Source organism: Aeromonas sp. SE22 (assembly GCF_038739755.1).
Lineage (GTDB): Bacteria > Pseudomonadota > Gammaproteobacteria > Enterobacterales > Aeromonadaceae > Aeromonas > Aeromonas jandaei.
Genome location: NZ_JBCGFD010000001.1, coordinates 287,605 through 342,388 on the forward strand (window position 1 = coordinate 287,605; position 54,784 = coordinate 342,388).

Sequence of the window (54,784 nt, forward strand, 5' to 3'; positions counted from 1 at the left end):
TTATCTCGATTTTGCTGCGCTCAAGCGCGATCCCAAGATCATCGTCGGCTACTCCGATGTGACGGCGCTGCTGCTCGGCATCCATGCCCAGACTGGTTTGGTCACCTTTTATGGCCCGGCGCTGGTGGCCTCGTTCGGCGAGTTGCCACCGCTGGTGGACGAGACGCTGGCCAGTTTTTTACAGATTGTGCTGGCCGATGAGGCTAGCGTCCCCTGCATGCTGCCCACCCCGGCAAAGTGGAGCGATGAGCGGCTCGATTGGGAAAATCAGACCCGGGCCAAGCAGTTCCAGCCCAACCGGCTGATCTCGGTGGGGACAGGTCGGGTAGCGGGGCGGCTGATGGGCGGCAACCTCAATACCATGGCGGGGATCTGGGGTTCCCCCTATATGCCGGTCATCGAGCGTGGCGATATCCTGCTGCTGGAGGACAGCCTGAAATCTGCCGAGACGCTGGAGCGCTCCTTCGCCCATCTCAAGCTGTGCGGGGTGTTTGATAGGATCGGCGCCCTTATCCTCGGCAAGCACGAGCTGTTCAACGATCAGGGCAGTGGCAAGCGCCCCCTCGATATCCTGCTGGAGGTGGTGGGGGAGCCACACTTCCCCATTCTGGCGGAGTTTGACTGCGCCCATACCCACCCCATGCTGACGTTGCCGCTGGGTATCGAGGCTGAACTGGATCTCGACCGCCAGCAGCTCACCTTGCTGGACCCTTGGTGGCAGAGCGCCTGACGGTGTGCAGGAAGCAGACAAGGCCGCTGATGCGGCCTTGTTTGCTGTTGGGGGATGGGATTGTCAGGGCAGGGCATCGGCCCGGAAGCTGGCACGGATCTGCGGCACCAGTGGCGAGACGTCGAAACCCTTCTCCTCGCCCAGCACAGGATGGAGCAGGGGGCCGTCGCTGATGGGGGTGAGATTGCCGGTCAGCAGCTGGCGAGTGGCTTGCCCCATCTGATAGAGCTGGCGCACCGGCGCAAACTGGGTCGCCAGATTGAGGGGATCATCGGCGCGGGTGAAGGCCATCATGGGGATCCGGTAGGTGGCATCGCGCGCCGGTTTGTCGCCGTGAATGCCCTTGCCGGCGGACATCAAAAACGGCTGGTGATCGCCAAAGGCGATAACCAGATAGCGTTTGCCCGACTGATCGAGACTCTTGAGCAGCCGCTCCAGCGAGGCCATGGCATCCACTACCCCGGTGTAGTAGGTGTTGAGCAGCTGCCTGTCACTCTCGCTCTCGTTCGGACAGGCGCCGCTGCGCTCCTGTGCCTGATAGCGGGGGCCATCGAAGGGGCCGTGGCCCTGCATGGTGACCGCATAGGCAAAGAGCGGTTTGTCATCCTGTTCGCTGCGTTTGAGCAGGTGATCGACGAGGGCATCGTCCGAGATATAGAGCCCCTTGTGCTCGAGGGTGGAAAAACGGCTGTCGAACCAGCGCTCCTGATAGCCGAGCGCCGGGATCGCCTTGGCACGACCCCAGAATTTCTCCACATAGGGGTGGACGAACAGGGTCTGGTAGCCACTCTGGTTGGCGCTCTGGGCCAGTCCCGGCACCTGATCAGAAAGGTAGTAGTAGGGCACCACCCCCTGCTTGAGCAGCCCCACCGGCAGGCCGGTGTTCATCTCGAACTCCGCCAGCACCGTCATGCCGCCGGTGGTAGGGGAGTGGATGGTCTTGTGCCACTGCTGGATGGTGGCGGGCAGGTTCAGGGTGGGCGCGGGGGCGCAGAGCCGCCCCTGCCAGTCGAGCATCAGCGACTCATATTGCAGCACGATCACCAGATCCCAGCGCGGCACCGCCCCCTCTGGCGGTTGGCTCAGCTGGGGGGTGAATTCGTTGATCTGCAAGGGATAGCGAAACACGCTGCCCTGCTCCAGCATCTCGTCCACCAGATTGAACAGATAGAGGCCGGGGCCGGAGCGGATGATGTCCCTGTGGTAGTTGACCGCCCGATCCACGTAGCGCACGTTGGCCCCCAGCAGCTTGTTGCTGGTCTGGGTGGCAAAGACGCAAAGGGCAAAGAAGGCCACGGTGGCGGCGGCGGTGCGCAGGATCCAGCGGGAGAGGGCAAAGCGCCAGCAGAGGAAGAGCGCCATAGCGCCGCCAAGTAGCGGCACGACGGGGTGCTGATCCTGCAGGATCCGCAGCAGCGCCATCAGGTTGCCGAGATCATCGCCGCCGAGCGGCACGCCATAAATAGCGATCTTCATGAAGTTGGCCAGCAGCCCTATGCCGGAGAGGGCGGTAAAGACCAGTCCCATGTAGAGGTTGAACCCTGCCAGCGCACAGAGGCTCCACCCCAGCACCATGCTGCCCCAGGCGAGATAGTAGTGCTCCGGGCGAAAGCCTGACCAGAGCAGAAATTCCCCCAGTTTGAACACCACGAAGCCGTGCAGCAGCACGAAGGTGAGGTTGCCGAGCAGCAGGCTGCCGATGATGCGCCAGCGCAGACTGCGGCGCAGCCTTGGCAGCACCGCCTTCAGCACGGCGGCGCTCAGCGCCAGCACCAGCGTCAGGCTCACCATCAGGTAGGTGAGGTTGAAGCCCTGTTCCGGCAGGGTCTGCAGGATCTGGCTGAAGTCGCCGCTCTCGGGGCGATCCGCCAGCAGCAGGCCGATCCGCAGCTGGTAACGGCTGGCCAGCGCATCGTCGGGGGCGCGCAGCGTGCTGTTGAGATCCAGGGTGCAGCGGTGTTGGCGGCATACCTGACGCTTCTCCACCGGTTGGCTCAGCTCGTCGATCCGCTCCCCCTTGTCATTGAGCAGCTCGACTCGCACCTTGTCCCCCGGCTGGAGCGGCCCTCGCAGTAGCCACTGGCTGCGCACCACCAGGTAGAGGCCGCGGCTGTCGCTCTTGTAGAGCAGGGCGTGGCGGGTGAGGGTGGCCAGCGGGTTGTCGGCGGGCCCCAGCACCAGCGGTTGGGCTCGGCCCAGCCAGCTGCCGGGATTGATGAGGGGCAGCAGCAGGGTGACGATGAGCAGGCCACCGAGCAGGGTCAGCAGCAAGCGGGAGAGACTCAGGGCACGGCGACGGCCTGAGAAGGGGCGATTCATATCAGCTCATCCTTTGAGCAAGTGAGAGAGATGCAGATCATCTGCATACTATTTGACCCGATGGTGCGGGGCCGGTTCATGGATGTCAATTTAATGACCGCCTGATGAATTTTTGGTTGCACTCTGGCCCTGCATATTGTGATCCCGATCGAGAGGTTGTCCGGAATATGTGATGAAAGCGTCATCATGAACGTTTGCTGCTGGTCTGCGAGAGAGGTGCTGTTTAGTCTCTCAGTAGCGACAGGAGGTACATGTATGAATCCCAAGGTGATGGCACGGCAAGCCAGATTGCTGCGTATGCTCGAGAGCAAGGAGGAGATCCGGGTCGGGCGCGAACGTGACTGTCCGCTTCCCGTGGCGCAGCTGGTCAAACTCAAGGATTCCCATCCGTCGGTGATCAAGGTCTATCGTCACGGTCTTACCGCCGAGGTGTTTCATCTCAAGATCGATGGCCATCACTGGTGCCTGAAGCGGCGCCGCAACGATTCGCTGGTCGCCAACCTCGATGGCAAGACCGCTTTCCTCACCGAACTGGAGCGGCGGCGCGAAATCGAAGCGCTGCGCGAGTTGCATCCCACCGTACTCTCCCACGTGGTCTGTACCAGCTTTGGTTCGGCCCGTGCCGGCATTCTGGTCTCGCCCTGGCTGCGGGGCGTGCCGGTGCATCAGCTCAACGAGCGCAATCTGGCGCAGATGCTGGAAGTACAGGGGGAGCTGGCCCGCTGGGGCTGGTTCGACTGGGACCCTAGCCCGGGCAACCTGCTCGATGACGGCGAACATATCAGCGTGTTCGACTTTGGTTACATGTGGCCCTTTGATCCCCGCTTCGAATACAACTCCAACGGGCTGGTCGACCCGCAATTTCATGTGCCGGAGCGGCTGGAGACCCGCACCCTCTCCGGGCTCTGGCTCGATGAGGCCGATCCCTTGCCGCAGTTCCGCTACTGGCGCGAGCTCTGTCTGAAATGGGTGAAACGGGAGATCCACCACCTGATACGGGAAGGCGCCAGCGCACCCGTGCTGGCCCGGTTGCAGAGCCTGCAAGAGGAGTGGAGTGCCGCGCTGGCAAGCGACGAGGCGCTCGCCGCCAACTGGTGGCGAGATATGTATCGCAGCCACCGACTCGATGTGGCCGACGATCTCAGTGGCCGCAGCTGCAGCCCGCTCACCCTGCGTCGTCTCGACTGGCTGGAGCAGGCGGTGACCGACCACTACGAGCAGCTGGTCGACAATCTCTCCAGCGAAGAGCTGGGGCTGGGTCAGAGCGAACTGCTGGCCAGATTGCAGCGCCAGCGCCGCGAAGTGATGGCGTGCCAGTTGCCGGTGACCACCTGTGCCTGAGCCAACGCCTCAGCGAAACAGAAATGAAAAGGGCACCTTGCGGGTGCCCTTTTGCATGGTCGGATTTGCCAGCCGTGAGGGTTAGTCCAGCAGCTCCTGATGGAGGCGGTTGACGATCTGGCCCGCTTCGCCCTCTTTGACCAGAAAGCAGAGGTTGTGGGCGCTGGCGCCGTAGCAGATCATCCGGATGTTGTGATCGCGCAGGGCATCGAATACTCGGCTACCCACCCCGTTGACCTCGCTCATCCGGTTGCCGATTAAGGCCACCAGAGCCAGCTCGTTCTCCACCTCGACTTTGCAGAGCTGGCTGAGCTCGGCCAGCACCTTGTCGCTGAGCACAGGTTCGCCATTGCTCTGGCTGCCGGTGTGATCCAGGGTGAGCGACACGCTCACCTCCGAAGTGGTGATGAGATCGACGGAGATGCGGTGACGGGCCAGAATGCCGAACACCTCGGCCAGAAAGCCGTAGGCGTGGAACATGTTGAGGCTGTGCAGGGTGACCAGCACCTGCTGGCGGCGCAGGGCCACGGCGCGAAACAGCGGGCTGGTGTCCGTGGTGGAGCGGATCCAGGTTCCCCCCGCCTGCGGCTCCCTGCTTGAGCCGACAAAGACCGGAATGTTCTGGCGCACCGCCGGTTGCAGGGTTGCCGGGTGGAGCACCTTGGCGCCGAAGGTGGCCATCTCTGCCGCCTCGACAAAGCTGATTTCGGGAATGGGGCGGGCCCGGGTGACGAGGCGCGGATCTGTGGTGTAGATGCCGGGGACATCGGTCCAGATCTCGATACTGGTGGCATCGAGCGCTTCGGCGAGCAGGGCCGCGCTGTAGTCGGAGCCGCCACGGCCAAGCGTGGTGGTGCGACCATCGCCATCGGCACCAATAAAGCCCTGGGTGATGACGAGGGTGTCGCCAAGCACCGGGCCCAGCGCCTGCTGGCAGAGATCGCGAGTCGCGCTCAGGTCGACGGTGGCCTTGCCAAAGCGGCTGTCGGTGCGCATCAGCTGGCGCACATCCTGCCAGTGGGCATTGACGCCGCGCTGGCGCAGCAACTCGGTAAAGAGGCGGGTCGACATCAGTTCGCCGCAGGCGATGAGGCGATCAGCCAGTTCGGCATCGGTCTGCTGGCTGGCCTGCTGCGCCATGGTGCGGATCTCGCCGAGCTGATCGTGGATCAGGGCCGTCACCTCGGCGGGGTGACCAAGGTCGGCCAGAATGGCCTGCTGAATGTCGGCCAGCCTGGCCAGCTGGGCTTCGCGGCCCGCGTCGTCCAGCTCGCCCTGAGCCAGTGCCACCAGCAGATTGGTGACGCCGGCGCTGGCGCTCAGCACCACGATGCGGGTGGCGGGATTGGCCAGCACGATATCGGCACAGTTGTTCATGGCCGCGGCGTTGGCGACACTGGTTCCGCCAAACTTGGCAACATTGATCGGGCTCATTGCTTACTCCTGTCTTAATTTAAAAATCCGGATCCATCGGGCAAAAAAGAGAGGAGGAGGCTGAAAATGGCAGGAATGTGCGAAGCGATCCCGGCCAGAAGCACTCCACCCGCAGAGCCCATCCCGTACCCGCCCCTGACAGGGCGCGGTGGGGGATGACCACTACCGATGACAACCCGGGGGATTCAGCCCCCGCAGCCGACACTGAGGTTTCCAGTCTCCTCAGATGTCTCGGCGCTGCTCCCCCTGACCCAAGTTCACCGGACTCTGGCGTCCTCCCTCGGGCTGCCTGGGCAGCGCTCCTCTTCTGGCTCCACCATGACGGTGGAGTGCATTTAGAAATACCTTGCGTTGGATTGGACTGTCAATCGAGTTTGTAAAAAAGTTCAAAATGTCAGCTAACTCAACGCAGAATCAATGGGTTACACAATGTTTTTTGACAAAACCTTGGAACGACGCTGCCAGTTGTAGAGGCGCTGGCGCTCAACCGGCAGATCTTCCACCTCCAGCGGTTCGAACCCCCGCTCCCGGAACCAGTGGATGGAGCGGGTGGTGAGCACGAACAGGCGGCGGATGCCGAGCCGCTTGGCCCGCTCGGCCACCTTGGCCACCAGCTGATCCCCCCGATTGGAGTTGCGATAGTCGGGATGGATGGCGACGCAGGCCATCTCCGCCATCGCCTCTTCCATAAAGCAGTAGAGGGCCGCGCAGCCGATGATTAGGCCATCGCGCTCGATGATGGTGAACTTGTCGATCTCCATCTCCAGCTGCTCGCGGGAGCGGCGCACCAGAATGCCTTCCTCCTCCAGCGGGCGAATGAGATCGAGAATGCCGCCGATGTCCTCGATGGTGGCGGCACGGGCCTGCTCGGCGCTCTCCCGCACAATCTGGGTACCGAGGCCGTCGCGGCTGAACAGCTCCTGCAGCATGGCGCCGTCATCCTGATAACTCACCAGATGGGAGCGGGGCACGCCGCCACGGCAGGAGGCAATCGCTGCGCGCAGATAGCGGGCGGTGCCGGACATCTCTTCTCCCGCCTGCTCCAGCTCCACCAGCAGCTCTTCGGCCTGCTCGGGGAAGAGCTCGGAGATGGCTTCGCCGTGTCTGTCCATTACCCCCTGGGTGCTGCTGAAACAGATAAGCTTGTCCGCCTTGAGATCGACCGCCACCCGGCGAGCCACCTCTTCCGAGCTCAGGTTAAAGCTCTCGCCGGTGACCGAGCAGCCGATGGGGGAGATGAGCACCAGACTCTTCTGATCGAGCTGGCGGGTGATCCCCTCCACATCGATGCGGCGCACCCGGCCGCTGTGGCAAAAGTCGATGCCATCATCCACCCCCAGCGGCTGGGCGGTGACGAAGTTGCCGCTCACCACGCTGATCCGCGCACCCTGCATCGGAGTGTTGGCGAGCCCCATGGAGAGCTGGGCAGTGATGTCGTATTGCAGGCCGCCACACACCTGTTTGATGATGGCGAAGCTCTCGTCATCGGTGACCCGGATCCGCTTGTGGTACTGGGCCTCGATGCCAGCGCGGGCCAACGCTTCATCGTTTTGCGGACGTGAACCAAACACCAGCACCAGCCGTATGCCCAGGGTCTGCAGCAGGGCGATATCGCTGACGATATTGGCAAAGTTGGGGTGACAGACGGCTTCCCCCCCCATCATCAGCACAAAGGTGGCGCCCCGATGGACATTGACATAGGGAGTAGATTGCCGGAAGGCATTGACCAGACTGGGCTCACGTTCACGCACTTGATATTTCTTCCATAAAAAAACAGCGATTGGCTCAATATATGAAAATAAATTCACAAATCAAGACTAAATATTGATTTGGTTGGGTTTGTTGGCCAACCGGATGCCTTGCCGCGGCATAACTGGCCGAAGTGGCAGGAGAGGCGCAGGGGAGTGAAGAGAAGGAAGGGGGTGGGAGGCGCCGGTTGATCCGATGCCACAAACTGTTATCTTCGATGCTCCTTTTCGTCATCGTGCATTGGCACCGGTTTTTACAAGGAGTGGCTTGATGGAACAGATTATTTCGCCGGCAGAGGCGTTGCCGGGGCGCAGCGAGGCCATGGTGATTGGCCAGCAGCATGCAGTAAATGGCCATCCGACTCAGGGGCCCTGGCCCGAGAACATGGCGATCGCCTGGTTTGGCATGGGCTGCTTCTGGGGCGTGGAGCGCCTGTTCTGGCAGCAGCCGGGCGTCTACTCCACCGCCGCCGGTTATCAGGGCGGCGTGACCCCCAATCCCACCTACAAGGAGGTGTGCAGCGGGCTGACCGGCCATGCCGAGACGGTGCAGGTGGTGTTTGATCCGGCGGTCATCAGCTATGGCGATCTGCTCAAATTGTTCTGGGAGCAGCACGATCCGGCGCAGGGGATGCGGCAGGGTGGTGACATCGGTACCCAGTACCGCTCGGTGATCTTCTATGGCGACGAGAGCCAGCAGGTCATCGCCCAGCAGAGTCTGGCTGCCTATCAGCAGGCCATGGCGGCGAGCGGTGACAGCCGGGCCATCACCACCCGCATCCTGCCGCTGGCGCCTTTCTACTACGCCGAGGATTATCACCAGCAATATCTGGAGAAAAACCCAGATGGTTACTGCGGATTGGGTGGCATTGGAGTCTGTTTGCCGCCCAGCCTGAACCGCTGAACAGGTTTGTAGTCGATTCCGTAAAAAAAGTGAAAATAAATGGTCGGAGGAGGGAACTTATTGCGACCAGTCGGGACTAACTAGGTAGCGTCCAGGGATCGGATGCGAAGTCCAGACACATTTCTTGCCTTGATAACCGCCTGATGAATGAACGCACTGGCGGATTGAAAATGATAGCAAGCAGGGCTGCCCATCAAGGCGGCCCTTTTCATATCTGCTTGTTTTAGCTCGGGAGGAGCGATCGGTCAGGCGATCGCGCTGTCGAAGAGGTTCTTGATAAGATCGATGAACTCGATGAGGAAGGCTTTCTGCTCCGGGGTCGGCTCGCGCAGCCAGACGGCTGAGAGCACCTCTTCCAGATCGGCGACCACGGCGTCCGCCTCCTGCATGATGGTAAAGCGTACCTTGGGGGCCAGCTGGGGGTTCTGCTCGCAGATGGCCATCAGGTTGCTGGCCACCCGGCTACTGACGAGATCCTCGATGGTCTGCTCGCCACCCGCGTTCTGTTGCTGGGCCTCAAACAGTCCCAAACTCTCCACCAGATACTCGATCAGCGAGATATAGCCTTCACTCTCTACCACCATGGTTGCTGCCTCAATACAGTAACAATACGAAAATTAAGCGTATTTTAGTGGCTTGATCTAGCTTGGCAAGCAGCAGTGCAGGCGGTGGCGGGTAAAACTGACTCCGCCGCGCTCCACGCTTTCCACGCCGGTCAAGGTAAAGCCATGCCGTAAAAATAGCTCATAACTGAAGGCGCTGGCCTCGGTTGTGATGGCGCTGATGCCAAGGGCGCGGGCTCCGGCCAGCGCCGCGGTAAGCAGCAGATTGCCCAGCCCCTGCCGCTGGTGGGCCGCACCGACGTAGAGCAGGCTGAGGTGGCCATCGGCGCTCAGGGTGACAAAACCGGCAGGCGCGTCACCCAGCATGGCAACCCAGCCATGATGCTCGCGCAGCTGGCTGACAAAGCCGGGATGTTGTGAGCCGAGGGCCCACTGCTCCACCTGCTCCGGGCTGTAGTGCTGGGGGCCGGTGTGGCGGATTGCCTGCTCGAACAGGGTGACCAGGGCTGGAATGTGCTGCTCGCCAAGGGGGGCGATAAAGAGGAGAGACGTCATGCCGAAGCCCCCTGAGCTGCTGCATTGTGGGCGGGCGCCATGGGCCGCCTGGATTTCGGCAAACCGGCGACAACCCGCTCATAGGAGTGGTGCACCCAGCCTTGCCAGAGATCATCGGGCAAGGTGCTGTTCAGGGTCACTGTGTTCCAGTGTTGCTTGTTCATATGCCAGCCCGGCTTCACCTCGGGGTGGAGTTCGCGCAGCAACAGCGCCAGCTCGGGTTCGCACTTGAGGTTGATGGTGAGCGGGTCAGCTTGCCAATCCACCAGCGCAAACATCTTGCCGGCGATGCGGTAGACCAGGATCTCCGGGCCAAACGGGGTATCTTCCTGACTGCCCGGCAACGAGAGCAGAAAGTGGCGTAAAGGGGTTAACTCCATGGTCTGGTCTCGCTGTGGGTGATCCGATCAGTGCGGTTGCATATCAATCAGGGGAAGGCATCTGTTACTATGCGCTGCCGAGTATACCCCCCATCACCGAGGGAGCCTATTGATGTTGTATCACAAGACTTTCGAACTGGGTCCCGAGCGGGATTGGGTGGTGTTTGTCCACGGCGCCGGTGGCAGCTCCTCCATCTGGTTCAAGCAGCTGCGCGCCTATCGCGAGCACTTCAACGTGTTGCTGCTGGATTTGCGCGGCCATGGCCAGTCCAACAAGCTGCAGCAGGTGATCCAGGGCCACTACAGCTTTCGGGCCGTGACCGAGGATATCGTTCGGTTGCTCGATCATCTCGATATCCGCCGCGCCCACTTTGTCGGCATATCCCTTGGCACCATCCTTATTCGCCATCTGGCCGAACTCTGCCCGGAGCGGGTCAAGAGCATGGTACTGGGCGGCGCCATCCTGCGGCTCGATATCCGCTCGCGGGTGCTGGTGCAGCTGGGCCGACTCGGTCAGCACTTCCTGCCCTATATGTGGCTCTACCGGCTGTTTGCCTTCATCATCATGCCGCGCCAGCACCATCAGGAGTCGCGCAACCTCTTTGTGCGTGAGGCCCGCAAGCTCTGCCAGAAAGAGTTCAAGCGCTGGTTCCGCCTCGCCACCGAGGTTAACCCGCTGATGCGTTATTTTCGCGAACGCTCCCTGCCCATTCCCACCCTCTATGTGATGGGGGAGGAGGATCATATGTTTCTGGCACCGGTGCGCGAACAGGTGGCCCGCGATGCCAGCTCCTCGCTGGCGGTCATTGAGCAGTGCGGCCATGTCTGTAATGTGGAGCAGCCGGAGCAGTTCAATCGCCGTACCCTGGCGTTTATAAAGTCCCTCACCTGCAATCGTCTTTAGGCCGGATCACGGGCTGGCGTGCCAGCCTGTGCAAAATGCTTGTTCCTCCCTGCTTTTATCTTTCCTGATTTGCTCACAATGCGTTGATACTGCACGCGTTCAGCCAACTATCTCTCATGTTGTTGCCCTGTTTGCCGCTATCCATATGGAGATAGCTTATGGCTGCATTGGCAACGGGATTTCGACCAAAGATTAACCCCACCTTTTATGGTGCATTGCTACCTTCTTGAGAGATATAGTGCTTATCAATAACCAAGGATGGGAATCTGTATCATGGCCCAAAACATCACCCCCACCCAACGCGAGATCACCTTCCATCGGGATGAGTTGATAGTCTCCAAGACCGATCTGGCTGGCCGGATCACCTACTCCAACAAAGTGTTCATGCGACTCTGTGATTATTCGGAGGAGGAGCTGCTGGGAACACCCCACAGCATCGTGCGTCATCCCGATATGCCCCGCGGGGTTTTTTGGGGGTTGTGGCATACCCTCAAGGAGAATCGCGAGTTCTTCGGCTTTGTCAAAAACATGACCGCCAACGGTGATTTCTACTGGGTGTTGGCAAATGTGCGTCCCGATTTTCGTGACGGCAAGGCGATCGGCTACTTCTCGGTTCGCCGTTGTCCATCCCGCCATGCCATTGCGACCATTGCCCCCGTATATCAGAAAATGTGTGAGCTGGAGCGGGGAATGTCCGGAGATGCTCCCAAGCAATCCTGGACCTGGCTGGAGCAACACCTGACATCGCAGGGGACTGATTACGAACGTTTTGTTCTCAATCTGGTGCAGCAGGATTAAGGAGTCGCCCTATGTTGACTGTGCTAACCAAGACCAGCAGTGCCAGTAAAAAACACCTCTTCATCAGTCAGAAATTTTTGCTGATCTGTACCGTGTTCGGCCTCTCTGTACTGATGTTGGCCATCTTTTCTCTTAGTTCGGTCGGGCCGACCTGGTTCAATCTGGGGATCCCCGGGTTGGCGTTGCTCTTTATTGTGCTTGCACTGCGTGAACAACGCAGGCTGGTGGCGATCATGGATCAGATCAACGAAGTGCTGGTGAAGGCCAGTGCCGGTGAGACCCATGTCCGGGTGACCAGAACCAAGGGGCTTGGCGAGCTGGGCAAGATTGCCTGGAACCTCAACAGTTTTCTCGACATCGTCGAAGCAAACATCAAGGACATGGTCTCCTGCTTTGAACATGCCGGTCAGGGACGCTACTACCGCCATGCGTTCAAACAGGGTCTGCCCGGCGAGTTTTCCAAGACAGCCGATAACATCAATCTCTCCCTGCACGCCATTCAGGAGGCGACCGAGCTCTCCCGGCAGGGTAATCTGCTCAACAAACTCCACCAGACCAACAACCAGAACCTGCGCAGCAGTCTGGCTGGGAATCAGGAAGATCTGCTGACCCTCAGCAACAAGATCGAGGACGTACTTGGCAATGCCCAGAGCGGGCTGGATGCATCGCTGCACAGCATGACGGTGGTCGAAGATCTCAGCCAGGAGCTGCTAGGTATCAACCGCGAGATGCAGGATACCGGACGGGCAGCGACCACGCTGGCCGGGGAGAGTGCCCGCATCACCGCTACAGTCAATCTCATCACGGAGATCACCGCTCAGACCAACCTGCTGGCGTTGAACGCTGCCATCGAGGCGGCCAGAGCGGGTGAAGTCGGGCGCGGGTTTGCGGTGGTCGCCGACGAAGTACGGGCTCTTGCCGAACGCACCCGTCAGTCAACCAACGAAATCCGCGATGTGGTCAAGGGGCTGACGACCAGCATCGAACAGATAGTGGGGAGCGTGCTCTCGCTTGGGGAGCGTAGCCAGCGCATCAGTGACAATGTGGACGGTTTTCGTCAAAGCTTCGAGGCAGTGGCCGAGGGAGCAAAATCCAACATCGGTCATCTCCACTTCGCCAGAGGGCTGGCGTTTGCCTCGCTGGTCAAGCTGGATCACATCATCTTTATGCAGCGTGGTTACCACGGGCTGGAGGTTCGGGATAGCGAGAGCGTGGCCAGCCATACCGATTGCCGTTTGGGCCGTTGGTACTATCAGGGTGAAGGCGGCGAGTCGTTTGGCAAGTTGCCGAGTTTCAAACACATCGAGGTGCCCCACAAACAGGTGCACGAGGCTGTCAGCAGAGCATTGACTGCCGCACGGGGTGACTGGCTCCATGATGACAGGTTGCTGCACACCATTCTGGCCGAGATGGAGAGCGCCGAGCAGGCGAGCAAGCAGGTGATGCAGTTGCTCAACCGGATGGTCGAGGAGCAGCTTCAGGCTTGAGCTATGTCGTCCCATTGGCTGCAACTGGCTGTGGGCAAATGGTCTGCAAAGGGGAAGCACAGTTTGGTAACCGGTTGATGCTCCATGGCTTTCAGCAGAGCGGCGAGAGCGCCAGTTAGTGATCGGTGCAGCAAAAGAGATAAGGATCCTCGCTGGATCCCGCTTGCCCGAGGTGGTTAGAATAGGGGCTTCCATGGGTCACAGGATGAGCAAGGATGTTACACAAGCAAGTCAGTTTTATCATCGATAGCAAGGGGAACAAGCAGGCGGCCGTCGTCCCCATCGAGATCTACAACGAGCTGATGACCCTGCAAAAGGCGCTCTCCGACAATCGTCCCGGGGAGCGTGAGCTCTACCACTTCAACGGCAAAGGGGCCGAAGCTCACGGTTATCCGGTGGGCAAGCGGCAAAATCCGGGCTTTATGGTGCTGGCCGGTTCCACCGCCAATGGCGAGGATGCCGCCTCTCTGCGCGAGGCGGTGATTGAACTGCGGCTGGAGCTGCTGGAAAAAGGCATTCTGGTGCCCCGCAGCGAAGGGGGCTTTCTCTTTACCGCCGATCAGCTGTTCAACAGCCCGAGTCTGGCCGCGAGCCTGGTAGCAGGCAACAACCGAAGCGGTCTGGATGCCTGGCAAAACAGCGCGGGGTATACCCTGAAACAGTCCGGTTTTGGCAAGAAGTGACGCATATCGGAGGGGATTGAGGCGCACCTGTTGTGACATCTCCCCCCAAAAAAGAGCGCCCCCTGTCGCAAGAGAGGGGGCGCTCTTTTTATATCCAGCAGAGGGGTCAGTGTGCCTTGTGGCCGGTGAGCAGCCAGTAGCTGAGGGCTGAACCGACCCCGCAGCAGGCGATGGCAATGGCCATCGGCAGCGGCGAGTGGGGCGGGTTGAGGTTGACCAGAATGCCGACCAGCGCGCCGATGCCAAAGCGCAGGGTGCCCGCCAGTGCCGAGGCGGTGCCCGCCGCTTGCGGGAAGTGGCCCATCAGGCCGGTCATGGCGTTGGCGCCCACCAGACTGATATGACCGACAAACAGTACCACCGGAATGACGATGCCCCACAGGCCGCCGGTCTGGCTCCAGGCGTTGTAGACCAGCAGGGCGCCCGCGCAGGGCAGTACCAGCAGGCCGTATTGCAGCATCCGCTCGGCGCCCACCCCTTTTACCAGTCGGCTGTTGGCGAAGGTCACCACCATCATTAGCAGGATATTGAGGCCAAACAGCCAGCCGTAATGCTCGGTCGGCACCTTGAAATACTCGATATAGACGTAAGGGGAGCCGCTTAAGAAGGCGAACATGCCGGAGCTTGAGAGGGAGCCGCACAGCACATAGCCCATGGCACCGCGATGGGAGAGCACCCCCCAGTAGTTCTTGAGGATCTGGCCGATCTTGAGCGGCTGACGGTGCTCGGCTTTCAGGGTCTCCTCGATTTTCCACTGCATCACCAGACAGATCAGCAGGCTGATCCCCACCAGCAGCCAGAAGATGACCCGCCAGCTGGCATGGGCACTGATGTAACCCCCCACCACGGGTGCCACCAGCGGCGCCAGCGTCATCACCAGAATGACAAATGACATGGCTCGGGAAAAGGCATCCTTCTCAAACAGATCGCGCAGCAGGGCATTGACCACTACCGAACCCGCGGCGCCGCCCGCCGCCTGCAGCATCCGATAGGCCAGCAATTCGGGCAGGGAGTCCGCCATGGCACAACCGACCGAGGCGATGGCAAACATCACCAGCCCCGCCAGGATCACCGGCTTGCGGCCATAGCTGTCAGCGAGCGGACCGTAGAAGAGCTGGCCGATGGCAAAGCCGCCCAGAAAGGCGCTGATGGTGAGCTGGGCACCGTCGATGCTGGTGGCCAGATCCCGGGCAATGGCGGGAATAGCCGGCAGATACATATCTACCGCGAGCGGGGTCAGGCCCGCCAGCGCACCCAGCAGGATAAAGAGAAAACGGGGGGAGAGGGCGGAGGCCCGGGTCGGAGCGGTTTGGGGCATAGGGTATCCAGTTGTGGGATGGATGAAAAAAAGGGCGAAAAGGCAGTCTATCAGTTTTGTGTCAGCGGGGGATCCGGTATGGCGAGCCAGAGGCCCGGTTCGGCGTGAAATCGGGGGGCAAACCAGATCTGTCTGCTGCCAGCCTGCATTTCAGCAGGCTCAATGGCCCGGCGGCTCAAACGGCAGGCTCCTTGAGAGATCGCCAGCGCCGCATCCCCCTTGTACCAGCCGTCCGTTACCGGCAGTACCGTGGTCTCCCGCAGCAATCTTACCCCCCACTGGGTCACCAGCGCCGGGCACGCTGTTTCTGCCAGTTTTGCCGCCTGCACCATAGCGGGCGGACGGGGTAGGGTGAAGGTCGCCGCTAGGAGCAGCAATCCGGCCACCGCGACCGGCCACTCGCCACGGCGCGGCAGCCAGCTTGCCAGCAGCACGATACCGAGCAGGGTGACGGGGGCCAGATGGCGGGGATTGTCGGGATTCTGGCCAAACAGGGTCCAGAGCAGCAGGGCGAGCCAGTAGAGCGTCCAGAGTGGAGAGAGGGCGGCAGGGTGTTTTTTTGATCTTTGCCAAAGCGGCAGTACCAGCAGCGTCCCAACAGCCAAGGGCCAGAGCGGAGTGAGCTGATCGTTGAAGGTTCGCGCCCAGCTCAGCAGCCGATCGCCATGGGCTGCTGCCGTGTTGCCCCACAGGGTAAAGTGGCCGTCGGTAAATCGGCGCCCCTCGCTGAAGTAGGCCCAGCCATCGGCCTGCCAGACAAACAGCAGGCTGATAAGCCCCACCAGAACAATGGGGAGCAGAAAGTTAAGTCGCTGACCCTTTTGCGCCATCCCCAGCCAAAGGGGCAGCAGGGTCAGCATGAAGTAGGAGGGGCGCAGCGCCAGCATCAGGCCGAGCAGCAGGCCTGCCAGTGCGAATCTGCGCTGCTGCAAGGCCAGCAGCGTTCCGAGCCAGGCGGCCAGAGCCGGCCCGTCTGAGAGGCCGGAAAGAGCGAGCGTCGGGGTGAGCGGCAGGGCCAGCACCAGCAGCCAGACGGGGGCGAGCAGGCTTGGCCGTTGCCACAGCTTCACCGCCAACAAGGCGGCAAGCGGCGCCAGCAAACTGCTCCCGAGCAGGCTTGCCCACTGCACCGCGCGGGCCGGATCGTCCACCGCCAGATTGATCAGCCGCGCCAGCCAGATAAAGGCGGGGTAGCCCGGAAAGTGGGGGGAGAACTCCAGCACGCTAAAGCGCGTCACCCCGTAGGCGAAATTGAGGGCATCGTCGGAATCGAGGGCCACCGGGAAGGCCAGCAGCCAGCCAAGCCAGGCCAGTTGCAGCAGGAGCAGTAAGTAGGCTCGATTAGCGAAGCGTAATCGGCCGTGGTGACGCCCCCCTTCTCCCCTTGCGGGAGAAGGGTTGGGAATGAGGGGGGCCGTCGTCATCGATGAGAGGCCATCAAAGCGGCGCCAGCACGGCCATCAGCGCTTTTTCTGCATCGCTAAAGGCGGCGGCGTCGGCGGGCTTGGCGCCCACCCCGAATACCCCCGGGTTACCGATGGCATCGAGCACCCTGGCCAGCGCCTGCTCGGCCGCCTTGCGATCCCCTTCACTGAGGGAGGGGAGGATCAAGTCGAGGAAGCGCTTGCTCTTGACCACCAGCACCTTGGCGGTCTGGTAGTCGCCAAGATTCTGGCTGGCCCCTTCGAGGCGGCGCTCGATCTCCGCCTTGTAGGCGCGATTGAGCAGGGCGGCGGTGGCGGCAGTGTCTTTCCCCTTGATGGCTGCTGCCAGTGGCGCTTGCAATTCCACCTTGTGGTGCTGTTCCAGATAGGTCAGCTCCTCGGCAATTTCGCTCAAGGTGGCGCTGGCATCCTTGCCGTCAGTGGCGGCGCCCAGCAGCGCTTCGCGTGCATCGATCAGCGGCTCCTTGCCGGCGGCGGCGTAGGAGTAAGCCTGCGCCTGCCCGCAGAGGGTCAGCAGCAGGGTGAGGGCGAGTAAACCCGGGCGGATGATCATCCTGTTCTCCTTACTTAATGCCAAGAGGTTGGCACTCAGGCCACGCTCTGGGTTTCAATCACGGTATTTTCGTTGCGATGGTTAAAGATGGCGTGACGTCTGTCCACCCCGTCGATCACCATGTCGGCAGCCATCATCCCCATCTCCATGGCGGTGTCGGTGAAGATGTAGCGGAATGTCCCCTGACGGCCGGTCATGATGAGGTTGGTGATGGGCATCAGCGCCTTGATGGCTTCGTTGCGGCGGGCCTGATAGCCGAGATCCATCAGTGGGTAGGCGTACTCGCTGCGGGCTTCGAAGGTCTCATCGCCAAGCTTCTGGGTATCGACGCCGAGGCTCGCCAGATCAGCGGTAACCCGACCGCGCAGATCAGAGAGCGGCGCCTGCCAGATGGCATCCCCCGGATTGCAGGGGATCTCAAGCATCACCGAAGTCTGGCCTTGGGGCGCCATAAAGGGGCTGCGGCGGCGCGGCTCCTGCAGGCGGGTGGCCAGAATATGGGGGTCGGAGAGGTACTGCCAGGTGTTGTCCGACAGGTTCTCCTGCTTGAGCGGCATATTGACGAAGCGAAGCGACCGGTAGTGCAGATCGCACGGCAAGCCCAGATGCTGGCAGGTGAGCGGGAGCGGCAGGGTGGAGATCACCTGATCAAAGCGCTCGCTCTGCTCAACGTCATCTTGTTTCCAATAAACCCGTTCGATGCGGCCATCGACCTGCTCAAGGCGGGTGATGGTAGCGCCGGTTTTGAGCTCAACCCCTTCGGCCACCAGCCGCTCGCCCAGGGTGGTGAAGATCTGGCCGAAGCCATATTTGGGGTAGCGGTATTTGCGGGCATAGGTGCGCACCGAGATACTGCCGTTGCGTCTTGGCAGCAGGCGGCGCGCCACGTCTTTGAGATCGATCAGGCTGATGCGCTGGCCGGCCCAGTCGGCGGAGAGCTGGTCCGGATTGATGCCCCACAGCTTGCCGGTGTAACCCTCGAAGAACTGGCGGTAGAGGGTGCGGCCGAAGTGACTCTGGATCCACTCGGCAAAGCTCGCCTTGGCAAAATCATCCGGCTTCTTGCTAAAGGGCAACAGCAGCAAGTCTTTTACCGCCCCGGCCATCAGGGCGAGCGGCGCCGTCTTGAGCAGGTTGGGCAGGTTCAGGGGGTAGTCATAGGTGCGCCCGCCAAAGCGGATAACGCTCTTGCGCTCGGCGTGGAGCAGGTCGTCACCCATCAGCTCGTCGATAAAGGCGAGCAGCTCGGGGTTCTTGGTGATAAAGCGGTGCCCGCCGTAGTCAAAGCGATACTCCCCATCGCGCCCCTTGAAGGTCTGGGTGGCGCACATGCCGCCGACCACCGGCTCCTGTTCGAACAGGGTGACTGCAAAACCGGCGCGGCGCAGGCGCCAGGCGGCCATCAAACCGGCGGGGCCGGCACCCAGCACGGCAATATGTTTCTTGTTGTTATCGCTCATGACGTTTTCCGAAACTGCTTGATAGATAAGGGAACCGCACCAGTGCGCGGCTCCCGAATGGTGTTGTTACCCCGTGGCCATGTTGCCACAGAGAGTGCGGGCTCAGCCCTTGCTGGACTTGGCGCTTACCTGCGGGCGGTAGCTGCGCTGCCAGAGGGTAACGAAGATCGCCAGATAGAGGGCCCAGGTCAGCAGCTGCAAGCCAGCGGGTGAGGCATTGTAGCCAAACAGGGCGCGCAGGAAGGTACCAAATACCCCCTGATCGTCGAGAATGTGGCTGATGTCGAACACCGGCGTGGTCCAGAAGGTGATGATATCTGCCGCTTGCAACATGTTGACGGCGGACGAGAGCAAGCCTGCGGCGATGATGATGATCAGCAGCCCAGTCCAGCGGAAGAAGGGGGCCAGAGCCACCTTGCGGGTGGAGCGCAGCAGCCCCCATACCAGCGCGATGGAGACCAGCAGCCCCGCCAGCGCGCCCATCAGGCCGGATTGCAGATCGACCCCTTGCCCGGAGTAGAGCAGGGCGGAGAAGAAGAGCACGGTTTCAAACCCTTCGCGCATCACCGCCAGGAAGGCGAGCAGCACCAGACCAAACAGGTTGCCGCCATCGATGGCCGCATCGATGCGCGCTGTCATGGCTCCCACCTGGGATTTGGCCTGTTTTTGCATCCAGATCGCCATATAGGTGAGCACCAGAGTGGCAAAAATGAGGATCCCCGCCATCAAGAGGTGGTTGTAACGCTCGCTCTCGAACTGGCTCACCACCACTTGGAACAGGAAGGCGACGATCAGGGAAGCGACAAGGCCAAGCCCGACACCCAGATAGATGAACTTGTTGTAGCGGCTCGCCCCCAGCTTGGCGAGGTAGGAGAGGCAGATGCCGACCAGCAGGAAGGCTTCCAGCCCCTCGCGCAGGGTAATCAGAAAACTTGCAAACATCAGGATTGAGGCTCCGTAGCAGGCGTGACGGGAACAGGCTGCAATGTAAGTTGCAACCGATTTAGCTGCACTATGGGTGGCTCCGGCAAGCTTGGCTCGGCGGCGCGCACCGCATCATTGACCCACTTGGGGTAGGTGCGGAAATTGAGTTTGATATCGGCCTTGAAGGGCCCCTTGGCATCAGTGGGCAGCGACCAGGCTTCATCGCGCCAGCCATCGGCCGGAATGCGGGTATCTTTCAGCAGTTTGGCGTAGCGCCAGAACTTGAGCCCCACCGGCTTGCCCTCGGCATCGCCGAACACTTTTCTGAACAGTCGCGCATCCTCAGGGACTGCGCCATCCACCGGCTGGCCGCTTTTGAGCACCACCTTGCCGCTGGCGTCGGTGACGGTCAGCTCCAGCCAGAGTTCACGAAAATCGGCCACCCCGGTGGGCAGGGCATGGCCCGCACCGGTATTGGCGACCCGAACCACCAGCTGCTGACTATCGGCAGCCTGTTCGATACGGGCCGAAAGGGTAGCGCTGGAGCGCAGCAGGGCCAGACTCTCTTGTTCAAGGTCGGGATTGCGCAGCCCCACCAGCTGGTGCTGGGCGCCGGTAAAGTTGTGGCGATAGAGCCGCGCTTTCATGGTGCCGTTTTCGGTGGATTGGCCCGCGACCGGCGCACCGCCATTGCCCGGCTCCGGGTTCATATGGCAGTCGATACAGGTGCGCCGCTTGGCGGGATCCTCCGCGTTTGCGAAGCTGGATTTTTCCCACTCGTCCCAGGTGTTGACGATATTGGCGCCGGTGCCCGGGGCAAACTCGTTGTGGCACGACTTGCACAGGGCCGCGTCGCGGTAGAAATCCTTCTGGTAGGAGGCCTTGTGCATGGCGGGGCGGGCGTTTATCTGCCGCTCCGCCAGCCAGTGCTGGAGGCTGCCGCCCGGGGCATCCTCGAACACATAGCTCTCGCGGTCTTTCAAATTCACGGTAAAGGCGCTGTTGCCGCCCGCGTCTTCTACCTTGGTGATGCGATGACAGAGCACGCAGCCGGTCCCTTCCTCCACCACAGGTTCGCCCGCCTTGTGGGCGGCAATGAGTGAGGCGCCGCCCTGCTCGAACATGTGGGAGCCCTTGGGCAGATCCAGCTGGCCTGTCATCACCTGCTGGGGCATGTGGCAGCCCTGACACCATTGGCCGAACGCTTCCCCTTCGGTTTTGCGGGCCAGCGCCTGCACCACCTTGTAGTAGGGGTGGGAGTTGCCCATCAGCCGGTGGTTGCTCTCGCTCCAATCTTTGAAGGCCTGTTGGTGGCAGTTCTGGCAGGAGGCGGAGTTGAGCCACGCCTTCGGGTGAGTGGTAGGCGCCTTGGCGGGATCCGTGCGCGGGGCATCGAGTCGCAGCCAGTTGGCCAGATAGGGGAGGTTGCCATCGGCGGTGACGAAGGCGTGTAAGTCCTCCATCATCGCTTTCACTTCCGGTTGAGGCCTCGCGGGGTCAACCGCCTCGGCGCCATCTCGGGTGTCGTGCCCCATGCCACCCTGGGTCTGCTGGGTCATGCGCAGGTATTCGCCGACAAAATCCCCCGCCACCATGTTGGTGAGGTTGGCGTGGCCGTTGATGGCGTTGTCGCCGCTCTGCTGGCGATGGGCCGCCATCAGATAGCGGTTGGTGAAATTGAATCCGTCCAGATGGCAGGAGTTGCAGCTCATCCAGTTGTCCCCCGCCATGGGGAAGCGTGGGTTGGACGCTGTGTTACCGAGGTTAAACAGCCGCTCGCCGCGCTGAAGCAACTCGGGGCGGGGATCTGTCTCTACCAGCTTGGCGAAGTGGGGCGCATCAACGGTGACCCGGGCAAACGGGCCGCTGCCGCCGCTATTGAGGCGGGTGAGATCCTGCCCCATGGCGTTGTGCACCAGAATATGGTCGCCGTCGATCAGCAGATCCCTCGGATTCTGACCCGGCAGGTGACGCAAGAGCTGGGTCGCCTTGGCCCCCCCCTGAAACTTCTTGCGGCGGTGGCGGTTGTTGTTGGATTTGCCGCTGCGCGACAGATCGAACACCAGCAGATCTTCCGAGCCCGCCAGGGTCAGATAGACCCGCTTGCCGTCGGTGGCGAAGCGGGCGGCGAACGGGTTGGAGACGATCTGGCTGCGGTTGCCGACGCTTGGCAGATTGATCTGCAAAAAGAGCTGCTTTCTTTCATCGACCCGCTCTTTTTCCTCATCCAGATCGATGATGGAGACGGCAGGAAAGACGGTGCTCTGAAACTGAAAGGGGTGATCGAAGCTCCACAGCACATGTGGCAACCAAGCCTCGCTGCCATCGGGGGAGAGGGCTATGCCATCGAGCAGGCGCGGCAGACCCTGAGAGTCGCTCGGCGTGTCGCTATGGGTCTCGGCCAGAGTAATGAGCTTGGGCTTGGGGAGCTGAGCTCCCTTGGCGCCATGGCCAAGCTTGGCGAGATCATAGATGGCGAGCTGGCCGGTCATGGCGTGGGTGAGTAGCAGGCGGTCGTCGTCGGTCAGGGCTAGTCCACGCGGAGTCTCGGCGGTTTCTGCATCCAGCTGGAGGTTGCCCGTAGTGTCGTAGGCCTGCAGGCGAGCAGATTCGAATAGCGTGACCCAGAACCACTGCCGCTTGGCATCGAAAATGACCCCGTAGGGCCTATGGCCGGTGGGGATCGCCTTTTCCAGATCGAGATCATCATCCAGCAGCAGCAGGCGATCGCCGCTGTAGTCGGTGACCAGCAGGGTGCCGTCATCGGCGCGGGCAAGCTGGCGCAGATCGCCCCCCAGCTGCACCTCTTTTAGCCGCTTGCCGCTATCGCGCTCAAGCAGGGTGACCGAGCCAGCGCTCAGATTGGCGGTGACGAGGCGCGGGCTTTGCCCCTCCTCATAGGCGATCATCCCGGCGCCCATCTGCTGGGCCAACGCAAAGGGGCTGGCCAGCAGCAAGATGAGGGCCAGCAGGGGTGACAAAAGTGCACAAAGAGATGACTTCAACATGGGATCAGGCGCGCCATTTCAAGATGGTCCAGCGCCAGGCGTGGCGCAGCACCAGAGGAGTTAACGCCAACGCGCTCAGCCAGTGGGCCCAGCTGGCGAGGTTGCCCATGGCATCGCCCGGAGTGCCGTGCAGCACCAGCAGCAGGCCGCTGGCCAGACAGACCAACAGCAGGGCTTCGATAATCCGCCCCGTGGTGCGCAAAAAGGGTTTGTTGCTGCGGTTCAACAAGCTGCGATGGGAGAGCCAGAAGGCGCCAAACAGCAGCGGAAACAGGGTGAGCGAGAGCATCACATGCAAAAACAGATTCCAGCGCGCCAGCGACCAGAGCGGGGTCAGCGGTTCCCACAGCAGCAGGCCGGAGAAGAACATCAGGTAGAGGGAGCCCTCGGCAGCCTGATGGTGATAGGCCAGCCACTGCCAGAATTGTCGGGGGGCGAGGGAAAGGGTTGTCATAACTGCTCCAACACCCGGGCAATCGGCCCGGGGGGAGCAAGTCTATAACGCAGTAAGAGTAATGAAAAGAGTTATCAATTGTATTGCTGATGAATATAAGCTGAATCTCGCCAGTGAAGATCCACCGCTATTTGTGTTCGGCCATGCGCTCGGTGATCGCATAAATCAGCGCCGCCATCGAGAAGGCGAGAAACACTACCACAGACCACTTCATCTCCACTTCGTTGGTGATGCCATCTTCGAGGAAGGCTTTGAGCACCTCCACCCCGGCAATGGTGACCAGCGAGTTGATGACGATGAGCTTGAGGGAGGCAAAGTTGATCTTGCTGAGCCAGTTGTTGCCAAGCGCCTCGCGCTGCTCCTGGGTCTGGATGAACTGCACGTAGCCGCACACCGCCACCAGGATCAGCATCTGGGCCACCAGCACAAAGTCCACCAGCGTCAGCACGCCGGTGATGAGATCCATGTAGGGGATCTCGATGATATTGACGCAGAGCGCATAGAGCTGCATGAAGAACTTGACCATCAGCAGGGCGACGCAGAGCAGGATGCAGACGTAGAAGGGGTACATCATCATCTTGCTGCCATTGAGCATGAGATTGAACTGGCGCATAAAAACTCCAAGATAAGGAAACAGGGTGATTATGACGTGAACTGCATCCGAAGACAGCGCTCTGTGTTGATGACGGCTGCTTTTATCTGCTTGGCTCGAGAATGACGCGCTGAGGGCAGAGCAGCTTGTCGTGCTCTCCTCTCTAAAAAAGAGGCAGAAAGGATTTCCGAGAGCCGTGCATATAGTTCGGAAATAAAGCAGCTTTGCTGACAATGCCCAAGCCTGCAAGAAAGATACGAAAAAGCCCAGCCATAAGGCTGGGCTTTAGAATGTGGCTCCCTCGACAGGACTTGAACCTGTGACATACGGATTAACAGTCCGCCGTTCTACCGACTGAACTACGAGGGAATTGGCTCCTCCTACTGGACTTGAACCAGTGACATACGGATTAACAGTCCGCCGTTCTACCGACTGAACTAAGGAGGAATTGCCTGTCTCGTTGAGACGGGGCGAATATTAATGACCAGAAAGACGGGTGTCAACCCGCGAGCTCCCCGAAAATCGGATTTTCGGACTGTTTGCCCAAAAGTTGCGCTTTGCGGTTTATTTTCAGCACAATCAGTCCCTTGCCCATAACCGTTGATGCCATTCATCGACATGCTGCCTTGGGCTATGTGGCAATCGTGTGGCGAACATGTCGGCAACGTGCAAGGGGGCGAAAAGCCATTGTGGTGGCAAACGTGGCGCCAAAAAGGGTGGTCGAATCGATAAAGTTCGGGGATTTGGCTGGAAATGAGTCAAATGATGCCGGATTGTGGTATTCATTGATCCTGCCCATCGAAATAGTGGCGCTGCTGGAGTAAGGTTACGCAGGATACCATCGCCGCGTCGACAGCTCTGCCGGCCCTTGATGATGATCGGGCGCCGGATCCCTCCGGCCTTTATCTCCCTCTTCTTGGTATTACGTATACATGCACAAGCAAGCCTCTTTAAATAGCGTGAAGCTCGCCATAGCCTTGCGCCAATCCTGTATTGATGAGCCCTATAGCATGGCCCGTTTTGGCCGTGACCTGATCGCCGGTGTGACGGTGGGCATCATCGCCATTCCACTGGCCATGGCGCTCGCCATTGCCAGTGGTGTTCCTCCGCAGCATGGCCTCTATACCGCCATCATCGCCGGTATCGTTATTGCAGTGACCGGCGGTTCCCGCTACTCCATCTCGGGCCCGACCGCAGCCTTCGTGGTGATCCTCTACCCGGTTGCCCAGCAGTTCGGGGTAGGTGGCCTGTTGATGGCGACGCTCATCTCCGGCCTCTTTCTGGTGGCGATGGGTCTGGCCCGCCTCGGTCGCCTTATTGAATACATCCCCCCCTCAGTAACGCTGGGTTTTACCGGTGGTATCGCTATTGTGATCGCCACCTTGCAGATCAAGGATTTCTTCGGTCTGAGCGTCCCTCATATGCCGGAAACCTATCTGGGCAAGGTCGAAGCACTGGCCAGCGCCATGCCCAGCTGGCAGTGGGGCGATACCCTGGTGGGGGTTGCAACGCTGGCCGTGCTGCTGCTGTGGCCGCGGCTCCGGCTGCCGGTTCCGGGCCATCTGCCAGCCGTGCTGGTGGGGGTTGGTCTGGGCTTTGGCCTGCATCAGTTCGGGGTTGATGTGGCCACCATCGGCAGCAAGTTCAGCTACACACTGGCCGATGGCACGCAAGGGATGGGGATCCCGCCCATCGCGCCGACCCTGGTGATGCCATGGGCGCTGCCCGGGCCGGATGGTGCCCCGGTGACCTGGGATCTGGCTGCCATCGAACGTCTGCTGCCCGCCGCTTTCTCCATGGCGATGCTGGGAGCCATCGAGTCGCTGCTCTGCGCCGTGGTGCTGGACGGCATGACCGGCCGCAAGCACAGCTCCAATGCCGAACTGCTGGGGCAGGGGCTTGGCAACATTTTTGCTCCCTTCTTTGGCGGCATCACCGCGACTGCAGCCATCGCCCGCTCGGCGGCCAACGTGCGTGCCGGCGCGACCTCACCCCTCTCTGGCGTGATCCATGCGCTGGTGGTACTCGCCGCCATTCTGGTGCTGGCACCCTGGCTCTCCTGGCTGCCACTGTCGGCCATGGCTGCGCTGCTGCTCATCGTCGCCTGGAACATGAGTGAGGCGCACAAGGTGGTTGAACTGATCCGTCGTGCTCCCAAAGCCGACGTGCTGGTGCTGCTGGTCTGTCTGTCGCTGACCGTCATCTTCGACATGGTCATTGCCATCACCTTCGGGGTGATCCTTGCCTCCCTGCTCTTTATGCGCGAGATCGCCAAGATGACCAAGCTGCACAATCTGGCCGAGCACAAACGCTATGCCCACGAAGTGCCGGCCGATGCGCTGGTTTACAAGATCAATGGGCCGCTCTTCTTTGCTGCTGCGGAGCGGGTGTTTGCCGAACTGGCAGCCGAGGTGAAAGGGCACCGCATGCTGGTGTTGCAGATGGAGGCTGTCTCGATTCTGGATGCCGGTGGTCTCTCCGCTTTCTTGCAGTTTGGCAAGCAGATGGCCGCGGCCGGTATCGAACTGCGCGTCGCCGAGCTGCAGTTCCAGCCGCTCAAGACGCTGGCGCGCGCCAAAGTTCGCCCGCAACCCGGCAAGCTGGAGTTTTATGGCTCGCTGGAAGAGGCGCTCAAAGGAGAACATTTGCACGAAGCGGCGGTAAATTAAATAAAAGGGATACGAAATGGCATGTTTTTGGTCAGTTGGTTCGGATATTGAGCAAACGAACGCAAAAAGTAAAAAATTGCATTGACCACATGCCCTCGTATCCCGTACATTACGCCCCGTTCCAGCGCAACGGCGCAGCGAACACCGTGTTGGCTGAACACGTTAAACAACAGACCAAAATTTGGTGAGGTGTCCGAGTGGCTGAAGGAGCACGCCTGGAAAGTGTGTATACGGCAACGTATCGAGGGTTCGAATCCCTCCCTCACCGCCAAATGATAAGCCCAAGCAATTGAATTGCTTGGGCTTTTTCTTTATGTGCAATTTTCGATGTGCCATCCACTATGCCATCTGATGTTGGCTGGTACGGAACTAACTTGTACCCTGTTGGACAGTCTAGCCTAGTCGATGCTTACCAAATGTGTGGAGATGGTAAGTTTTGTAGAGATTGTATACGAAGAAAAATTTTCTTTACTTACAAATCCATTTATAATGCTAGGCCATTAAGTGAACGCTTCGCGATGAAACATCTATCTGATTTTATAATGCATTTCGCTTTTTGATGGGTCGTAGAAGCATATTCCTGGACTGGCTAGAGAAAGAAATTAAAGTGCAGAAAAACGATGATAAGGATGGTTGGCCGGATTTTTACCCTTCCGACCTAGCACTTCCTCCAATGGATGCCTTTGATGCAAATGCAGAGGAAATAGTGTATAGGCTAGTCAAGTCGATTCCTCCGACTGAAAAATGCTTTTTTTGTACTCATCAGGAGCAACCAAATAGGCATAAACAATGTCATACTTTGGAGGAAAAACAGGCTGTTTATGGCACCAGTGTGTGGAATAGCAAAGATTTGTTGGTTGAGGTTATGGCCTCATTGCCCGAGGCTTTAAAGCAGCGAAAGCTCGCATGTGGCACGATAAGTGCTGGTATGGGGAAAATCCGCAAAACGCTAGTTGCGGGGCATTTCACGCTGTGGCTCAAAAAGAACAGTCGTGTTCACCTGAATTTTAGTGAGGTGAAATAAATGGATATATTTGCCAGTGTCCCAGCATTAGGTCAGCTTAGAATAGTTAACGTCTATCTTGAATTTGAGGGACCTAAGATCTTCTACGCCGAGAATGAAAGTGGTTCAACCTTCTTCGTTTACTGGGTAGGGGATGATGCTGATTATGAAAATTGGTACATTATCCCATGCTCTAAAGCTCGGCTCATTGCTTATGAAAAAGCAAAAGTCGGTCTGCGTGATATGCTCGAACGTCAAGAGCAAGACTACTTTTGCGCACTGGCACTTCCCTTTTCAACAGAGCTTTCGTTAAGTTTTGAGTTTAAGCATAAAAACAAAATAGCGGAAATAACTCTACCAGCACCAGGGATTTTTGTTAAAAGAGTTGTAGCATACTCATCTACTCTATTGAATGATAATCTTGTGCCTACACATGAAGTTATTGTCTCAAAATATAATAAAAAGGCAAAACAGAACGTTTCACTTGAACACGTGAGCCAAGTGTGTGATCGCTTCAGTGAGTTGGTATTCGGCTTCAATCGTTCAATAGGTGTGAAAGGAAATATGCAGGCGCTGAATGCGCGTTATGGTTCTTTCGCTATTTCGTTACATGCAGAGGAGCTCTCAAAGTTTGAAGAGTTCTTAGGTCAAGTATCATCACTTATGATCCACAAGAAGGACATCACCCATCTGTTGGAATCAAATGATATCGACATCAAGGTTTTTCTTAATTTCTTGAAAGCACTTGAGCTATCAAGCGTTGACTTTGAACTTCGCTCATCAGCATCACCAGATCAGATCATTAAGCTTTATAAAGTTGATGCTGAATTATATTTATCGAAGCTTAAATCACGAGCTATGACCTATATCTCATCCATCAAGGTCCCACAGGGAAATAGTATTGAAACAGTATTTCAGTATGTTGAACTCAAATGGAACAATGAGCCAATCACAGCGGAAAATTTGAATGTAGATAAACGCTTAGTTGATTATTATCGCCATGCCGCACTTATTCTAGGATTCCTAGAATACAATGGAGAATTAACCCCACAAGGGGAACGACTGGCACTCTCTGATGAGAGTACACGATATCGAATTACAGCGAATGCCTTTGAGGGGAGTGAGTGTGCTTGGGCGTGGATGAATTATTGTGACATTACAAGTCTGGCTGACATTGATGCCAGTACTGCGATGGAGTTCTTAAGCCAATGCTGTCCATCTCTTTCTGGTGACACGATTTCACGGCGAGCCAATACCCTAAAGTCTTGGTGTACGCAATTAAAACCCCATTACACCAATATGGGTTCATGCATATAGTAAACTAGGGTAGTGGGTAAAGAGACCATCGTTCTCTTTACCCATTATCTACATGCTTTGATAATCGTTGTAGTTTTAGTATGAATACATCCCAGTTATAAGAACAAATTGCCCCGAGAGAAAGGTATCCAATCCTAACGCTGGATAATTCAGAATTTACACTAGTTCCACCGTTCAGAACCATTAATCCGCTATAGAGCAGGCAGAAGATAAGTAAACCGATTACAATTGAAAGTACGGGTGCCATGAGATACCCCCACACATGATCTATATCTAAAGTTTTAGTTACTGCCGAATACTTATGCAGCGAAGTTATGCTGAGGGTTGAACCACCAAGCAAAGCACCGGCAATCGTAAATGTAGCCAATCTTATTTCATCACTGATCACTAGACCGCCTGCAGGCTGAAGTAATAAGGTTAGAAAGGTATAATCTCCACCCCAAGTAAGGAGAAGGTATTTAACTGTGATTAAGGTGCAGGTTATTATCCAGAAGAAAAGAAAGAAGGAGAGGATAAATCGCCATTTATCTATACAATTTTCATTCTGTACTTTATCCATACTGGAATCCTTTAGGTTAACTTCAATTTAACTCGCGATAGCGAAATGAGAGCCTTTACAATAGCGAAATGAGAGCCTTTACAAAGTAGGAGTGACTTTTAGGTTGTTTTTGGCCAATCATTGGTACATTTTCTTGGGAGTATTCCTGTAATAGATCTCTGATTGCTGCAGGTTGTGTGGCACTTTGGTGCCGAGTTCCCTAACTTGATTCTTGTTTACTCAATTCCAAAATGGCATGTTGGTACCTTGCTCTCAGATGAAACATGGCTCGTATGATACCGGAAAAATTGGAGTTAGTCAGGTTCAGGAAACGGTGATTCCATCTAGGATGGGATCATAAAAAACAAAGGGAAGGCCATGAATTGGCCTTCCCCACGACCGACCCACTTATCACGGACGAGTAGGTTGAAAAATGTTACCACAAGCGGATTGGTGGTCACGCCTTGCGGTCAGGATTGGCGTCCATGTTCGTCGTTGGGTAAATGGCTAAGTAGACATAGCCGTAGCTGCCAAGGGTATCGGCTTCGCAGGTAAAGCCTCCGTGCTGGATAGTGATGCAGTGCTGACGTTGGGCATCCAGTTCGCCGGTCAGCAGCTTGGCTTCCAGAGCTTTGATGATCTCCGGGAAAGCCAGGTCGAGCTTGGCTATCTGCATCTGACTCCATTCACCTATCAGACTGGATCGATCGGGTAGAAAATCCAGTCGGTAGCGACTCTGTATCAGACGAGCGCCAAAGCGTGGGGAGATATCACGTGGCAGACCCCAGCAAATGCTTGGAAGCGGTGTGAGAGTCTGGAGCTCTGGAGAGTGCGTGGGATGGGTTGTGCTCATGATTAGCGGTACCTCAGTTGAATGTCGATGCGGGTGCCTGGCACGTTGTGGCGCTGGCGTAGTCTGGTCAGGTGCTCTGGGAGCTCTGTCAGGCTTGCCAGTCGCCCTCGGTAGAGCCGTGAGAGATTGACGTAGTCGGGGTGGCTCACGGTGATGGGCACCTGATGCCCTGGCTGCCAACGGCCAAACAGACGGGTTTTGGCCTCCTTGATGGTGGTGATGCCGGGAGCGGGTAACGTCTGGCGGTTGCGTAGATGCAGTTTGTTCAGCTCGGGGGCATAGCGATGCACCTCGAGCCCGGTGATAAGACGGGTCATGTTCGGTGACTCCAGTAATGAAAAGGGCCAGCCCTCTCAGGCTGGCCCTTTATGCTGTCTGTAGATGAGCGAGATGCTGTGGCGTCAACGGGCGCTGTCAGCCGTCTCATTGATCACTGGCTTGCAATTGAGCCGGTCCAGCAGGTGTCGCGAGCCGTATTGAGCCACTAGCCGGTCTATAACCATCTGGGCACAGGCTGTTCTGCTGGGCTTATTCTCAGGTATTGCGTAACGAGCGGACAGCCAGCCGCCGAGCAGGGCTATGCGGTAGCCACTCGTGATGTGGGTGAGCGAAGTGCCGATGCCCCTCCCGTGAATAAGGAAAGGCACTGCTTGGCCACCGATGTCGATATCCATGCGCTGGCCCTTAAGCTCAAAGGTGGTGAGCTCACCGGTTTGCGGGTGCTTGCCGGGCACCTTGATGGTGATGTTCTTAGCCATTTCACACCTCCGGTTTGGCTTCAAAATGGTGGGTCACAACGCCCGTCTCCGGGTCGATGCAGATAAACGCCGGAGCTTGCGGGTGGTACTGATAGAGCCGCGCCAATTCAGCGCGAAACGCCTCAACGTTCGGTGCAATCACATGGTTGGTATCCCCCTCGGCGTAGGTAAAGGTCTCAAGCTTCTCTGTGTGGATCCAGATGCCGAAATACCACGCGTCTTCCTCGGTATCGTATTGCTGCCAACCTTGAGCCAGCAGCGCCCGGTCGTAGTAGTAACGGTCAGCCTGATGGCAGCCCCGGTCTATACGGCAACCAGTCACGGTGAGCTCAAGCGGGATACGCCCTACCTTCAGAGCCTTCTTGACCCGGCGCAATGTGTGCCGTGCCTTGGCCTTCTCTTTGCGCGGGTCGTAGGGGTTCAGCTTGCTGCCCACGTAGTTGAGGATCCCCTCGGCATTGGCGGCTGCATTGTGCGTCAGCTTGTGCAGCAGGGCGGTGACGTCACGGCGGGCCAGTGTGCCCACGTGATAGAACTTGTTCATGATATTTATCCTTGAAACAAACACCCCGCTAGTTAGCGGGGTGGTAGATGTCGAGGTAGAGGTAGCCGTAGCTGCGCCTCGGACTGGCTTCACACACCCAGCCCTTGTGTTCAAGGCGAAACACCTCGTCCATGTCGGTGCATATCTGGTATGCCTTGGCCATCTTGGTTAACTCACGCAGAAAGTGCTGCAGCACAGTGCCACACTCGGCCCGCCACGCCTCGTCTGGCTCGCCGTACATACCGGCACGGTCGCCCAGGAAATCAACATAACCACGTTGCAGAATGGCTCGAGCCCCCAGCTTGGGCAGGTTAGGGGTGCCCAGTCCCCATGTCATGTGCTCGAAGTTGCTCATGTGTGGCTGCTCCAGTTTGGGTTGTCGTTGGTGCCGTGGTTGAAGTAGGCACCCACAATGGTGCGTCGCCACTCCCCAACGGGATAGCCGAGGTCGTTGCACTCACGCTCCCACCAAGCAAAGTTAATCTCGCGGGGCAGGTTGTCCACCATGTCCAGTGGACTCACGAACAGCGTGGTCTTGTGCATCGTTGGCACGGGCTTGATCTTGTCGGGGCCAGTGCGTTTGCCGGTCTCGTCATAGTCGTGTGCCCACTTCGGGAAGGTGAGCTGATAGGCAATGAGCCGATGCAAATCGCTATGTGCGCTCATTGCCTGAGCGACTGCGACCTGAGTGAAGCTATCGTTGAATTCGATCATGGGTGTTTCTCTCTTTCTGCAGGTGAACGGTAAACCGCTGCCAGTAGCGCAAACTGTTCGACCAAGTAACTGATGCTGATGCCCAGTTCATCACTGACCCCATCCCCTAGACGGTGATGCAGGTGTGCCATGTCATCGGAGACACGTTGGGCTATCTGGGCGGTTGAGCTCGGTGGTGAGCTTGTCACCGTCAGAGTGATGGAAAGGTTCATTACATCTCCCCCCAAGGGGCTTGCTCCCACAGTGACAGCCGGGTCAGCACGTCTTGCGCCAGCGCTTGCTGCAACTGCTGGATTACCTTCACTAGCCGAGGTGCCTGCTCAGGGCTCCCGCTCCATTCACTCGACTGGTACAGGGCGCAGCAGGTGAATTTGTACAGCGCCACCAGTTCGGCATCAGTAAGTGGTGCTTGGTGGTAGCGATGGGCAGGTTTAAGCGGCCCTAGCTTGGTCGAGCCTTCCTTCTGGTCTTGCTGGCGTCCTAACTGATAGCGATGCCAGACGGCCCGCCGGTTGGCGAGCATCATCAGTAGCACTAACCGATCTACCCGCCATGCCCAGGTACTGGTGACATCCATTGGCGAGTTCCACCAGAGGGTGCGCAGCAACTCAAGGGTGTAGTGCGGTGGCATCGGGGCATTGCAAAAGCGGTGTAACTGTACGGCAAAGGCAAGGTAGTCCTTGCGGTCAATCATGAAAGCAGACATGGGGTGACTCCTTGAAATGCAAAAGGCCACCTGTAGTGAGGTGGCCTTGTTGGGGGGATCGGAATATCCGGAGCATGGTGTTGGACCTGATGCTCCGGGTTTGGGGATGCTGGCGTTATTCGTGCGCCTGCTCGGCTTCTGGGTGAGCGGCATCGAACAGGATGGCGTAGAGCGTGGAATCAATGCCGTTGACGGCATCGTGATGCGGGTAATAGGGCGGTGCGTCTCGGGAGCGCTCAACGTAGTCGCCAAAGCAGCTGAGACAGTCGCGTATCTCGATGGTGGATCCTTGCAGCAAGGCCTCTTCAAGCTGCTTGGCATAAACCTCGTCATCACGCGCTTTGTTGACGGCTTTCTCCAACAATGCCAGTGCATCCTCGTTACAGGCGGTTGTCAGGCCACTGCGTAGCTTCCCGAGAGTTTCCTCAAGGGAATAGGGATTGGGTAATCGCATGGTGCTTGTCCCTTCTTGGCGCGGCTAATGGCGCAGCTGATGCAGCAGCGCATCAATGGCCTCGATACAGTCAGTTTGGGTGAGCAGGTAGCCATTGGGCAGGTGAGCCACGATGGCGGGCTCTGCTTGCATCTCGACGTTGTCTGCCAGCCAGCAGCGCAGCTCGAGGAGGATATCGAGGGTGGTGAGGTGGTTTTTACCTGGGGTCTGGTTCATAGCTGACCTCTTTCGGCCAGCGAGACGACACCCTCAGCACCGACCACCAGATGGTCGAGCAACCGGACATCGACCAGGGCCAAGGCCTCTTTGAGGGCCTGTGTAAAGACCCTGTCAGAGTGGCTGGGTTCAGGATCACCGCTTGGGTGATTGTGCACTGCAATGACGGCCCCACTGTTGAGTAGCAAGGCCCGCTTGACCACTTCCCGTGGGTAGATGCTGGCACTGTCGAGGGTGCCGCGAAACAGCTCCTCAAAAGCCAACACGCGATGCTGGGAGTCAAGGAACAGTACCCCAAACACTTCATGCTCCCGGTCCTGCAGCAGGGTTTGCAGCCGCTCTGAGGCCTCTGTAGTACTGGTGATGGCAGTGCCTTTGGCCAGGCGTTTGCGAGCAATCTGGTTGGCGATGCGCAGCAGGTCTTGCTCGGTCACCGGTTCAGTGACGACATAAGTGCCAGGGCATTCCCCGGCTTTGAGCTTGTGATAACGCATGGTGGTCTCCTGAAAAAGAAAGACCCCAGCATGCATGAAGCATAGCGGGGTCAAAGGTAGATCGGTTGTTGGTTCGCTCGAAAGGGGTTTTCAGTTGGCCGTGGTGGGGCCTGTCGTCGCTGCAGGGTCACTCTGTACCGGTGTCAGCGATTCGGGGACCTGCACAGTGAGCGGGATAGCGAGGGCCACACGCAGCCGTTCCGCCAGCTGGTAGGCCGGTCCGATGGTGTCGTAGTCAGCTACCCAGGTAGCTAAGGCCAGCTCGCTTGCTTTCACCACCCGCAGATAGACGCTGTAGCCCTGTACGGCCAGTCCACTGTCACGCACCACCTGCGTCTCGCCATCTCGATTGATGGCTTCGAGCTCAACGGCTATCGGTTGTTTGGACATCGTGAGCCTCCTCTTGGGGTAAGGGGTCACTCTCCACGCAATAGCCGTGATGAATGCAGGTACGCTGCAGGTCGTTCAGAAAGCTACTCAGCACGCGGGGCTGCTCAGAGAGTGGCACCGGTCCTGCCTGGCCGCGCCAGAAGCAACGACGCGTAGGGTCAACGCAGATTTCATCCATGGGCTGGCTCATGGTGCGCCAGTCCTCGGCATTGGTGAGGGAGAGCAGTTGCCACTGCATCCCAGACCAACGCAGATGCAGCGTGACCGTGCGGGCATGTGGGCTATTAGGGGTCAGGTGCAGCAACCAGCGCTCGCCCTGGCGAGTAGGTATCAGCTTGGTCTTGGCCGCAACCAGCCCCAGCCACTGGCGTGAATAGTGAGAGAGCGGCAGTTCGTTAGTCATCACACACCTCCTACTCCCCACTGACCGTGACGGTAAAGTACGCCATCCGGCAGTAGGCAACAAAGTTGGTCTGCCACAGGGTGAATAACTCATGGGCCTCGGTGCGTTGCATCGGGCCCCATCCTTGCAAATAGTGTTCGTCATCCAGAAAGTTGAAATCGAGCTCCTTGCAGAGCTCGGCATCCTGGCCCAGTCCCTGGTAGCTGAAGTCGGTGACGTAATCGAACAGCCAGCCATCAAGGCCGCGTATCAGACGTATCTCGACGGGGTGAGTCCCTCCTTGCTCGGGGCTGTAGGTGGGACTGCGAAAGTTGAAGGTGAGTTGGGTCAGGCGCTCGAGGTTGAGGCCGATATGGCTGACCTCCTGATTGAGTAACGTGAGCAGCGCTTGGGCAACGGGCAGGGCAAAGCCATCCCGGAAAAAGGGAATAGTCATGGTGTACTCCTTGAACGGGTTAAACGTCGCCGAACAGGTCACGCATTGTTCTGGCAACACGGGCACGGATTTGGTCATCAATGAAGGCGGTAATACTAGCGAGTGCGGCACTCAGCACCGCGATGTCATCGGCCAACCCCATCGGTAGCACATCCGGAATGGCATCGATGGGCGAGATAAAGTAGGCCAGCGCACTGTAAATCAGCAGCTTGGTCCACAGCGGCAAATCCTCTTTCTGGCTGGTGTAGTAGAGCAACAGACAGGTCTCGATAAAGGGCCGACCGGCACGTTTGGCAAAGGCCCAAAGTTTTCGCCAAAAGCCTGGGTGATCGAACGGCTCGCATTCGGGGGGAATGCAGGGTGGCATAGTGTGTCTCCTTCACGGGTGGGTGAATGGTGGAAATGAAAAGAGGAGGCAAAGGCCTCCTCTGGGATGGAATGGGTGTGAGCTACTGGTCCCACATCAAGCAGTCAAACTCGGGGGTATTGGTGGCGGGCAGCACAGAGGCCACCTCTTTGGTCGGCAGTGTGAGTTGCTTACCGTCAGCCGTCAAAATGCGGATCGACTTGGCCTTGCGCAGCTTGCCCCACATGTCGAAGAAATTATTCTCACCGACACGGGACTCGGTCTCGTAGGGCGCATCGTATTGGCTACCATCGACGATGATGGAGAAGGCTTGTCCTGCATAAGAGCCATACTCCTTGCCCTGTACGGTAGCCGTCATGCTGACCTTGCGGGTGTCATTGCAGGCGATATAGAGATGGTTCTGCTCGTTGACCACCGCCGTGTATTCGCTGGTGCCCTGACCCCAGCCACTGCTCCAGCCTCCGGCCTCACCATAGGCCAGGGCGTTATTGCACAGCAGGATGGCCGTCAACGTGATCCAAGAGTTTTTCATGGTTAATGCTCCTTATCCAACGTAGTAACCCAACACATTCTGTAAAAAGCCGCCGGCAGCAATGTAGCCAACGACGCCCCCGATGAGCTGGGGACCGGCTTTCCAAAACAGCTTCTTCTTGAACATCTCCTGTGTGCCGTCAGCCAGCAGCAAATCAGGCTGAGTGAAGCGGCGAAAGAGTTCGCCAGCCATCATCCCCAGCGACGAGAACAGTGAACCGAACACAAAGAACCAGATATGGCCCCATACCCCAAGTTGGGGTGAGCCTCCAGTCCAGAGGGAATGAATGGTGGCAGCCAGTAAAAAGAGGGTGGCAATGATGGGGTAGCGGATCATGATTTTCTCCTTGGGTAATATAGTGAGTGTGAAAAGAGCGTGAGTGATGCTCGAGCCAGCGAGGACAGCGGGCTACACGTCTTGCCTGGATGGCGACACGAGCAGTCTTAATGGTCATCGTATTATGCTCAAGATAAACCTATAGAGTTGATATTCACCTTTTTGGGTCCTTATCGTCAATGGGTCCATGGTCAACCATAAGGGTTGATTGGAGGGACTATGACAGACATCAACTTTGAACAGCTGGCCAAGAGCGTGGGTAAAGCGATTGGGCGCCAGCGCAACCAGGCTGGATTTACCCAAGAGCAGGTGGCTGAACATCTCAATATCGGGATGGAGGCCGTCTCCCGGATGGAGCGAGGTATCGTGGTGCCAACGGTGGTCCGGCTGGCGGAGCTGGCTCAGCTGTTTGGCTGTGAACTGGCGGACTTTTTGCGTGAGACCAGTAACCGACCCACCGAGCAGAGCATTGTGTTGAGCCAGCAATTGGCACAACTTGATGATGCCGACCGGACCTTGTTGCTGGAAACCATTAGCCGTCTTGTGACGCGATTAACCCAATCAAAGTAAATGAATTAGACAACGTTGATGGCATAAATCGCCTTACTCGGACTGGCGTCAACCAATCCGGGTAAGGATGTTTATGCCGGTGGTATAAAGAGAAGAACAATTATTGTAGTAACGTGAGAGCCTTTTCCAGGGCGTGGGATTTGAGCTGAGCACCTTGGCCGAACCAGGCTGAATCAAGTCGATTATCCTGACTGCGTGCACGGCGATGATGATCGACATATTTCGTGACAGCATTAACTAAGCCCCAAGCAGTATTTTTGGCATTGGCAAGGTCTGAGCCCATTCCTGCACCTTGGTAGAGTTCCTGTAATTTCTTGGTAGGACGACTCAGTACAATGTTGCTGTCATCACCTGTCGGGTCATTAATCAGGTCACTGAAGAAGAGAATAGCTTCAGCAGGAGAGACTGAGCGATGACTTAGCTCATGTATATTGCGTTGAAACAGGTCCCAGTTTGCTAAACCAAGACCGAGCACCTCTTTGACATGTTCCGGGTTGAATTTAGTTGAGTGGGGCACTTTAATGGCATCGGCTTTATCGTTGAGTGCCATCTGTAATGTATTATTACAAACCACCCGCAGAGAGGTAAATTGAGCTGTGGTACAGAGGGTGCCATCACAACTGGTCGCCAGCAATAAATAGAATTTAACGGTGTCGCCGCCGTTTAGTTTCATGTCCTGGCCCGTCTTGGCCAATGCCCACAACTTTCTCCCTCCTTTTAATACGCCTGCTGTTTCTAATTCAAACCCACCTGCTTGCACCAGATCCTGATAGAAATGCAATACCTCGTGAGGCTGTACCACATTGTAACGTTTGGAAACCACCGAGAGTGGAGCCAGCGTATCGGAGCGGTAAAGGACTTTACTCATCGTAAAGGGGCGGATATGCAGCGCATCAGAGGTGACATTGTAGAGCACATCACTTTGTTCGATAGTCCAGTCCATTCCGGCCGCTTGCTGCCAGATATCTAAAGATTGTTTTTCTGGTAATTGATTACCCAAGCCATGCCAAGGGGTTTGGCCAGTGTAGGCCATTGTTTCAATCAAGTGTGCCATATTTAATCCCTCTATGTATAAATATCACAAAGGTTATATAGGGATGAATATATTTGGAGATGGATGCTCGCTTAGGTCCTTCATGCATTTTTTGAATAATGCAAGCATAAATAAGATGTTGAAGGGCTTTGCTATCTGCTATTTTTGCTACAGTAGCAAGATAATGACAAATATCATCGCCTTTTGGGGTGATTTGTCGCGGTAGGGGAGGGGAGAGAGTGGCGGTTTGTGCAAACGGCTATGTGTCTTCTCGATCTGGATTTACGGGTCAGAATGACAGACGCATCATTCTGACCCGTATGTCTCATCAATACCACTCACTATAGGCAATTCATTTCATCGTAATAATTGCCCCATTCATCAATAGCAGTGGAGATAAGCGCGAGTCTATTTTTTAACGAGGCAAACTTATTGCTTGAATAGCCCTTTGGGAGAACTGATGATATAGCCTCATTGGTCCCAATTCCATCCAGATTTATTTTTTCCCAGCAAATGAGTGCGAGAATATGTTCTTCTATGTTGCTTTTTCTCTTCACATACTTATTTTTATTGAGGTTTCGCTTTAGTAATGGCCTTAGCTTTTCAATTTCTGGAGCTTCGATAAAGTCATTGCTGTTCATGTGATAATAATTTCTAAATTTTTCAAATTGGTATTCGTATTCATCAAAAGCTTCATGTATGTCTTCTTTTTTTGCATTGAAGTGACAGCTTATCGCCAATGAGGATATTGGTGAATTATCATCAATCTGGGGGTAGACATAAAATATCCCAGGTTTCAGTTTTTCTGGATAAAATGATAATGCGTGACTTAGCGGTGTGGGTTGAGCAGTATTGGCTTCAAGGGATGTGCGAATGGGCTGGTTATCATCATGACTACCTACTCGTCGTTTACTTTGTAAGTATTTTTTTGCATCTCTTATGTTTTTTAAAAAATCTTGTGGTGTCACAGCATTAATGATATCTGCAATTCTTAACCAATTCAGGTGGAAAAAACCACTGTTCAAGTAATTTATTGTTTTAATGAAATCTGGGTTGGATTTGAGATCTTTAATAAATAAAACAAGGTTTTTATATATTGTTTTTTCTTCTTCTGAAAGCAATGCCAAACTTAATACTCGGTCGTAAGAGAAGTTGCATTGCACCGAGTCCCAGAATTCAGAGGTGATTTTTAACTTTACAATATGTTCATCGTTAACTTCAGCATCGTGAAGCATGGAAATGATTTCGTTATTTATCTCTTTCAATGAAATTATTTCGTATGGTTTATTTAATCTGGCGTGGTTGTAAATAACGTAGAACTCAATAAGCTGCTCGGTAGCGTGAGCCAGTAGAGTATTAAAGTCTGCATGCGTAATACGTGCTTTCATTATGCCGCCCCTCCTGATGAGCCGTTACATCAACGAGATTATTACGCATTGTGTTTATTCTGTGTTGGAAGGGAATCACAGTTATTGGTTCTTTTTCAATAGACTGCACCTATCAAGGAGCAAGTAGAACATGTTGTTGCCAAGGTAGAAATCGATGGCGCACCTCATGCGATGTTCGTCATGTCAACATTAAGTTCTTTAAAAGAACCTCATGCTGCGGAAAAAAATGCGCTCCGTATGATGGCCTCGTACATATTAAACGGAGGAAATCACATGGCGATGTACACGAGTGAAACTGGTGCTGCGACTCAACTGATGCAGCACGTAGACAGAATTATCCGACTGCCCGAGGTGAAACGCCTGACAGGGTACGGTCGCTCCACCATTTATAACCGCCTCAACCCCAAGTCCAAGGGCTACGACCCCGATTTTCCGCGCCCAGTCAGTCTTTCTCCCTTCGGTGCCGCTCGTGGGATAAAAGGGTGGCGCATGAGTGAGGTCATGCATTGGTGTGCGACGCGTCCTTATGTTGAGGCGCGCCATTCTTCGCTCGAGGGTTCAAAAAATGATTAATGAGAAGGGTGAGCTTATCTTTCGCGATCAGCCATCATTTACCGAGATCTTGGAAGCTGCCAACCAACAAGAATCTGAAGCCCAACGCGCAGCACTTGCTCCTGTAGGGTTTCCTGTATCTGCGTTGTCTGAGCAATTGCAGGCGGTCATCCGCGGTGTGAAGAAACAAACGCAAGCTTCAGAGGAGCTCATCGGGTGCATGTTGATTGGCATGATGGTACCTGCAGTTCATGATCTGTTTGTCATCACGCCCTTGGACAACATGTCTTTCCCCCTGTCGGCCAGCATCATGGTCGTAGCCGGCTCTGGCGAGGGTAAGTCATCCGTTGCTAAATGTTTCCTGAAGTCCATTCGTACACTCGAGAGTGATCTCGCCATGCAGTATCAAACAGAGATGGCGCAGTTTGCTGACGAGCTGGAACATTGGGAGATCAAACATAAAGTGCTGAAAAAAGGGTACCAGCGTGCCATTACACTGGGTGAGGAGGAAGGGGCATGCAAGCGCCGCCTGGATGAGCATATGGCGAGCAAACCAACTAAGCCTGTCCAAAAACGCTTACTGGTGAACGATCTGACGACGGCTGGGCTTTTGAAGCTCCTGGGGACGGGATGGCCCTCGCTCTTTTTATTCTCCGATGAGGCTGGCAGCATTCTGGATAACGAGCTATTCCACAAACCGCATTTACTCAACACGCTGTGGGATGAGCAGTGTATCAGGGTTGACCGCGGTAGCAGTCATGCTGCGTTCTCGATTGACAATGCACGATTTAGCAGTTTGTTGATGACGCAGCCTGCATCGTTTCACCGCATGCTCAAACAACAGCGTGGCGTTGCCATCACATCAGGTCTCTGTGCGCGTCTACTCATCTGCGCGCCTAAATCGACAATGGGGGAGCGGCTCATAGGCGATGCACAAGAGCAGCAAGACGAGGTTGAGCGCGCGGCGCTGGAATGGTTTTCCCAGCGACAAGCAGCACTTTTGATGCAATCGATGGCGCGTCGGGAGGCAGGCTACGAGTACATCAGCCTGCAACTTTGTGCAGAGGCGAGAACCTTGCTTTGTGAAACTGCCAATACTGTCACGTTGAGACTTGATCCTCAGGGTGACCTTCACCAGTACTGCAATTTTGGTGCCAAGTACTTTGAGCATGTTGCACGTATAGCCGGGGTGCTGGAAGCCTTCTGTACAGGAGGTAAGATGGTTTCTACTGCTACCGTGCGAGCAGCTATTACCATCGTCGACTATTTCTTCAAGCAGCATATTCACTTGATGGCTGATGATGTCATGCCGAGCATGCGTACTCATGCAGAAGAGTTAGATGCGTGGTTGAAAAAACGTGCAGGGAGCAGGGTTGATTTTGAAATCCCTAAAAATGAAATTCTTCAAAAAGCGTTCGTGGCATTAAGAAGTGTTGCTGTGCTGGACAAGGCCATTGATGAGTTAATGGCAAAGAACAAGGTCCATCTTCGCACGGAATATCGCCATCAAGGGCATAAAGCAATGACGATGGTGTGCTATTACAAAGGTGACAATAAAACATAACATCCTGGTTAATATTCTGATGGAGGTAGAATAGACCTCCCGTCATGCCGACTAAAAGACAACTGACTGATAGCGTGTCTGGCCATGCACAAACAAGCCTGAGACCTTAAATAAAGGTACGCTAACTATACAAGCGCAAGTTGTTTTTAGATGGTCGGTTATGTCGAAGAAATCAGCGCTAGATGCACGCTTTTGCTGATGTCACAGTTTTAAATTGAGTCATGAATATTGGTTTTTAATGTTATTAGTAGTTCACATTAACTAATGTCTAAGCTGACGTAATTTATTCTGCCATCTAATAAATAACTAAGGTGAGCTCATTTACACGTCAGCTCATGCATCACTCGATGCAACGATAGGCAGCCTACGACTTACTCAATCAGCCATGATTGAATGAAGAGACAACCTAATACGAGCAGGACATGACCACATGTCCTCACTCATCGTTAACATCAAAACATGGAATTATTAATCGGCATGCTTAAGTATAATTACATTGATATCGATGCTATCCCTATACAGCATAAACCAACGAAAGCGTTGCGCATGAAAAAGGCGTCCTCTATAACAAGAACGCTGAGCGAGATGTGTCATCAATCTATTTATTACCCGAAACTATTCAAGTTTATCGACTATCTGGTGCAGAGGGAGACGCCTCCTGCTCTATTTTCAAGTAAGATGGCGGGGGGGATTTATCCTCTTACCAAGGAGGGGGCGAGGCTATCAGGTATCATCACGCTTGCTGTGCAGGTGTACCTGCATCAGGAGTATTTTAATTTGGATCCCAAGTTGGCCTGCTTGTGTAATTTCGTCGTCAAGCATCAACTTCGTGAGATGATCATGGATGGTGGCACCAGCCAAGATGCGCAGGAGAAGCTAGATCTCAGGTATCAGCAGTTGATGTCGGAATTGAAGTCAGAAGCCATTCAGGGCAAGTGCGATACCTTCATGAAGGGGGCGCAGAGGAATACCGCCTCACTGCGTCGCTATATGAATGGGTTGTTTGGGCGCTATGCTCGCCTCCTGGTGCTGCGGGTCGATTTGTACTACAAAACAGAGTGCTTGGATGAGCTTTCTATTGAAGAGATCATCAAACACAAAAAGACGCTGTTTAAAACCCGTGGTAAGGGGGCATTGGCTGCCAATTGGGTGGGGTATGTTTGTCGTTTGGAGTTTGCACCTCACACAGGCTTTCATTTTCACTTGGCAGTTTTTATGAATGGTGCTCATTTCCGGCGTGATGTTTACTACGCAGCTGCCATCATTAAGGAATGGTTGCATATCACCGGCAACCGGGGCAGAGGGCATAATTGCAATCAGAAAAAGGCTGAGTATCGGGAGTGCGGGATTGGCATGGTGGGGCATGCCGACAAGACGAAACGAGGCTTTTTACAAAAAGCCCTTGCTTATCTGACTAAATCAGAGCCTGCCGCCAAGTTGAAGCTCAAAAAACACCGTACCTTCTTCAAAGGAAACTTGCCCAAGCACGTTACAGCACGAGGTAGGCCGCGATTGTATGTGTAGGCTGTGATGACAGTCTCTTCAGTTAATAAGACCGTGATGTGCATATTTCAATTCACGTTAAGTGAGATAGCAGTATGAGCCGGTTAGCTACCGCGGAATTTGTTATTTATTTTTAGTGAGTATGGAAATAATGTTTTTATCTTTATCTAAGTACCGTTCGTGATAGATGAATGGGGCTGGCCATCAAGGAGTGAGGGCGGGTATCGTGTCCTAGTGAGGGTAGGGTGTTATCACCAAATGTGCTGTGATGCGTCCAGATGCATTTATTTTAGCTGAGGTGTAGGGTGGGGTTGGTATAGTCATCAACGCTAACACCAAGGCATGTAAGCACTATATGGATGGCTGTGATTTGCTCAGTGTGGATGGGATGCATTAAATAAGTTTGTCATTTCAACAAACCATTGTAATCCATGCGTGAAATGGTACTTTTTACTCGTGCGATATTTCTTGGCAATCAAAAGGGGTAGGTGACAACATTGGAATGTTGATATAATCTTCTTGGACAATCAAATATTGTTGTCCTTTATTACCCAATCTATTGAGCGAGAGGAAATTGATGAGTGAATTTTTGAAAGTCTTGTTGAATGTGCGTAGTCTGCGAGCCGCACTGCGTGAGTTGTCCCTGGAGCAAGTACAAGAAGCTCACGAGAAGATTGAAGCGATTTATCTGGAACGGTTGGAGCAGACAGAGAAAGAGCAAGCAGCCCAAGCTGAGCATCGGCAAAAGCTGGCTGAATTCCAGGCGATGTTAGCGCAGGCTGGTATTGACCCGACAGAGTTGGTTGGCAGTACTCCAGCAGCTGCAACTGCGACTAAAGCCAAACGGGCACCTCGTCCCCCGAAATATCGTTATGTTGAAAATGGCGTAGAGAAAACCTGGACCGGTCAGGGGCGTACTCCCAAGTTCTTGGTGCAACAATTGGAACAAGGCCGTCAGCTGGATGATTTCCTCATCTAAATAGACAAGGCCATGCCAATAGGGTATGGCCTTTTTGTTTCCAGCAAAAGCTGAAGATGGTCTAACTACGTATCCGGAGCTAGCAGTCAACTCAATGTTCACGTGGCCTTTGCCAAGGCTCGCTCTACATAGAGATAGCCAATCCCCATCACCTGCTGGGCGCGACTGAGTTGGCCGAAACGGATATGGGTGGCGTTGACTGCATCGCTGCAGTCGAACGGGTTGGCGCCGGTCTGACTGACGATCGTTTGCAGCCAGCTTTCACCAAAATCGCAGCTGCGGCCATAGAGCCAGATGCGGTTGATGTTGAGGATATTGAGGAAGTTGTAGAGGCTCAGGCCAATGGCGCGGGCCCCTTCGTCCACCAGAGTACGGATCATGGCATCCCCCTTATGGTAGAGCGCGAGCAGTTGGGCGGTATCCAGCTCTACACCCGTCTGTGCCGGGTTGTCGGTACTGGCTTGTTGCTTGAGAAAGACCCGGGCCCGTTTCTTGATGGCAAACAGCGAGGCGACTGTCTCCAGGCAACCATAGCGGCCACAGGCACAGGCGCTGCCGTCCGGATTGATGATGGTGTGGCCTATCTGGCCGCTGCCAAACAGGGCGCCCCGGTAGATCTGGTCGTTGATGATAAAGGCCGATCCGATACCGTAATCGACGTTGATGACGCAAAAATCCCCGTTCCCTTCCCGGCCCTGCCACTTCTGGGCCAGTGCCAGCATGATGCAGTCGTTATCCACCATCACCTCGCAACCCAGCCGCTCCTCCAGCAGGTACTTGAGCTCAACTGGCTCGTGCCAGGGGGCTTGCGGCATAGTTTGCGACACCCCGGTCGCCGGGTTGACCTGACCGTGTACTGCCAAGGCCAGCCGGATCGCCAGTCCCTTGTGGCGGCGCTTGTGCTGGTAGTAGTGCGCTTCAATCAGGTGCAGCAGTTCATCAGGGGCTTGCGGGGCAATCTTCTGGTCGCTGAACTCATCCAGCGGGGTGATCAGGTTATCCACCAGGATGCTTTCCAGATGGGTGGGGCTGATATTGAGGCAAAGAATGGCCCCCTGGCCGCTGGCAATGCGGTAGCTGCCGCCATTGATACCGCGCAGGGAGAGGTTCTGATCGCTGTGGCTGATGGCGCCATCGGCCACCAACTCGTCAAGGATCTTGCTGACCGCCGGAATGGAGAGCTCACAGTGGCGCGCCAGGGTGGACTTGCTCGCCTCTTTTAACTGATAGAGCAGGGCCAGCAGCACCTGCTTGTTGTGGTGGCGGACCTTCTGGTTGTTCAACCCTATGCTCATCGCTTCACTAAACTCCGCTTACTGTATTGCGTGATCTTTCAGCAATTAATGCAGTCTTAACCATTCTAATCTGATCTCACTGAAAACTTTACTAACAAATGTTGAGTGAGGCGAGATTAATGAGAGCTGATGTCAAGGTCTGGGTAGAGACCATCTCACTGCCGACCTACGAGGTGGGCGCCGAAGATCCCAACCCCATGTTTCTCGAGAAGCGGGTCTATCAGGGCTCCTCGGGGGCTGTCTATCCCTATGGGGTGATCGACACCCTCACTGGCCAGAAGCAGATGAAGTCCTATCAGGCGGTCTGGCTGGAGAACAACTTTATCAAGGTGATGCTGCTGCCGGAGCTGGGGGGGCGTATCCACCGTGCCTACGACAAGGTGATGAATCGCGACTTCGTCTATTACAACGAGGTGATCAAACCGGCGCTGGTGGGGCTGGTGGGGCCCTGGATTTCCGGCGGCATCGAGTTCAACTGGCCGCAGCACCACAGACCCACCACTTTCATGCCGGTGGACTTCACCATTACGGAACTGGAGGGGGGCGCCAAGACCGTCTGGCTGGGCGAGGTGGAGCCGATGCGTGGTCTGCAGGTGATGGCGGGCTTTACCCTCTATCCCGACAAGGCGCTTATCGAGATCACTGGCAAGGTGTTCAACGGCAACGACACGCCGCGCCACTTCCTCTGGTGGTCCAACCCGGCAGTGAAAGGGGGCGATGCCCACCAGAGCGTTTTCCCACCCGATGTGACCGCCGTCTACGATCACGGCAAGCGCGACGTCAGCGCTTTCCCCATCGCTCGCGGCACTTACTACAAGGTGGACTACTCCGCTGGAGTCGATATCTCCCGCTACCGCAACATTCCGGTGCCCACCTCCTACATGGCGGACAAGTCCGACTACGACTTTGTCGGTGCCTACTGCCATGACGAGCAGGGCGGCCTGTTGCACGTGGCGGACCACCATGTTTCGCCGGGCAAGAAGCAGTGGAGCTGGGGCAACTGTGACTTCGGTCTGGCCTGGGATCGCAACCTGACTGATGACAACGGCCCCTACATCGAGCTGATGACCGGGGTCTATACCGACAACCAGCCTGACTTTACCTGGCTGGATGCGGGGGAGGAGAAGGTGTTTGTGCAGAACTTCCTGCCCTACAACACCCTCGGCACCCTGCAAAATGCCAACACCCGCGCCGCCATCAAGCTGGAGCGCAGCGATGATGGTCTGCTGTGCGGTGCCTACGCGATCGCGCCGCTGTGCCACGCCCGTTTCGAGGTAAGTGACGAGAGTGGCGTGCTGTTCACCCAGACGCTAGATCTGCAGCCGGGTCAGGCCTGGCTTGAGCCGCAGGCCATCACCAGCGAGGGACGCTTGCAGGTACGCCTGCTGGATGAGCAGGGCCAGCCGATCCTGAGCTATCTGGAGCATCAGCCCGCAGGCGAAGCCCTGCCTGATCCGGCCACCGCGCCAGAGCCCGCCGTCAATCTCGACTCGGTCGACGAGCTCTACTTCATCGGCCAGCATCTTGAGCAGTATCTGCACGCCAGCCGCTCGCCTTTTGATTACTACCTGCGGGCGCTGGAGCTGGATGGTGGCGACTATCGCTGCAATCTGGCCCTGGCAACGCTGGAGTACAACCGCGCCAACTATGAGCAGGCGCTGACCTACGTCAATCAGGCGCTGGTCCGTGCCCATCGCCTCAACAAGAACCCCCAGTGTGGCAAAGCGAGTTTGCTGCGCGGCCACATCGAGGAGCGTCTGGGCCAGTTTGATGCCGCCTTCGATGACTTCTACAAGGCGACCTGGAGCGGTAACTGCCGCGACAGCGGCTTCCTCGGGCTGGCCCGCATCGCCATGGTGCGCCGTGACCCGCTCCAGGCGCTGCCCTTTGTCGAGAAGAGTCTTGCCGTCAACGGTACCCACTACGGCGCCATCGCCCTTAAAGGGTTGGCGCTGCTGGAGTCTGGCCAGCGGGAGGCAGCCATTGCTTATATCGACGAGCAGCGCATCCGTTATCCGCTTCACTATCAGCTGGCCTTCCTGCGCTGGCTGGCAAGCGAGCAGCCGAACGATCTCGAGGCGCTGCGCACCCTGTGCAACGGGCGCGGGGTGAATCTCTGCTTCCTGGCGAGCGATCTGCTGGCGCTGGGACGTCCCGAGCTGGCGCAGCAACTGCTCTCAACACTGCCGGTGGAGGAGACCCTGCCGCTGCTGTTCCAGGCTACATTGTTGCCGGAAGGTGAGGCGCAGGATGCCCTGCTGGCGCGAGCCGAGCAGGCCTTTGGCCGCAAGGTGCGCTTCCCCAATACCCTTGGCGAGGTGGCCATGCTGGCGCAACTGCCACACAGCTGGTTTGCCAGCTATCTGCTGGGCTGCTTCCACTACAGCAAGCGCAACTACCCGCAAGCTATTGCCCTGTGGCAGCAGGTGTGCGAGCAGGCGCCCGGGTTTGCCCCGGCATGGCGCAACCTTGGCATCTATCACTTCAACAAGAGCGGCGATCCTGTGGCGGCCGAGCAGTGTCTAAGCCGAGCCTTTGCCCTCAAGCCGGATGATGCCCGTTTGCTGTTTGAACTGGATCAACTGCACAAACGTTGTGCCATGGCACCCGCCGAGCGGTTGGCGCTGCTGGAGGCGCACCGTGCGGTCGCCCTCAAGCGCGACGACCTGACCGCCGAACTGCTCAGCCTCTATCACATCACCGGCCAGCTGGATGCGGCGGCCGAGATCTTGCGGCTGCGCGAATTCCACCCCTGGGAGGGGGGCGAGGGCAAGGTGACCGGTCAGTACCTCATCAATCAGCAACGCCGGGCGTTGGCGTTGATGATTCAGGGACGCCACGAGCAGGCTATTCCGTTGCTGCAACAGGCGTTGCACTACCCCCTCAATCTGGGGGAGGGACGTCTGGTAGGACAGACCGACAACGATATCCATTACCTGTTGGCGCTCTGCCATCTGGCCTGTGACAACCAGAGTCTGGCGGCCCAGTGCCTGCAACTGGCCTGTCTGGGTCAGGGTTCGCTGGGGGCCAGCCGCTACTACAACGATCAGCCGGTGGATTATCTCTTCTATCAGGGTATTGCGCTGGCACGTCTTGGTCGGGTTGCGGAGGCGCAGCGTCTCTTTGAAGGGATGGTCGGCTGGGCCGAGCAGGCGATGGGCGAGTCGGTCGAGGCGGACTTCTTCGCCGTCTCACTGCCGGATCTCATCGTGCTGGATGACGACCCGCAGCACAAACATCGCCAGCACTGTCTGCTGGTCCGGGCGCTCGGCCTGTTGGGGCTGGGTCAGCGGGATAGTTGTGAACAGACCTTGCGAGAGCTGCTCACCCTTAACCCGGCTCACGACAAGGGGCATCTCTTTGTCCTGATCTGCCGCGAGCTGTCACTCAACTCATAACTCTCATAACAAAAACCGGCGCCCCGCCACGGTGAGGGGCGCCACTGCACCCTACAATCGACAAGATAGAAAGGATGAGTCATGGAACGCACGAAAAATCAATTGGATACGAATGGGCTCAATATGAGCTACATCTGGATGATCTGTTTGGTGGCCGCCTGCGGTGGCCTGCTGTTTGGTTATGACTGGGTCGTGATTGGCGGGGCCAAGCCCTTCTATGAGGCCTATTTCGCCATCACGGATCCGGCCCAGTCCGGCTGGGCCATGAGCTCGGCGCTGGTGGGCTGCGTGCTGGGGGCCGCCATCTCCGGCTGGTCAGCCGACCGCTTCGGTCGCAAGAAGCCGCTGATCCTGGCCGCCATTCTCTTCACCATCTCGGCGTGGGGCACGGCTGCGGCCAGCAACTTCGATCTGTTTGTGGTCTATCGCATCATCGGCGGGATCGGCATCGGTCTGGCCTCTGCGCTCTCGCCCATGTACATCGCCGAGATCAGCCCGGCCAACAAGCGCGGCAAGTTCGTGGCCATCAACCAGCTCACCATTGTCATCGGTGTGCTGGCGGCTCAGCTGGTGAACCTGATGATCGCCGATCCGGTCGCGAGCAACGCCACTCAGGCCGATATTCTGGCGACCTGGAACGGCCAGTCCGGCTGGCGCTGGATGTTCGGTGCCGAGCTGGTACCTGCGCTGGCGTTTCTGGTGTTGATGTTCTTCGTGCCGGAGTCGCCGCGCTGGTTGGCCAAAGATGGTCAGTATGAGAAAGCCTCCCGCATGCTCGGCAAGATTGGCGGGGATGCCTATGCCAAGCAGACCCTGGCCGATATCCGTCAGACCCTGGTGGGTGAGACCCACAAGGTCTCGCTGGCGGAGCTGGGCAAACCCTCGGTGCGGCCGATCCTCATCATCGGGATTGTGCTGGCGGTGTTCCAGCAGTGGTGCGGCATCAACGTCATCTTCAACTATGCGCAGGAGATCTTTGCCTCCGCCGGGTTTGACATCAACAGTACCCTCAAATCCATCGTCGCCACCGGTCTTATCAACTTGCTGTTTACCCTGATCGCGCTGCCCATGGTGGACAAGATTGGCCGCCGCAAGCTGATGCTGATTGGCTCGGCGGGACTGACCATTATCTACGGCATGATGGCAGCGGCCTATGCCACAGGCGTACTGGGGCTGCCAGTGTTGCTGCTGGTATTGGCGGCCATCGCCATCTATGCCTTGACCCTGGCGCCAGTGACCTGGGTGCTGCTCTCGGAGATCTTCCCGAACCGGGTGCGCGGGCTGGCGATGTCGGCCGGAACCTTGGCGCTCTGGATCGCCTGTTTCGTGCTGACCTACACCTTCCCGCTGCTCAATGCTGGGTTGGGGGCCGCAGGCAGCTTCCTGCTCTATGGCCTTATCTGTTTCGCTGGTCTCATCTTTATCTATCGCAAGGTGCCCGAGACCAAGGGGGTGACGCTGGAGGCACTGGAAGCTCAGCTGGCCCAAGGCAAGGTGGAACTGATGCCGACCAGGGCGAGCGCCTCGGCATGACGGTTTACACATTGGGCAACCCGCATCTTCGGATGCGGGTTTCAACACAAGGGGCTTGCCTGCTGGGGCTGGAGGATGAACAGGGGCGCCCGCTGTTGCGCGATACGGACCCGGCGCAGCCCTGGCATCCCGGCCAGAGCGCGCTGTTTCCCATGTTGCCGCTGGCCAATCGGGTAGCGGGCAACCGTTTTGAGTTGTGGGGGGAGGAGCATCGCTTGCCAGAAAGTCCCGTCGATCCCGACTTTTTCCTGCATGGCGATGGCTGGTTGCAGCCATGGCAGCGGGTGGCGGGTTCTACCAGTTCGGTGACGTTGCAGTTGACCAGCCAATGCGGTCCTTTCCACTATCTGGCGGAGATCGACTATCGGCTGCATGTTGCGAGCCTGGTGGCGCGGATCAGCCTGACCCATCTTGGGGAGAGCCCCTGCCTCTACGGCGCGGGTTTTCACCCCTTCTTCTGGCGCGACGAGCAGACCCGCATCCGTTTTCTGGCGAGCGGCGTCTGGCAGGAGGGAGCAGATCATCTGCCGATCGACTGGTCGAGCAGACTGGCGCCCCACCTCGACTTTCGTCAGTGGGCTCGCCCGCAAGGGTGGCTCAACCACTGTTATGGCAGCTGGCGCGGTCAGGCCGAGCTTGACCATCCTGCCCGCCAGCAGCGCCTGCTGGTTTCAAGCGAGTTCGCCTTCCTGATGCTCTACCAGCCCGATGAGGGGAGTGGCTTCCTCTGTCTGGAGCCCCAGAGTCATGCCGCTAATGCCCACCACCTGGCCGGTCACCCCGGTTTGCGGCTACTCGCCAGAGGTGACCGTATTAGTATCGGTATGACCTTGACAGTGGTGTCCGGGGGCTAACGCAATCCTGCTTCGATCAGTGGGGATCCGCCGGTACCAGCAGTACCTCGATCCCGGCATGACGCAACCCGGTCAGCACGTCTGCTGGCAGGGCATCATCGGTGATTAGGGTATGAATACGCGGGGTATCGATAATCTTGTGCAAGCTGCGTCGACCAAATTTGCTGGAGTCGGTGACCACGATGATCCGCTCTGCGACCTGACACATGCAGCGGTTGAGGCGCGCCTCATCCTCATGATGGGTACTGACGCCGCGCTCCAGATCGATGCCATCCACCCCGAGAAACAGCATGTCAAAGTGGTAGTTTTGCAGGGACTGTTCCGCTTGTGCACCGTAGAACGAGAGCGACTTGCGGCGCAGATGACCACCGGTCATTAGCAGCTCGACCCCCTCCGCCTCCAGCAGTGCATTGGCCACGTTCATGCCGTTGGTCATCACAAGGATCTCCTGATGCTCGCGCAGATGACGGGCCACCTCCAGGGTGGTGGTGCCCGAATCGAGGATAAGACGACATCCGGGCGGCACCAGTGTGGCCGCCAGTGCACCGATCCGTTGTTTGACTGGCCTATTGAGTACGCTCTTGTCGGCAATGGTTCGCTCGGGCACCGCCTGATTGGGTTCGCACAGCAGGGCGCCACCATAGGCGCGTACCGCGACCCCCTGTTTTTCCAGGAATGCCAGATCGTTGCGAATGGTGACGGTCGACACCTGATAATGGGTCGCCAGTTCGTTGACCTGAACGCTGCCATTGCTGCGCAGCTGCTGAATGATCCGTTCCCGCCGCTCGCTGGTACCGAGCGTGCTTCTTTCTGTTGTCTGCATAGTCTCTTCTGCCGGAGTGCTGTGGTGAAAATGTTCTTTCACTTTGTTACGTTTTTATATTAACGCTCAGCAGCAGAGTCAAATCAAGCCATTACTAAGCTTTTTCACAGCAATGTTTTCATTTCGCATCACACTGGTGATTTCAATGTCTTTCTTTTTTGTGATCACCTTCAAGAAGATAGCACTCTTCTGTTTCGTTTTCTTTGTTCCGCCACTAGGGTAAAGAAAATGAAGTGAAAGATTACTTTCATCTAGAGCAACGAAGGAAGATCAAAATGAAATCCATGCTGGCACTGGTCGAAAGACATAAACAGGGAGAACCGATCGGGATCTATGCCGTCTGCTCCGCTCACCCGCTGGTGCTGGAGGGCGCCTTACGCTTGGCCGCCGAAGGGGATGAGCTGCTGCTGGTCGAGGCTACCTCCAATCAGGTGGATCAGTTTGGCGGCTATACCGGCATGACCCCAGCCGACTTTCGCGATCGTCTCTACGAGCTGGCAGCACAGTGTCACTTTCCAGCGCACCGACTCATTCTTGGGGGTGATCACCTGGGCCCCAACCGCTGGCAAGGTGAGCCTGCCGAGCAGGCCATGGCCCATGCCGAGGATCTCATCGCCAGCTATGTCGCTGCCGGGTTCAAGAAGATCCATCTCGACTGCAGCATGTCTTGTCAGGGTGATCCGGTGCCGCTGACCGATGAGCTGGTCGCAGAGCGGGCCGCACGTCTGGCGCAGATCGCCGAGCAAACCTGTCTGGCCACCTTTGGCCAGAGCGATCTGGTCTATGTGATTGGCACCGAGGTGCCGGTGCCGGGCGGTGCCCATGAAGATCTGGCCGAACTGGCCGTCACCACACCGGAAGCCGCTCGCCATACCCTGGAGGCCCATCAGCAAGCCTTCGCTCAGGTTGGCCTGGCCCATATCTGGCCACGAGTCATTGGTCTCGTTGTCCAGCCAGGGGTCGAGTTTGACCACACCCACATCATCGATTATCAACCCGCGAAAGCGGCACCACTGAGCCGGATGATCGAAGCCTACCCTCATCTGGTGTTCGAGGCTCACTCCACCGATTACCAGACCCCCGAGGCCTACCGCCAGCTGGTTCGCGACCACTTTGCCATTCTCAAGGTCGGCCCGGCCCTCACCTTCGCCCTGCGTGAAGCGCTGTTTGCCCTTGCTGCTATCGAAGAGGAGCTGGTGGTCGCCAAGGCGTGCTCGGGCCTGCGCCAGGTGATGGAAGAGACCATGCTGGATCGCCCCGACTTCTGGCGCAGCCACTATCAGGGCAGTGCCAACGAATGCCGACTCGCGCGTGGTTACAGCTACTCAGACCGCATTCGCTACTACTGGCCCGATGCGCGCGTTGATGAGTGCTATGCCAGATTGCTCACCAACCTGGCCGCAGAGCCCATCCCCTTGCCACTGCTCAGCCAGCACCTACCCCTGCAGTACCGCAAGGTACGTTTGGGCACGCTGTCGGCCAATCCCCATGAGCTCATTCTCGATCAGGTGCAGGAAGTGTTGCGCAGCTATGCCAACGCCTGCGGCACAGCCAGCCCCTGTCCTTCCCAGCTCGACCCTGTTGTTTAAGGAGTTGTAGACATGATTCTTGGTTATTCAGAAGAGATGCTGCGCACGGCCAACGGCCTGGCGACAGCCCGCGAAATTCAGCAACAACCGGCAACCTGGCGAGAGACCCTTGCCATGGTGGAGGAGTGCCGTCATACACTGGACCGCTTTCTCGCCCCCCTGCTCGCCCATGGCAATCTGCGGGTGATCCTGACAGGTGCTGGTACCTCCGCTTTTGCCGGACGAGCACTGGCGCCCTACCTTTCAGCCCACTTGAAAGCCAGGTTCGAGGCGATTGCCTCCACTGATATCGTCACCGATCCGGCCGAATATCTGGCCGAGGATTGCCCGACCCTGCTCATTTCCTTTGCCCGCTCCGGCAATAGCCCAGAGAGCGTGGCGGCGGTCGAACTGGCCAGCCAGTTGCTCGGCAACTGCCATCATCTGGTGCTCACCTGCAACGGTGAAGGGGCTCTCTATCGCCGCTGCCAACAAGATGCCCGCTCTCTGGCCCTGCTGATGCCGCCCCAGACCAATGATCGCAGCTTCGCCATGACCAGCAGCCTGACCAGCATGATGCTGAGCTGTCTTGCCGTCTTCCTGCCGACACAGTTCAACCGGCAGGCTTGCACGTCGCTGACTAGCGTCAGTGAAGCGATCCTTGAGCAGGTTGTTCAGCTGGTGCCGGCATGGAATGAGCCGTTGCCACAAAGGGTCATCTATCTTGGCAGCGGCAGCCTGCAAGGCGTTGCCCAGGAGTCAGCGCTCAAGCTGCTGGAGCTGACCGGTGGCCGACTGGTCGCCATGTTTGACTCTCCCACCGGTTTTCGCCATGGCCCGAAATCCGTCGTCAATGCACAGACTCTGATCGTCCAGCTCATATCCAACGACCCCTATACCCGTCAATACGATCTGGACCTGCTGCGCGAACTGCGGGCTGACGGCCAGGCCGCCCGGGTGGTCGCCATTGCTGATCAGCATGACCGTCGTATCGAGGAGGGTGAGCACATCTATCTACCCCACCCCCTGCAAGGTGATGACGCCCAGCTGGCCTTCTGTTACCTGCTCTATGCCCAGTTCTACGCCTTCCATACCTCGCTGGGACTGGGTATCAGCCCGGACAATCCCTGCCCGACAGGACAAGTCAACCGGGTCGTACAAGGGGTAAATATTTATCCATATAAAAGTCAGGAATGAGAATCAACGGGCAGAAATTGCCATAAAGATGAATAACTATGTGTATGAATATATTGCATATTTAAAATTGTAAACGTTTCCATTCTTTCATGGTCTGTTTGTTGTTAATCATTAGAAAAAGGAGTGAGTCACATGTTGGGCATCATCATCACGGGGCATGGAGGTTTTGCCAGTGGACTGGCAAAGGCAATGGAACA

57 protein-coding genes, 3 tRNA genes, 1 pseudogene and 1 riboswitch (2 of these 62 running past the window's edge) are annotated in these 54,784 nt (G+C 57.0%); of the genes and pseudogenes, 23 read left to right on the forward strand and 38 right to left on the reverse strand.

What is annotated here, in order from left to right:
- On the forward strand, positions 1–730 hold the 3' portion of the coding sequence (locus AAHA39_RS01255) for a S66 family peptidase (protein ID WP_320656455.1). Its footprint begins 287 nt before the window's first position; only the last 730 of its 1,017 coding nucleotides appear in the window; its start codon lies beyond the left edge, outside the window; the stop codon is at positions 728–730.
- A gap of 63 nt (positions 731–793) precedes the next feature.
- Here the strand turns inward: AAHA39_RS01255 and AAHA39_RS01260 are convergent, their stop codons facing one another.
- Complete coding sequence (locus AAHA39_RS01260; protein WP_320656454.1) at positions 794–3,049, reverse strand: LTA synthase family protein; 2,256 nt, start codon at positions 3,047–3,049, stop codon at positions 794–796.
- Positions 3,050–3,304: 255 nt separating this feature from the next.
- Between AAHA39_RS01260 and AAHA39_RS01265 the strand changes: the two genes are divergently transcribed.
- On the forward strand, positions 3,305–4,390 hold the full coding sequence (locus AAHA39_RS01265) for a hypothetical protein (protein ID WP_320656453.1): 1,086 nt from the start codon (positions 3,305–3,307) through the stop codon (positions 4,388–4,390).
- A gap of 81 nt (positions 4,391–4,471) precedes the next feature.
- Here the strand turns inward: AAHA39_RS01265 and lysC are convergent, their stop codons facing one another.
- Positions 4,472–5,824, reverse strand: coding sequence for a lysine-sensitive aspartokinase 3 (lysC, locus tag AAHA39_RS01270; protein WP_320656452.1), 1,353 nt, complete (start codon positions 5,822–5,824; stop codon positions 4,472–4,474).
- A 90-nt stretch (positions 5,825–5,914) separates the two neighbouring features.
- Positions 5,915–6,139: riboswitch (Lysine riboswitch) on the reverse strand.
- 107 nt (positions 6,140–6,246) lie between these two features.
- Positions 6,247–7,575, reverse strand: a complete 1,329-nt coding sequence (argA, locus tag AAHA39_RS01275) for an amino-acid N-acetyltransferase (RefSeq protein WP_320656451.1) — start codon at positions 7,573–7,575, stop codon at positions 6,247–6,249.
- 268 nt (positions 7,576–7,843) lie between these two features.
- Here argA and msrA point away from each other — a divergent pair, with 268 nt between their 5' ends.
- Positions 7,844–8,476: a peptide-methionine (S)-S-oxide reductase MsrA gene (gene msrA / locus AAHA39_RS01280; RefSeq protein ID WP_041209411.1), complete on the forward strand. Its 633-nt coding sequence runs from the start codon at positions 7,844–7,846 to the stop codon at positions 8,474–8,476.
- A gap of 245 nt (positions 8,477–8,721) precedes the next feature.
- On the opposite strand, the gene AAHA39_RS01285 is transcribed toward msrA, so the two are convergent.
- Genes AAHA39_RS01285 through AAHA39_RS01295 form a run of 3 tightly spaced genes read right to left on the reverse strand, consistent with a single transcriptional unit; the run spans position 8,722 to position 9,974 of the window.
- Positions 8,722–9,060: a DUF3802 family protein gene (locus AAHA39_RS01285; RefSeq protein ID WP_033115949.1), complete on the reverse strand. Its 339-nt coding sequence runs from the start codon at positions 9,058–9,060 to the stop codon at positions 8,722–8,724.
- Between the two features lie 57 nt (positions 9,061–9,117).
- Positions 9,118–9,594: a GNAT family N-acetyltransferase gene (locus AAHA39_RS01290; RefSeq protein ID WP_320656450.1), complete on the reverse strand. Its 477-nt coding sequence runs from the start codon at positions 9,592–9,594 to the stop codon at positions 9,118–9,120.
- Complete coding sequence (locus AAHA39_RS01295) at positions 9,591–9,974, reverse strand: MmcQ/YjbR family DNA-binding protein (protein WP_320656449.1); 384 nt, start codon at positions 9,972–9,974, stop codon at positions 9,591–9,593. Before AAHA39_RS01295 ends, AAHA39_RS01290 begins: the two co-directional genes overlap by 4 nt.
- A gap of 112 nt (positions 9,975–10,086) precedes the next feature.
- Here AAHA39_RS01295 and AAHA39_RS01300 point away from each other — a divergent pair, with 112 nt between their 5' ends.
- The 5 genes and pseudogenes from AAHA39_RS01300 (at position 10,087) to AAHA39_RS01320 (ending at position 13,846) form a co-directional block, all read left to right on the forward strand.
- The gene (locus tag AAHA39_RS01300; protein ID WP_320656448.1) at positions 10,087–10,878 is read left to right on the forward strand and encodes an alpha/beta fold hydrolase; all 792 of its coding nucleotides are present in this window, start codon (positions 10,087–10,089) and stop codon (positions 10,876–10,878) included.
- A gap of 273 nt (positions 10,879–11,151) precedes the next feature.
- On the forward strand, positions 11,152–11,676 hold the full coding sequence (locus AAHA39_RS01305; RefSeq protein WP_320656447.1) for a PAS domain-containing protein: 525 nt from the start codon (positions 11,152–11,154) through the stop codon (positions 11,674–11,676).
- Positions 11,677–12,404: 728 nt separating this feature from the next.
- Positions 12,405–12,704: pseudogene (locus tag AAHA39_RS01310) on the forward strand (methyl-accepting chemotaxis protein); the annotation flags it as partial.
- A 138-nt stretch (positions 12,705–12,842) separates the two neighbouring features.
- A complete protein-coding gene (locus tag AAHA39_RS01315) occupies positions 12,843–13,163 on the forward strand; it encodes a CZB domain-containing protein (protein ID WP_232097916.1) in 321 nt (106 codons plus the stop codon).
- A gap of 215 nt (positions 13,164–13,378) precedes the next feature.
- A complete protein-coding gene (locus tag AAHA39_RS01320; protein WP_033115146.1) occupies positions 13,379–13,846 on the forward strand; it encodes a DUF4357 domain-containing protein in 468 nt (155 codons plus the stop codon).
- A 106-nt stretch (positions 13,847–13,952) separates the two neighbouring features.
- On the opposite strand, the gene AAHA39_RS01325 is transcribed toward AAHA39_RS01320, so the two are convergent.
- From AAHA39_RS01325 to AAHA39_RS01370, 10 genes are all read right to left on the reverse strand, one after another.
- The gene (locus AAHA39_RS01325; RefSeq protein WP_320656446.1) at positions 13,953–15,164 is read right to left on the reverse strand and encodes a Bcr/CflA family multidrug efflux MFS transporter; all 1,212 of its coding nucleotides are present in this window, start codon (positions 15,162–15,164) and stop codon (positions 13,953–13,955) included.
- A 50-nt stretch (positions 15,165–15,214) separates the two neighbouring features.
- Positions 15,215–16,588: a hypothetical protein gene (locus tag AAHA39_RS01330; protein ID WP_320656445.1), complete on the reverse strand. Its 1,374-nt coding sequence runs from the start codon at positions 16,586–16,588 to the stop codon at positions 15,215–15,217.
- A gap of 13 nt (positions 16,589–16,601) precedes the next feature.
- Entirely contained in the window at positions 16,602–17,162 is a 561-nt protein-coding gene (locus AAHA39_RS01335) for a hypothetical protein (protein WP_320656444.1), read from the reverse strand.
- A 35-nt stretch (positions 17,163–17,197) separates the two neighbouring features.
- On the reverse strand, positions 17,198–18,622 hold the full coding sequence (locus AAHA39_RS01340; RefSeq protein ID WP_320656443.1) for an NAD(P)/FAD-dependent oxidoreductase: 1,425 nt from the start codon (positions 18,620–18,622) through the stop codon (positions 17,198–17,200).
- Positions 18,623–18,724: 102 nt separating this feature from the next.
- Positions 18,725–19,564 (reverse strand): FTR1 family iron permease, encoded by an 840-nt coding sequence (locus tag AAHA39_RS01345; RefSeq protein ID WP_320656442.1) that lies wholly within the window; start codon positions 19,562–19,564, stop codon positions 18,725–18,727.
- Positions 19,564–22,554, reverse strand: a complete 2,991-nt coding sequence (locus tag AAHA39_RS01350; protein WP_320656441.1) for a YncE family protein — start codon at positions 22,552–22,554, stop codon at positions 19,564–19,566. Before AAHA39_RS01350 ends, AAHA39_RS01345 begins: the two co-directional genes overlap by 1 nt.
- 4 nt (positions 22,555–22,558) lie before the next feature.
- Positions 22,559–23,008 carry a hypothetical protein gene (locus AAHA39_RS01355; protein WP_320656440.1) on the reverse strand — a complete coding sequence of 150 codons (450 nt, stop codon included), beginning with the start codon at positions 23,006–23,008 and terminating at the stop codon, positions 22,559–22,561.
- 127 nt (positions 23,009–23,135) lie between these two features.
- Complete coding sequence (locus tag AAHA39_RS01360; protein WP_033115154.1) at positions 23,136–23,621, reverse strand: YqhA family protein; 486 nt, start codon at positions 23,619–23,621, stop codon at positions 23,136–23,138.
- A 272-nt stretch (positions 23,622–23,893) separates the two neighbouring features.
- A tRNA-Asn gene (locus AAHA39_RS01365) sits at positions 23,894–23,969 on the reverse strand.
- Positions 23,970–23,971: 2 nt separating this feature from the next.
- A tRNA-Asn gene (locus AAHA39_RS01370) sits at positions 23,972–24,047 on the reverse strand.
- 485 nt (positions 24,048–24,532) lie between these two features.
- On the opposite strand from AAHA39_RS01370, the gene dauA reads away from it, so the two are divergent.
- From dauA to AAHA39_RS01390, 4 genes are all read left to right on the forward strand, one after another.
- Positions 24,533–26,269, forward strand: coding sequence for a C4-dicarboxylic acid transporter DauA (gene dauA / locus AAHA39_RS01375; RefSeq protein ID WP_043852073.1), 1,737 nt, complete (start codon positions 24,533–24,535; stop codon positions 26,267–26,269).
- A gap of 183 nt (positions 26,270–26,452) precedes the next feature.
- Positions 26,453–26,540: transfer RNA gene (locus tag AAHA39_RS01380), tRNA-Ser, on the forward strand.
- 336 nt (positions 26,541–26,876) lie between these two features.
- Positions 26,877–27,293 carry a hypothetical protein gene (locus tag AAHA39_RS01385; RefSeq protein ID WP_139401085.1) on the forward strand — a complete coding sequence of 139 codons (417 nt, stop codon included), beginning with the start codon at positions 26,877–26,879 and terminating at the stop codon, positions 27,291–27,293.
- Complete coding sequence (locus AAHA39_RS01390) at positions 27,294–28,589, forward strand: DUF6575 domain-containing protein (RefSeq protein WP_320656439.1); 1,296 nt, start codon at positions 27,294–27,296, stop codon at positions 28,587–28,589.
- 37 nt (positions 28,590–28,626) lie between these two features.
- Here the strand turns inward: AAHA39_RS01390 and AAHA39_RS01395 are convergent, their stop codons facing one another.
- The 18 genes from AAHA39_RS01395 to AAHA39_RS01480 all read right to left on the reverse strand — a co-directional run bounded on the left by AAHA39_RS01395 (position 28,627) and on the right by AAHA39_RS01480 (position 36,330).
- Entirely contained in the window at positions 28,627–29,148 is a 522-nt protein-coding gene (locus tag AAHA39_RS01395; RefSeq protein WP_320656438.1) for a hypothetical protein, read from the reverse strand.
- A gap of 436 nt (positions 29,149–29,584) precedes the next feature.
- Positions 29,585–29,980 (reverse strand): type IV toxin-antitoxin system YeeU family antitoxin, encoded by a 396-nt coding sequence (locus tag AAHA39_RS01400; protein WP_320656437.1) that lies wholly within the window; start codon positions 29,978–29,980, stop codon positions 29,585–29,587.
- A 2-nt stretch (positions 29,981–29,982) separates the two neighbouring features.
- Entirely contained in the window at positions 29,983–30,297 is a 315-nt protein-coding gene (locus AAHA39_RS01405; RefSeq protein WP_320656436.1) for a hypothetical protein, read from the reverse strand.
- An 84-nt stretch (positions 30,298–30,381) separates the two neighbouring features.
- Positions 30,382–30,738: a hypothetical protein gene (locus tag AAHA39_RS01410; RefSeq protein WP_320656435.1), complete on the reverse strand. Its 357-nt coding sequence runs from the start codon at positions 30,736–30,738 to the stop codon at positions 30,382–30,384.
- Position 30,739: 1 nt separating this feature from the next.
- Positions 30,740–31,282 (reverse strand): hypothetical protein, encoded by a 543-nt coding sequence (locus AAHA39_RS01415; RefSeq protein WP_320656434.1) that lies wholly within the window; start codon positions 31,280–31,282, stop codon positions 30,740–30,742.
- A gap of 28 nt (positions 31,283–31,310) precedes the next feature.
- Entirely contained in the window at positions 31,311–31,637 is a 327-nt protein-coding gene (locus tag AAHA39_RS01420) for a type IV toxin-antitoxin system YeeU family antitoxin (protein ID WP_320656433.1), read from the reverse strand.
- Positions 31,634–31,996: a hypothetical protein gene (locus tag AAHA39_RS01425; protein ID WP_320656432.1), complete on the reverse strand. Its 363-nt coding sequence runs from the start codon at positions 31,994–31,996 to the stop codon at positions 31,634–31,636. Before AAHA39_RS01425 ends, AAHA39_RS01420 begins: the two co-directional genes overlap by 4 nt.
- Positions 31,993–32,208 carry a hypothetical protein gene (locus AAHA39_RS01430; RefSeq protein ID WP_320656431.1) on the reverse strand — a complete coding sequence of 72 codons (216 nt, stop codon included), beginning with the start codon at positions 32,206–32,208 and terminating at the stop codon, positions 31,993–31,995. Before AAHA39_RS01430 ends, AAHA39_RS01425 begins: the two co-directional genes overlap by 4 nt.
- The gene (locus AAHA39_RS01435; protein WP_320656430.1) at positions 32,208–32,702 is read right to left on the reverse strand and encodes a hypothetical protein; all 495 of its coding nucleotides are present in this window, start codon (positions 32,700–32,702) and stop codon (positions 32,208–32,210) included. The genes AAHA39_RS01430 and AAHA39_RS01435 overlap by 1 nt, the downstream gene beginning before the upstream one ends.
- Positions 32,703–32,817: 115 nt before the next feature.
- Positions 32,818–33,156, reverse strand: coding sequence for a hypothetical protein (locus AAHA39_RS01440; protein ID WP_320656429.1), 339 nt, complete (start codon positions 33,154–33,156; stop codon positions 32,818–32,820).
- A 24-nt stretch (positions 33,157–33,180) separates the two neighbouring features.
- The gene (locus tag AAHA39_RS01445; protein ID WP_320656428.1) at positions 33,181–33,372 is read right to left on the reverse strand and encodes a hypothetical protein; all 192 of its coding nucleotides are present in this window, start codon (positions 33,370–33,372) and stop codon (positions 33,181–33,183) included.
- A complete protein-coding gene (radC, locus tag AAHA39_RS01450; protein ID WP_320656427.1) occupies positions 33,369–33,866 on the reverse strand; it encodes a RadC family protein in 498 nt (165 codons plus the stop codon). The genes AAHA39_RS01445 and radC overlap by 4 nt, the downstream gene beginning before the upstream one ends.
- 90 nt (positions 33,867–33,956) lie before the next feature.
- Positions 33,957–34,256, reverse strand: coding sequence for a hypothetical protein (locus tag AAHA39_RS01455; RefSeq protein ID WP_320656426.1), 300 nt, complete (start codon positions 34,254–34,256; stop codon positions 33,957–33,959).
- Positions 34,231–34,659, reverse strand: coding sequence for a hypothetical protein (locus AAHA39_RS01460; protein ID WP_320656425.1), 429 nt, complete (start codon positions 34,657–34,659; stop codon positions 34,231–34,233). The genes AAHA39_RS01455 and AAHA39_RS01460 overlap by 26 nt, the downstream gene beginning before the upstream one ends.
- Before the next feature lie 10 nt (positions 34,660–34,669).
- Positions 34,670–35,095 carry a DUF2787 domain-containing protein gene (locus tag AAHA39_RS01465; protein ID WP_320656424.1) on the reverse strand — a complete coding sequence of 142 codons (426 nt, stop codon included), beginning with the start codon at positions 35,093–35,095 and terminating at the stop codon, positions 34,670–34,672.
- Positions 35,096–35,114: 19 nt separating this feature from the next.
- Positions 35,115–35,462: a YkvA family protein gene (locus tag AAHA39_RS01470; RefSeq protein ID WP_320656423.1), complete on the reverse strand. Its 348-nt coding sequence runs from the start codon at positions 35,460–35,462 to the stop codon at positions 35,115–35,117.
- A gap of 82 nt (positions 35,463–35,544) precedes the next feature.
- Complete coding sequence (locus AAHA39_RS01475) at positions 35,545–35,994, reverse strand: hypothetical protein (protein ID WP_320656422.1); 450 nt, start codon at positions 35,992–35,994, stop codon at positions 35,545–35,547.
- A 12-nt stretch (positions 35,995–36,006) separates the two neighbouring features.
- Positions 36,007–36,330 carry a hypothetical protein gene (locus AAHA39_RS01480; protein WP_320656421.1) on the reverse strand — a complete coding sequence of 108 codons (324 nt, stop codon included), beginning with the start codon at positions 36,328–36,330 and terminating at the stop codon, positions 36,007–36,009.
- 219 nt (positions 36,331–36,549) lie between these two features.
- Here AAHA39_RS01480 and AAHA39_RS01485 point away from each other — a divergent pair, with 219 nt between their 5' ends.
- Positions 36,550–36,900 (forward strand): helix-turn-helix domain-containing protein, encoded by a 351-nt coding sequence (locus AAHA39_RS01485; protein ID WP_101320151.1) that lies wholly within the window; start codon positions 36,550–36,552, stop codon positions 36,898–36,900.
- Between the two features lie 100 nt (positions 36,901–37,000).
- Here the strand turns inward: AAHA39_RS01485 and AAHA39_RS01490 are convergent, their stop codons facing one another.
- Both AAHA39_RS01490 and AAHA39_RS01495 read right to left on the reverse strand, forming a co-directional pair.
- Positions 37,001–37,954: a DUF932 domain-containing protein gene (locus AAHA39_RS01490; RefSeq protein ID WP_320656420.1), complete on the reverse strand. Its 954-nt coding sequence runs from the start codon at positions 37,952–37,954 to the stop codon at positions 37,001–37,003.
- A gap of 320 nt (positions 37,955–38,274) precedes the next feature.
- Entirely contained in the window at positions 38,275–39,321 is a 1,047-nt protein-coding gene (locus tag AAHA39_RS01495; RefSeq protein WP_320656419.1) for a hypothetical protein, read from the reverse strand.
- 273 nt (positions 39,322–39,594) lie between these two features.
- Between AAHA39_RS01495 and AAHA39_RS01500 the strand changes: the two genes are divergently transcribed.
- The 4 genes from AAHA39_RS01500 to AAHA39_RS01515 all read left to right on the forward strand — a co-directional run bounded on the left by AAHA39_RS01500 (position 39,595) and on the right by AAHA39_RS01515 (position 43,919).
- Positions 39,595–39,894 carry a helix-turn-helix transcriptional regulator gene (locus tag AAHA39_RS01500; RefSeq protein ID WP_320656418.1) on the forward strand — a complete coding sequence of 100 codons (300 nt, stop codon included), beginning with the start codon at positions 39,595–39,597 and terminating at the stop codon, positions 39,892–39,894.
- Positions 39,887–41,437, forward strand: coding sequence for a YfjI family protein (locus AAHA39_RS01505; protein ID WP_320656417.1), 1,551 nt, complete (start codon positions 39,887–39,889; stop codon positions 41,435–41,437). The genes AAHA39_RS01500 and AAHA39_RS01505 overlap by 8 nt, the downstream gene beginning before the upstream one ends.
- Positions 41,438–41,896: 459 nt before the next feature.
- Positions 41,897–42,961, forward strand: a complete 1,065-nt coding sequence (locus AAHA39_RS01510; protein WP_320656416.1) for a YagK/YfjJ domain-containing protein — start codon at positions 41,897–41,899, stop codon at positions 42,959–42,961.
- Positions 42,962–43,517: 556 nt separating this feature from the next.
- Entirely contained in the window at positions 43,518–43,919 is a 402-nt protein-coding gene (locus AAHA39_RS01515) for an H-NS family histone-like protein (RefSeq protein WP_320656415.1), read from the forward strand.
- Positions 43,920–44,017: 98 nt separating this feature from the next.
- Here the strand turns inward: AAHA39_RS01515 and AAHA39_RS01520 are convergent, their stop codons facing one another.
- Entirely contained in the window at positions 44,018–45,214 is a 1,197-nt protein-coding gene (locus AAHA39_RS01520) for an ROK family transcriptional regulator (protein WP_320656414.1), read from the reverse strand.
- A 119-nt stretch (positions 45,215–45,333) separates the two neighbouring features.
- Between AAHA39_RS01520 and AAHA39_RS01525 the strand changes: the two genes are divergently transcribed.
- The 3 genes from AAHA39_RS01525 to AAHA39_RS01535 all read left to right on the forward strand — a co-directional run bounded on the left by AAHA39_RS01525 (position 45,334) and on the right by AAHA39_RS01535 (position 50,999).
- Complete coding sequence (locus tag AAHA39_RS01525; protein WP_320656413.1) at positions 45,334–48,612, forward strand: DUF5107 domain-containing protein; 3,279 nt, start codon at positions 45,334–45,336, stop codon at positions 48,610–48,612.
- A gap of 81 nt (positions 48,613–48,693) precedes the next feature.
- Positions 48,694–50,145, forward strand: a complete 1,452-nt coding sequence (locus tag AAHA39_RS01530; RefSeq protein WP_320656412.1) for a sugar porter family MFS transporter — start codon at positions 48,694–48,696, stop codon at positions 50,143–50,145.
- Positions 50,142–50,999: an aldose 1-epimerase gene (locus AAHA39_RS01535; protein ID WP_320656411.1), complete on the forward strand. Its 858-nt coding sequence runs from the start codon at positions 50,142–50,144 to the stop codon at positions 50,997–50,999. The genes AAHA39_RS01530 and AAHA39_RS01535 overlap by 4 nt, the downstream gene beginning before the upstream one ends.
- Positions 51,000–51,015: 16 nt before the next feature.
- On the opposite strand, the gene AAHA39_RS01540 is transcribed toward AAHA39_RS01535, so the two are convergent.
- Positions 51,016–51,822 carry a DeoR family transcriptional regulator gene (locus tag AAHA39_RS01540; protein ID WP_320656410.1) on the reverse strand — a complete coding sequence of 269 codons (807 nt, stop codon included), beginning with the start codon at positions 51,820–51,822 and terminating at the stop codon, positions 51,016–51,018.
- 275 nt (positions 51,823–52,097) lie between these two features.
- Here AAHA39_RS01540 and kbaZ point away from each other — a divergent pair, with 275 nt between their 5' ends.
- From kbaZ to agaF, 3 genes are all read left to right on the forward strand, one after another.
- Positions 52,098–53,411 (forward strand): tagatose-bisphosphate aldolase subunit KbaZ, encoded by a 1,314-nt coding sequence (gene kbaZ, locus AAHA39_RS01545; protein ID WP_320656409.1) that lies wholly within the window; start codon positions 52,098–52,100, stop codon positions 53,409–53,411.
- Between the two features lie 12 nt (positions 53,412–53,423).
- A complete protein-coding gene (locus tag AAHA39_RS01550) occupies positions 53,424–54,587 on the forward strand; it encodes an SIS domain-containing protein (protein WP_320656408.1) in 1,164 nt (387 codons plus the stop codon).
- Positions 54,588–54,719: 132 nt separating this feature from the next.
- Positions 54,720–54,784 carry the beginning of a PTS galactosamine/N-acetylgalactosamine transporter subunit IIA gene (agaF, locus tag AAHA39_RS01555; RefSeq protein ID WP_320656407.1) on the forward strand. 376 nt of this gene lie beyond the right edge of the window, so only the first 65 of its 441 coding nucleotides appear in the window; the start codon lies at positions 54,720–54,722; its stop codon lies beyond the right edge, outside the window.

Excerpts from the sequence above, each read along its gene's own strand:
- AAHA39_RS01535 (WP_320656411.1), top strand. The coding sequence starts at position 50,142 with ATGACGGTTTACACATTGGGCAACCCGCATCTTCGGATGCGGGTTTCA.
- AAHA39_RS01530 (WP_320656412.1), top strand. The coding sequence starts at position 48,694 with ATGGAACGCACGAAAAATCAATTGGATACGAATGGGCTCAATATGAGC.
- AAHA39_RS01265 (WP_320656453.1), top strand. The coding sequence starts at position 3,305 with ATGAATCCCAAGGTGATGGCACGGCAAGCCAGATTGCTGCGTATGCTC.
- AAHA39_RS01455 (WP_320656426.1), bottom strand. The coding sequence starts at position 34,256 with ATGTCCAAACAACCGATAGCCGTTGAGCTCGAAGCCATCAATCGAGAT.
- AAHA39_RS01400 (WP_320656437.1), bottom strand. The coding sequence starts at position 29,980 with ATGAGCACAACCCATCCCACGCACTCTCCAGAGCTCCAGACTCTCACA.
- AAHA39_RS01300 (WP_320656448.1), top strand. The coding sequence starts at position 10,087 with ATGTTGTATCACAAGACTTTCGAACTGGGTCCCGAGCGGGATTGGGTG.
- AAHA39_RS01440 (WP_320656429.1), bottom strand. The coding sequence starts at position 33,156 with ATGCGATTACCCAATCCCTATTCCCTTGAGGAAACTCTCGGGAAGCTA.
- AAHA39_RS01420 (WP_320656433.1), bottom strand. The coding sequence starts at position 31,637 with ATGAGCAACTTCGAGCACATGACATGGGGACTGGGCACCCCTAACCTG.
- AAHA39_RS01390 (WP_320656439.1), top strand. The coding sequence starts at position 27,294 with ATGGATATATTTGCCAGTGTCCCAGCATTAGGTCAGCTTAGAATAGTT.
- AAHA39_RS01445 (WP_320656428.1), bottom strand. The coding sequence starts at position 33,372 with ATGAACCAGACCCCAGGTAAAAACCACCTCACCACCCTCGATATCCTC.
- kbaZ (WP_320656409.1), top strand. The coding sequence starts at position 52,098 with ATGAAATCCATGCTGGCACTGGTCGAAAGACATAAACAGGGAGAACCG.
- AAHA39_RS01480 (WP_320656421.1), bottom strand. The coding sequence starts at position 36,330 with ATGATCCGCTACCCCATCATTGCCACCCTCTTTTTACTGGCTGCCACC.
- AAHA39_RS01325 (WP_320656446.1), bottom strand. The coding sequence starts at position 15,164 with ATGCCCCAAACCGCTCCGACCCGGGCCTCCGCCCTCTCCCCCCGTTTT.
- AAHA39_RS01340 (WP_320656443.1), bottom strand. The coding sequence starts at position 18,622 with ATGAGCGATAACAACAAGAAACATATTGCCGTGCTGGGTGCCGGCCCC.
- AAHA39_RS01550 (WP_320656408.1), top strand. The coding sequence starts at position 53,424 with ATGATTCTTGGTTATTCAGAAGAGATGCTGCGCACGGCCAACGGCCTG.
- AAHA39_RS01410 (WP_320656435.1), bottom strand. The coding sequence starts at position 30,738 with ATGGCTAAGAACATCACCATCAAGGTGCCCGGCAAGCACCCGCAAACC.
- radC (WP_320656427.1), bottom strand. The coding sequence starts at position 33,866 with ATGCGTTATCACAAGCTCAAAGCCGGGGAATGCCCTGGCACTTATGTC.
- AAHA39_RS01505 (WP_320656417.1), top strand. The coding sequence starts at position 39,887 with ATGATTAATGAGAAGGGTGAGCTTATCTTTCGCGATCAGCCATCATTT.
- AAHA39_RS01520 (WP_320656414.1), bottom strand. The coding sequence starts at position 45,214 with ATGAGCATAGGGTTGAACAACCAGAAGGTCCGCCACCACAACAAGCAG.
- AAHA39_RS01350 (WP_320656441.1), bottom strand. The coding sequence starts at position 22,554 with ATGTTGAAGTCATCTCTTTGTGCACTTTTGTCACCCCTGCTGGCCCTC.
- msrA (WP_041209411.1), top strand. The coding sequence starts at position 7,844 with ATGGAACAGATTATTTCGCCGGCAGAGGCGTTGCCGGGGCGCAGCGAG.
- AAHA39_RS01395 (WP_320656438.1), bottom strand. The coding sequence starts at position 29,148 with ATGGATAAAGTACAGAATGAAAATTGTATAGATAAATGGCGATTTATC.
- AAHA39_RS01330 (WP_320656445.1), bottom strand. The coding sequence starts at position 16,588 with ATGACGACGGCCCCCCTCATTCCCAACCCTTCTCCCGCAAGGGGAGAA.
- AAHA39_RS01335 (WP_320656444.1), bottom strand. The coding sequence starts at position 17,162 with ATGATCATCCGCCCGGGTTTACTCGCCCTCACCCTGCTGCTGACCCTC.
- AAHA39_RS01290 (WP_320656450.1), bottom strand. The coding sequence starts at position 9,594 with ATGACGTCTCTCCTCTTTATCGCCCCCCTTGGCGAGCAGCACATTCCA.
- AAHA39_RS01465 (WP_320656424.1), bottom strand. The coding sequence starts at position 35,095 with ATGACTATTCCCTTTTTCCGGGATGGCTTTGCCCTGCCCGTTGCCCAA.
- AAHA39_RS01435 (WP_320656430.1), bottom strand. The coding sequence starts at position 32,702 with ATGTCTGCTTTCATGATTGACCGCAAGGACTACCTTGCCTTTGCCGTA.
- AAHA39_RS01415 (WP_320656434.1), bottom strand. The coding sequence starts at position 31,282 with ATGAACAAGTTCTATCACGTGGGCACACTGGCCCGCCGTGACGTCACC.
- AAHA39_RS01430 (WP_320656431.1), bottom strand. The coding sequence starts at position 32,208 with ATGAACCTTTCCATCACTCTGACGGTGACAAGCTCACCACCGAGCTCA.
- AAHA39_RS01470 (WP_320656423.1), bottom strand. The coding sequence starts at position 35,462 with ATGCCACCCTGCATTCCCCCCGAATGCGAGCCGTTCGATCACCCAGGC.
- AAHA39_RS01260 (WP_320656454.1), bottom strand. The coding sequence starts at position 3,049 with ATGAATCGCCCCTTCTCAGGCCGTCGCCGTGCCCTGAGTCTCTCCCGC.
- AAHA39_RS01485 (WP_101320151.1), top strand. The coding sequence starts at position 36,550 with ATGACAGACATCAACTTTGAACAGCTGGCCAAGAGCGTGGGTAAAGCG.
- AAHA39_RS01345 (WP_320656442.1), bottom strand. The coding sequence starts at position 19,564 with ATGTTTGCAAGTTTTCTGATTACCCTGCGCGAGGGGCTGGAAGCCTTC.
- AAHA39_RS01490 (WP_320656420.1), bottom strand. The coding sequence starts at position 37,954 with ATGGCACACTTGATTGAAACAATGGCCTACACTGGCCAAACCCCTTGG.
- AAHA39_RS01500 (WP_320656418.1), top strand. The coding sequence starts at position 39,595 with ATGGCGATGTACACGAGTGAAACTGGTGCTGCGACTCAACTGATGCAG.
- AAHA39_RS01285 (WP_033115949.1), bottom strand. The coding sequence starts at position 9,060 with ATGGTGGTAGAGAGTGAAGGCTATATCTCGCTGATCGAGTATCTGGTG.
- AAHA39_RS01495 (WP_320656419.1), bottom strand. The coding sequence starts at position 39,321 with ATGAAAGCACGTATTACGCATGCAGACTTTAATACTCTACTGGCTCAC.
- AAHA39_RS01525 (WP_320656413.1), top strand. The coding sequence starts at position 45,334 with ATGAGAGCTGATGTCAAGGTCTGGGTAGAGACCATCTCACTGCCGACC.
- lysC (WP_320656452.1), bottom strand. The coding sequence starts at position 5,824 with ATGAGCCCGATCAATGTTGCCAAGTTTGGCGGAACCAGTGTCGCCAAC.
- AAHA39_RS01425 (WP_320656432.1), bottom strand. The coding sequence starts at position 31,996 with ATGATCGAATTCAACGATAGCTTCACTCAGGTCGCAGTCGCTCAGGCA.
- AAHA39_RS01460 (WP_320656425.1), bottom strand. The coding sequence starts at position 34,659 with ATGACTAACGAACTGCCGCTCTCTCACTATTCACGCCAGTGGCTGGGG.
- AAHA39_RS01540 (WP_320656410.1), bottom strand. The coding sequence starts at position 51,822 with ATGCAGACAACAGAAAGAAGCACGCTCGGTACCAGCGAGCGGCGGGAA.
- AAHA39_RS01405 (WP_320656436.1), bottom strand. The coding sequence starts at position 30,297 with ATGACCCGTCTTATCACCGGGCTCGAGGTGCATCGCTATGCCCCCGAG.
- AAHA39_RS01305 (WP_320656447.1), top strand. The coding sequence starts at position 11,152 with ATGGCCCAAAACATCACCCCCACCCAACGCGAGATCACCTTCCATCGG.
- AAHA39_RS01320 (WP_033115146.1), top strand. The coding sequence starts at position 13,379 with ATGTTACACAAGCAAGTCAGTTTTATCATCGATAGCAAGGGGAACAAG.
- AAHA39_RS01360 (WP_033115154.1), bottom strand. The coding sequence starts at position 23,621 with ATGCGCCAGTTCAATCTCATGCTCAATGGCAGCAAGATGATGATGTAC.
- AAHA39_RS01475 (WP_320656422.1), bottom strand. The coding sequence starts at position 35,994 with ATGAAAAACTCTTGGATCACGTTGACGGCCATCCTGCTGTGCAATAAC.
- AAHA39_RS01515 (WP_320656415.1), top strand. The coding sequence starts at position 43,518 with ATGAGTGAATTTTTGAAAGTCTTGTTGAATGTGCGTAGTCTGCGAGCC.
- AAHA39_RS01355 (WP_320656440.1), bottom strand. The coding sequence starts at position 23,008 with ATGACAACCCTTTCCCTCGCCCCCCGACAATTCTGGCAGTGGCTGGCC.
- AAHA39_RS01315 (WP_232097916.1), top strand. The coding sequence starts at position 12,843 with ATGCAGCGTGGTTACCACGGGCTGGAGGTTCGGGATAGCGAGAGCGTG.
- AAHA39_RS01510 (WP_320656416.1), top strand. The coding sequence starts at position 41,897 with ATGGAATTATTAATCGGCATGCTTAAGTATAATTACATTGATATCGAT.
- dauA (WP_043852073.1), top strand. The coding sequence starts at position 24,533 with ATGCACAAGCAAGCCTCTTTAAATAGCGTGAAGCTCGCCATAGCCTTG.
- AAHA39_RS01295 (WP_320656449.1), bottom strand. The coding sequence starts at position 9,974 with ATGGAGTTAACCCCTTTACGCCACTTTCTGCTCTCGTTGCCGGGCAGT.